The 57,671-nt window shown below is 42.9% G+C and carries 59 protein-coding genes, 1 tRNA gene, 1 other RNA gene and 2 pseudogenes (1 of these 63 running past the window's edge); 43 read left to right on the top strand and 20 right to left on the bottom strand.

The window, feature by feature from the left end; all coding sequences use genetic code 11:
• Positions 1–838 carry the 5' portion of a hypothetical protein gene (locus tag DV740_RS13445; protein WP_118088342.1) on the bottom strand. The gene continues 50 nt to the left of window position 1, outside the view, so only the first 838 of its 888 coding nucleotides appear in the window; the start codon lies at positions 836–838; its stop codon lies off the left edge, out of view.
• 693 nt (positions 839–1,531) lie between these two features.
• On the opposite strand from DV740_RS13445, the gene DV740_RS13440 reads away from it, so the two are divergent.
• The 4 genes from DV740_RS13440 to DV740_RS13425 all read left to right on the top strand — a co-directional run bounded on the left by DV740_RS13440 (position 1,532) and on the right by DV740_RS13425 (position 5,467).
• Complete coding sequence (locus DV740_RS13440) at positions 1,532–2,365, top strand: HAD family hydrolase (protein ID WP_118088341.1); 834 nt, start codon at positions 1,532–1,534, stop codon at positions 2,363–2,365.
• On the top strand, positions 2,362–3,243 hold the full coding sequence (locus DV740_RS13435; RefSeq protein ID WP_118088340.1) for an FG-GAP repeat domain-containing protein: 882 nt from the start codon (positions 2,362–2,364) through the stop codon (positions 3,241–3,243). Before DV740_RS13440 ends, DV740_RS13435 begins: the two co-directional genes overlap by 4 nt.
• Positions 3,244–3,363: 120 nt before the next feature.
• Positions 3,364–4,995: a glycoside hydrolase family 13 protein gene (locus DV740_RS13430; protein WP_117842109.1), complete on the top strand. Its 1,632-nt coding sequence runs from the start codon at positions 3,364–3,366 to the stop codon at positions 4,993–4,995.
• Positions 4,996–5,134: 139 nt separating this feature from the next.
• Positions 5,135–5,467, top strand: coding sequence for a cupin domain-containing protein (locus tag DV740_RS13425; RefSeq protein ID WP_117697884.1), 333 nt, complete (start codon positions 5,135–5,137; stop codon positions 5,465–5,467).
• A gap of 134 nt (positions 5,468–5,601) precedes the next feature.
• On the opposite strand, the gene DV740_RS13420 is transcribed toward DV740_RS13425, so the two are convergent.
• The 3 genes from DV740_RS13420 to DV740_RS13410 form a co-directional block, all read right to left on the bottom strand.
• Positions 5,602–5,853, bottom strand: a complete 252-nt coding sequence (locus tag DV740_RS13420; protein WP_022242724.1) for a zinc-ribbon domain-containing protein — start codon at positions 5,851–5,853, stop codon at positions 5,602–5,604.
• Positions 5,847–6,788 carry a DUF6709 family protein gene (locus DV740_RS13415; RefSeq protein WP_117842107.1) on the bottom strand — a complete coding sequence of 314 codons (942 nt, stop codon included), beginning with the start codon at positions 6,786–6,788 and terminating at the stop codon, positions 5,847–5,849. The genes DV740_RS13420 and DV740_RS13415 overlap by 7 nt, the downstream gene beginning before the upstream one ends.
• Before the next feature lie 82 nt (positions 6,789–6,870).
• On the bottom strand, positions 6,871–7,995 hold the full coding sequence (locus DV740_RS13410) for an acyltransferase family protein (protein WP_158561577.1): 1,125 nt from the start codon (positions 7,993–7,995) through the stop codon (positions 6,871–6,873).
• Positions 7,996–8,188: 193 nt separating this feature from the next.
• On the opposite strand from DV740_RS13410, the gene DV740_RS13405 reads away from it, so the two are divergent.
• Genes DV740_RS13405 through DV740_RS13395 form a run of 3 tightly spaced genes read left to right on the top strand, consistent with a single transcriptional unit; the run spans position 8,189 to position 10,330 of the window.
• A complete protein-coding gene (locus tag DV740_RS13405; RefSeq protein ID WP_118088339.1) occupies positions 8,189–8,605 on the top strand; it encodes an SseB family protein in 417 nt (138 codons plus the stop codon).
• Between the two features lie 55 nt (positions 8,606–8,660).
• Complete coding sequence (locus DV740_RS13400) at positions 8,661–9,683, top strand: alpha-hydroxy-acid oxidizing protein (protein ID WP_118088392.1); 1,023 nt, start codon at positions 8,661–8,663, stop codon at positions 9,681–9,683.
• Between the two features lie 8 nt (positions 9,684–9,691).
• Entirely contained in the window at positions 9,692–10,330 is a 639-nt protein-coding gene (locus DV740_RS13395) for a methylated-DNA--[protein]-cysteine S-methyltransferase (RefSeq protein WP_118088391.1), read from the top strand.
• A 12-nt stretch (positions 10,331–10,342) separates the two neighbouring features.
• Here DV740_RS13395 and pyrB read toward each other — a convergent pair whose 3' ends face one another.
• From pyrB to DV740_RS13375, 4 genes are read right to left on the bottom strand one after another with little or no spacing between them, the layout of a single operon-like run.
• Positions 10,343–11,284, bottom strand: a complete 942-nt coding sequence (gene pyrB / locus DV740_RS13390; RefSeq protein ID WP_330415653.1) for an aspartate carbamoyltransferase — start codon at positions 11,282–11,284, stop codon at positions 10,343–10,345.
• The gene (locus DV740_RS13385; RefSeq protein ID WP_117697880.1) at positions 11,281–12,582 is read right to left on the bottom strand and encodes an adenylosuccinate synthase; all 1,302 of its coding nucleotides are present in this window, start codon (positions 12,580–12,582) and stop codon (positions 11,281–11,283) included. The genes pyrB and DV740_RS13385 overlap by 4 nt, the downstream gene beginning before the upstream one ends.
• Positions 12,583–12,641: 59 nt before the next feature.
• Positions 12,642–13,997, bottom strand: coding sequence for a threonine/serine ThrE exporter family protein (locus tag DV740_RS13380; RefSeq protein WP_118088337.1), 1,356 nt, complete (start codon positions 13,995–13,997; stop codon positions 12,642–12,644).
• Positions 13,990–14,742, bottom strand: a complete 753-nt coding sequence (locus DV740_RS13375) for a DUF4866 domain-containing protein (RefSeq protein WP_118088336.1) — start codon at positions 14,740–14,742, stop codon at positions 13,990–13,992. Before DV740_RS13375 ends, DV740_RS13380 begins: the two co-directional genes overlap by 8 nt.
• Before the next feature lie 193 nt (positions 14,743–14,935).
• Between DV740_RS13375 and DV740_RS13370 the strand changes: the two genes are divergently transcribed.
• From DV740_RS13370 to DV740_RS13340, 7 genes and pseudogenes are all read left to right on the top strand, one after another.
• Positions 14,936–15,826: a LysR family transcriptional regulator gene (locus DV740_RS13370; protein ID WP_118088335.1), complete on the top strand. Its 891-nt coding sequence runs from the start codon at positions 14,936–14,938 to the stop codon at positions 15,824–15,826.
• 4 nt (positions 15,827–15,830) lie between these two features.
• On the top strand, positions 15,831–16,745 hold the full coding sequence (locus DV740_RS13365; RefSeq protein WP_118088334.1) for a LysR family transcriptional regulator: 915 nt from the start codon (positions 15,831–15,833) through the stop codon (positions 16,743–16,745).
• A pseudogene (gene yfcE, locus DV740_RS13360) lies at positions 16,742–17,260 on the top strand (phosphodiesterase); the annotation flags it as partial. The gene DV740_RS13365 and the pseudogene yfcE, both read left to right, overlap by 4 nt.
• 260 nt (positions 17,261–17,520) lie before the next feature.
• Positions 17,521–18,639 carry a 5-methyltetrahydropteroyltriglutamate--homocysteine S-methyltransferase gene (locus DV740_RS13355; RefSeq protein WP_118088390.1) on the top strand — a complete coding sequence of 373 codons (1,119 nt, stop codon included), beginning with the start codon at positions 17,521–17,523 and terminating at the stop codon, positions 18,637–18,639.
• 88 nt (positions 18,640–18,727) lie between these two features.
• Complete coding sequence (locus DV740_RS13350; protein WP_117842099.1) at positions 18,728–20,554, top strand: DUF4368 domain-containing protein; 1,827 nt, start codon at positions 18,728–18,730, stop codon at positions 20,552–20,554.
• A gap of 80 nt (positions 20,555–20,634) precedes the next feature.
• Positions 20,635–20,988, top strand: coding sequence for a TnpV protein (locus tag DV740_RS13345; RefSeq protein WP_117842098.1), 354 nt, complete (start codon positions 20,635–20,637; stop codon positions 20,986–20,988).
• Positions 20,989–21,004: 16 nt separating this feature from the next.
• Positions 21,005–21,304, top strand: coding sequence for a hypothetical protein (locus DV740_RS13340; protein WP_118088332.1), 300 nt, complete (start codon positions 21,005–21,007; stop codon positions 21,302–21,304).
• Positions 21,305–21,331: 27 nt separating this feature from the next.
• On the opposite strand, the gene DV740_RS13335 is transcribed toward DV740_RS13340, so the two are convergent.
• Positions 21,332–21,700 carry a helix-turn-helix transcriptional regulator gene (locus DV740_RS13335; protein ID WP_117842096.1) on the bottom strand — a complete coding sequence of 123 codons (369 nt, stop codon included), beginning with the start codon at positions 21,698–21,700 and terminating at the stop codon, positions 21,332–21,334.
• Between the two features lie 204 nt (positions 21,701–21,904).
• On the opposite strand from DV740_RS13335, the gene DV740_RS13330 reads away from it, so the two are divergent.
• The 4 genes from DV740_RS13330 to tnpA all read left to right on the top strand — a co-directional run bounded on the left by DV740_RS13330 (position 21,905) and on the right by tnpA (position 25,368).
• Positions 21,905–22,570 (top strand): response regulator transcription factor, encoded by a 666-nt coding sequence (locus DV740_RS13330; protein WP_117842095.1) that lies wholly within the window; start codon positions 21,905–21,907, stop codon positions 22,568–22,570.
• The gene (locus tag DV740_RS13325; RefSeq protein ID WP_118088331.1) at positions 22,554–24,005 is read left to right on the top strand and encodes a sensor histidine kinase; all 1,452 of its coding nucleotides are present in this window, start codon (positions 22,554–22,556) and stop codon (positions 24,003–24,005) included. The genes DV740_RS13330 and DV740_RS13325 overlap by 17 nt, the downstream gene beginning before the upstream one ends.
• Before the next feature lie 97 nt (positions 24,006–24,102).
• A complete protein-coding gene (locus tag DV740_RS13320) occupies positions 24,103–24,642 on the top strand; it encodes a hypothetical protein (RefSeq protein ID WP_117842093.1) in 540 nt (179 codons plus the stop codon).
• A gap of 255 nt (positions 24,643–24,897) precedes the next feature.
• On the top strand, positions 24,898–25,368 hold the full coding sequence (gene tnpA, locus DV740_RS13315; protein ID WP_117842092.1) for an IS200/IS605 family transposase: 471 nt from the start codon (positions 24,898–24,900) through the stop codon (positions 25,366–25,368).
• Between the two features lie 180 nt (positions 25,369–25,548).
• Here tnpA and DV740_RS13310 read toward each other — a convergent pair whose 3' ends face one another.
• On the bottom strand, positions 25,549–26,313 hold the full coding sequence (locus DV740_RS13310) for a sulfite exporter TauE/SafE family protein (RefSeq protein WP_118088330.1): 765 nt from the start codon (positions 26,311–26,313) through the stop codon (positions 25,549–25,551).
• 1 nt (position 26,314) lies between these two features.
• The gene (locus DV740_RS13305) at positions 26,315–26,749 is read right to left on the bottom strand and encodes a MarR family winged helix-turn-helix transcriptional regulator (RefSeq protein WP_117697874.1); all 435 of its coding nucleotides are present in this window, start codon (positions 26,747–26,749) and stop codon (positions 26,315–26,317) included.
• A 253-nt stretch (positions 26,750–27,002) separates the two neighbouring features.
• On the opposite strand from DV740_RS13305, the gene DV740_RS13300 reads away from it, so the two are divergent.
• The gene (locus DV740_RS13300) at positions 27,003–27,491 is read left to right on the top strand and encodes a prolyl-tRNA synthetase associated domain-containing protein (protein WP_117842089.1); all 489 of its coding nucleotides are present in this window, start codon (positions 27,003–27,005) and stop codon (positions 27,489–27,491) included.
• Positions 27,492–27,648: 157 nt separating this feature from the next.
• Here DV740_RS13300 and DV740_RS13295 read toward each other — a convergent pair whose 3' ends face one another.
• Both DV740_RS13295 and DV740_RS13290 read right to left on the bottom strand, forming a co-directional pair.
• On the bottom strand, positions 27,649–28,191 hold the full coding sequence (locus DV740_RS13295; protein WP_022244330.1) for an NADH peroxidase: 543 nt from the start codon (positions 28,189–28,191) through the stop codon (positions 27,649–27,651).
• An 84-nt stretch (positions 28,192–28,275) separates the two neighbouring features.
• Positions 28,276–28,734, bottom strand: coding sequence for a Fur family transcriptional regulator (locus tag DV740_RS13290; protein ID WP_118088329.1), 459 nt, complete (start codon positions 28,732–28,734; stop codon positions 28,276–28,278).
• A gap of 214 nt (positions 28,735–28,948) precedes the next feature.
• Here DV740_RS13290 and DV740_RS13285 point away from each other — a divergent pair, with 214 nt between their 5' ends.
• Complete coding sequence (locus DV740_RS13285) at positions 28,949–29,824, top strand: DUF6128 domain-containing protein (protein WP_118088328.1); 876 nt, start codon at positions 28,949–28,951, stop codon at positions 29,822–29,824.
• Here DV740_RS13285 and DV740_RS13280 read toward each other — a convergent pair.
• Positions 29,733–30,356 carry a GNAT family N-acetyltransferase gene (locus tag DV740_RS13280; RefSeq protein WP_118088327.1) on the bottom strand — a complete coding sequence of 208 codons (624 nt, stop codon included), beginning with the start codon at positions 30,354–30,356 and terminating at the stop codon, positions 29,733–29,735. The two genes, DV740_RS13285 and DV740_RS13280, sit on opposite strands and share 92 nt — an antisense overlap.
• A gap of 97 nt (positions 30,357–30,453) precedes the next feature.
• Between DV740_RS13280 and tadA the strand changes: the two genes are divergently transcribed.
• The 3 genes from tadA (at position 30,454) to DV740_RS13265 (ending at position 32,273) form a co-directional block, all read left to right on the top strand.
• Entirely contained in the window at positions 30,454–30,939 is a 486-nt protein-coding gene (gene tadA / locus DV740_RS13275) for a tRNA adenosine(34) deaminase TadA (RefSeq protein ID WP_022244326.1), read from the top strand.
• Positions 30,940–30,972: 33 nt separating this feature from the next.
• Positions 30,973–31,234: signal recognition particle sRNA large type (gene ffs, locus DV740_RS13270), an RNA gene on the top strand.
• 100 nt (positions 31,235–31,334) lie between these two features.
• Complete coding sequence (locus DV740_RS13265) at positions 31,335–32,273, top strand: ROK family glucokinase (RefSeq protein ID WP_118088326.1); 939 nt, start codon at positions 31,335–31,337, stop codon at positions 32,271–32,273.
• A 250-nt stretch (positions 32,274–32,523) separates the two neighbouring features.
• On the opposite strand, the gene nagA is transcribed toward DV740_RS13265, so the two are convergent.
• Positions 32,524–33,453, bottom strand: coding sequence for an N-acetylglucosamine-6-phosphate deacetylase (nagA, locus tag DV740_RS13260; RefSeq protein ID WP_242994337.1), 930 nt, complete (start codon positions 33,451–33,453; stop codon positions 32,524–32,526).
• 12 nt (positions 33,454–33,465) lie between these two features.
• Positions 33,466–33,588: pseudogene (locus DV740_RS13255) on the bottom strand (glucosamine-6-phosphate deaminase); the annotation flags it as partial.
• Between the two features lie 358 nt (positions 33,589–33,946).
• Between DV740_RS13255 and DV740_RS13250 the strand changes: the two are divergent.
• The 5 genes from DV740_RS13250 to DV740_RS13230 are packed head-to-tail and all read left to right on the top strand — an operon-like array spanning position 33,947 to position 39,020.
• The gene (locus DV740_RS13250) at positions 33,947–35,578 is read left to right on the top strand and encodes an N-acetylmuramoyl-L-alanine amidase (RefSeq protein WP_242994335.1); all 1,632 of its coding nucleotides are present in this window, start codon (positions 33,947–33,949) and stop codon (positions 35,576–35,578) included.
• Between the two features lie 24 nt (positions 35,579–35,602).
• On the top strand, positions 35,603–36,037 hold the full coding sequence (locus tag DV740_RS13245; protein ID WP_118088325.1) for an SdpI family protein: 435 nt from the start codon (positions 35,603–35,605) through the stop codon (positions 36,035–36,037).
• Complete coding sequence (locus tag DV740_RS13240) at positions 36,013–37,776, top strand: sensor domain-containing diguanylate cyclase (RefSeq protein ID WP_118088324.1); 1,764 nt, start codon at positions 36,013–36,015, stop codon at positions 37,774–37,776. The genes DV740_RS13245 and DV740_RS13240 overlap by 25 nt, the downstream gene beginning before the upstream one ends.
• Before the next feature lie 37 nt (positions 37,777–37,813).
• Positions 37,814–38,173, top strand: a complete 360-nt coding sequence (locus DV740_RS13235) for a hypothetical protein (RefSeq protein ID WP_242988784.1) — start codon at positions 37,814–37,816, stop codon at positions 38,171–38,173.
• Positions 38,174–38,186: 13 nt separating this feature from the next.
• Positions 38,187–39,020 carry a DUF4300 family protein gene (locus DV740_RS13230; RefSeq protein WP_118088388.1) on the top strand — a complete coding sequence of 278 codons (834 nt, stop codon included), beginning with the start codon at positions 38,187–38,189 and terminating at the stop codon, positions 39,018–39,020.
• Positions 39,021–39,177: 157 nt separating this feature from the next.
• Here DV740_RS13230 and DV740_RS13225 read toward each other — a convergent pair whose 3' ends face one another.
• From DV740_RS13225 to DV740_RS13215, 3 genes are read right to left on the bottom strand one after another with little or no spacing between them, the layout of a single operon-like run.
• Positions 39,178–40,086 (bottom strand): TlpA disulfide reductase family protein, encoded by a 909-nt coding sequence (locus tag DV740_RS13225; protein ID WP_117842082.1) that lies wholly within the window; start codon positions 40,084–40,086, stop codon positions 39,178–39,180.
• A gap of 34 nt (positions 40,087–40,120) precedes the next feature.
• Positions 40,121–41,035: a 4Fe-4S binding protein gene (locus DV740_RS13220; protein ID WP_118057573.1), complete on the bottom strand. Its 915-nt coding sequence runs from the start codon at positions 41,033–41,035 to the stop codon at positions 40,121–40,123.
• On the bottom strand, positions 41,028–41,168 hold the full coding sequence (locus DV740_RS13215) for a CD1871A family CXXC motif-containing protein (RefSeq protein ID WP_197420846.1): 141 nt from the start codon (positions 41,166–41,168) through the stop codon (positions 41,028–41,030). Before DV740_RS13215 ends, DV740_RS13220 begins: the two co-directional genes overlap by 8 nt.
• Positions 41,169–41,269: 101 nt before the next feature.
• Between DV740_RS13215 and DV740_RS13210 the strand changes: the two genes are divergently transcribed.
• From DV740_RS13210 to DV740_RS13200, 3 genes are read left to right on the top strand one after another with little or no spacing between them, the layout of a single operon-like run.
• Entirely contained in the window at positions 41,270–41,950 is a 681-nt protein-coding gene (locus DV740_RS13210; protein ID WP_022244316.1) for a response regulator transcription factor, read from the top strand.
• Positions 41,947–43,089, top strand: coding sequence for a sensor histidine kinase (locus DV740_RS13205; RefSeq protein WP_118088323.1), 1,143 nt, complete (start codon positions 41,947–41,949; stop codon positions 43,087–43,089). The genes DV740_RS13210 and DV740_RS13205 overlap by 4 nt, the downstream gene beginning before the upstream one ends.
• A gap of 51 nt (positions 43,090–43,140) precedes the next feature.
• The gene (locus DV740_RS13200) at positions 43,141–44,100 is read left to right on the top strand and encodes a cation diffusion facilitator family transporter (RefSeq protein ID WP_158561576.1); all 960 of its coding nucleotides are present in this window, start codon (positions 43,141–43,143) and stop codon (positions 44,098–44,100) included.
• 74 nt (positions 44,101–44,174) lie between these two features.
• Here the strand turns inward: DV740_RS13200 and DV740_RS13195 are convergent.
• Positions 44,175–44,260 (bottom strand) — tRNA-Ser (locus tag DV740_RS13195).
• Positions 44,261–44,441: 181 nt separating this feature from the next.
• Here DV740_RS13195 and DV740_RS13190 point away from each other — a divergent pair.
• The 12 genes from DV740_RS13190 to DV740_RS13135 all read left to right on the top strand — a co-directional run bounded on the left by DV740_RS13190 (position 44,442) and on the right by DV740_RS13135 (position 57,271).
• Positions 44,442–46,355, top strand: coding sequence for an OPT family oligopeptide transporter (locus DV740_RS13190; RefSeq protein WP_118088322.1), 1,914 nt, complete (start codon positions 44,442–44,444; stop codon positions 46,353–46,355).
• Positions 46,356–46,442: 87 nt separating this feature from the next.
• Positions 46,443–46,805, top strand: coding sequence for a PqqD family protein (locus DV740_RS13185; RefSeq protein WP_022244312.1), 363 nt, complete (start codon positions 46,443–46,445; stop codon positions 46,803–46,805).
• Positions 46,805–48,247, top strand: coding sequence for an aminoacyl-histidine dipeptidase (locus DV740_RS13180; protein ID WP_117697860.1), 1,443 nt, complete (start codon positions 46,805–46,807; stop codon positions 48,245–48,247). The genes DV740_RS13185 and DV740_RS13180 overlap by 1 nt, the downstream gene beginning before the upstream one ends.
• Positions 48,248–48,355: 108 nt before the next feature.
• Entirely contained in the window at positions 48,356–49,429 is a 1,074-nt protein-coding gene (locus DV740_RS13175; RefSeq protein WP_117697946.1) for a 6-phosphofructokinase, read from the top strand.
• Positions 49,430–49,449: 20 nt separating this feature from the next.
• A complete protein-coding gene (gene dnaX / locus DV740_RS13170; protein WP_117697858.1) occupies positions 49,450–51,012 on the top strand; it encodes a DNA polymerase III subunit gamma/tau in 1,563 nt (520 codons plus the stop codon).
• 21 nt (positions 51,013–51,033) lie between these two features.
• Complete coding sequence (locus tag DV740_RS13165) at positions 51,034–51,390, top strand: YbaB/EbfC family nucleoid-associated protein (protein ID WP_022244308.1); 357 nt, start codon at positions 51,034–51,036, stop codon at positions 51,388–51,390.
• A 26-nt stretch (positions 51,391–51,416) separates the two neighbouring features.
• Positions 51,417–52,013 carry a recombination mediator RecR gene (recR, locus tag DV740_RS13160; protein ID WP_022244307.1) on the top strand — a complete coding sequence of 199 codons (597 nt, stop codon included), beginning with the start codon at positions 51,417–51,419 and terminating at the stop codon, positions 52,011–52,013.
• A 40-nt stretch (positions 52,014–52,053) separates the two neighbouring features.
• The gene (locus DV740_RS13155) at positions 52,054–52,890 is read left to right on the top strand and encodes a transketolase (RefSeq protein WP_117842076.1); all 837 of its coding nucleotides are present in this window, start codon (positions 52,054–52,056) and stop codon (positions 52,888–52,890) included.
• Positions 52,878–53,825 (top strand): transketolase family protein, encoded by a 948-nt coding sequence (locus tag DV740_RS13150; protein WP_118088321.1) that lies wholly within the window; start codon positions 52,878–52,880, stop codon positions 53,823–53,825. The genes DV740_RS13155 and DV740_RS13150 overlap by 13 nt, the downstream gene beginning before the upstream one ends.
• A gap of 153 nt (positions 53,826–53,978) precedes the next feature.
• Entirely contained in the window at positions 53,979–55,265 is a 1,287-nt protein-coding gene (locus tag DV740_RS13145; RefSeq protein WP_118088320.1) for a LysM peptidoglycan-binding domain-containing protein, read from the top strand.
• A gap of 81 nt (positions 55,266–55,346) precedes the next feature.
• On the top strand, positions 55,347–56,558 hold the full coding sequence (locus DV740_RS13140; protein ID WP_118088319.1) for a DUF5711 family protein: 1,212 nt from the start codon (positions 55,347–55,349) through the stop codon (positions 56,556–56,558).
• Positions 56,555–57,271 carry a CvpA family protein gene (locus tag DV740_RS13135; protein ID WP_118088318.1) on the top strand — a complete coding sequence of 239 codons (717 nt, stop codon included), beginning with the start codon at positions 56,555–56,557 and terminating at the stop codon, positions 57,269–57,271. The genes DV740_RS13140 and DV740_RS13135 overlap by 4 nt, the downstream gene beginning before the upstream one ends.
• Positions 57,272–57,671 lie beyond the last annotated feature (400 nt).

The raw sequence follows: 57,671 nt of genomic DNA, 5'->3' as shown, positions 1-57,671 counted from the left end.
CCAGAGGGTTCATATATTTTGTCCACTGAAGTTTCGTCTCGTCAATGTACATATTTTCCTCATCACCAATGCCATAGTTTGGAATGCCGTTATTAGTGCCCTCTAAGAAGTCTTTAAAAGCATCTACATCAAGGTCACCGTTCAGATAATCCATCCAGAAATTGTCATGGGCTGCAAATAAAAGTTTGTCCATTCGTGGAGAAGCCCAGCCTAAGAAATCACAGGCAGCCTCATACTGGGAATCGTCTTCAAATTCAATTTTCCATTCGTAAGTATCAGCCCCATTTTTGATGCAGCGGATACCTTTTTCATCCATGGCAACCATATAAAATACATCTTCCGCATCTTCATCAGATTCATTTGTGGCATCTGTCGGAAACGTAACCTTAAGGGTATCGGATAAAAGCATATCGATAAGAGGCTGGGCTGGTGTATCATTTACAATGCTTTTCTTTGCTGTCTCTGCCATTTCCTTATCCTTAACTTCTTCTTCCTCTTCAATAGCTTCCTGTAAAGCTTCTTCCGCTTTATCAAAGGAGTCTAACAGCTTGTCCCATTCCTTCATGCTGAAAGACTGACCACCGATTTGAAAGCTCTCTTCGGTTTCACCATTTTTCATTTTGTTATAAATATTTTCTTTCCATTTTGCAATTTCTTCAGCCGGATTTACCGTAGCTGTAGAATCCTCATCCTCATTCATTTCAGAAAGCTTTTCCTGCACAAGCTGTTGAAAATGAGTCAGCCATTCGTTATCCTCAGTATTGTTATCCGGGTCAGTGGACAGAAAACCGAGGTAGTCCATTGGGGAGTTGTTGTTCCATATTGAGTTAATTGCCATAAGAGCTCCTTTCAGAAGTTGTTGTCTGGTGATTGCAAAAGAATATTTGTAACTTGTAAAGATTTCAGGGATTCAAAGTGCATTCTGGGTTTATCTGGCGTAAAATGCCAGCAGTTCTTAGGTACATGTTTTTCTTGCTGTCAGGCTGTCTTTCCGTTGCTTTGACACAATCGCAGTACTGTCCGTCGGGTACGGATGCGGATAAAGCCTGCAAGGGGCACTAAGAATTTCGGCAGGATAATCTTTTGTCTGGCAATCGGCGCAAATTCACATCCGTGTTCATATGCGCCTCGCCGGCACTTCCCTGTGCCGGCGTTGCCTGTTGCCAGACGAAATTCCAAGTGCCCCTAACAGCCTTTAAGATGCATCCGCACTTCGACGAACAGTCCTGTGATTTGTCAAACATTGGAAAGACCGGCTTAATAAACAAAAGAAAAACATGTATCTTAGAGCTGCGGTATTTTATGTCAAAACCCAGATACACTTTGAATATCCTGATAAATTTACAATCCATACATTTTTGCAATCATCAGAAAAAAATAAAGACACTTTATCTCAATCAATCCCTTGAAATAAAATGCCATCCATGTAATAACTTTATCGACCAATCGATTTAAATACATTAGAAGAAAATGTTGATTTCTTCAAAAAATGCAGGTAGGATAGAAGAAAAGGAGTAGGAGGACGGGCAGTATGGGAAAAATCATTTTTCTGGATGTTGACGGAACCTTAGTGGATTATGAAAATCATTTGCCGGAATCAGCAGTTCTTGCGGTGCGGAAGGCAAGAGAAAACGGACACAGAGTGTATATCTGCACAGGAAGAAGTAAAGCAGAAGTCTATGAGAATATCTGGGAAATCGGACTGGATGGAATGATAGGCGGAAACGGAAGTTATGTGGAAGATCATGGACATGTGGTTATGCACCAGATGATTACGCCGGAGCAGTGCCGCCATATTGTGGACTGGTTAAAGGAGCGCGGACTGGAATTTTATCTGGAAAGTAATGCAGGACTGTTTGCAAGTGCCGGATTTGAAGAGGATGGAGAACCTGTGATTCAGGAATATTCCAGGCGGAAAGGCAAAGAGGGCGCAGATAAAATAAAGGTACGGGATGCATTTCCGGAAATGATTTTTGATGGAGAGCTGTACCGGGACGATGTAAATAAAGTAAGCTTTATCTTAAATCAGTATCAGGATTATAAAGATGCCGTGGTGGAATTCCCGGATTTGCAGGCTGGAACATGGGGCGGAGCCGGCGAAATTGCATTATTTGGAGATTTGGGCGTAAAAAATATCACCAAAGGAAATGCCATTGCGCATCTGTTAGAATATCTTCATGCAGATGTGGCAGACACCATAGCTTTTGGGGATGCCAAAGTGGATATTCCTATGTTGGAATACTGTGGCTATGGTGTTGCCATGGGAAGCGGTGGAGACGAGATAAAGGCTATGGCAGATTATGTCACCGGGGATGTGGATAAGAATGGATTGTATGATGCATTTGAAAAATTGGGGTTGCTATGAAGAAAAATATTGGTATATTCTTAGTGATGTGTATCATGTTGACTGCGTGTAAAAATGATAAGTTTCCTTATGATGATGAATTGGATGATTCTGAGAAGAATGAAATAAGTACAGAGTATAACTCGGTAATTGACAGAAAAATTGCCGATACAAAAGATGAAAAAATAAATATCGCCTATGATGAAGCACTTTCTGAGTATGAGGGGTATCTTGATAATGTAAAATTATTTGAGGAAAACTATAAAAATCAGGATTATGATGGAGATGGAAAAACAGATCGTGTTTTCCAGTATTTCAGAAATGATAATAAGAAAGTATACACGATTTGCTTTGGAAATGGTGACCGCCTTGAACTGGGAGCATTTGATGATACATTTCTCGGTCTTGAAGTATGGGGAGCGGATATTACCGGAGACGGGAAAAATGAGATTGTCTTTTGTGGAGAGCATACAGGAAATACATGGATACAGAGTGGAAGTGAAATTGCAATCTGGAGAAAAGATGGCAGTGAGTACACAAGAATGAATCTGCCGGGAAAGCAAACCAGAATGCGATATTCTGCAGGATATGATATTTATATTGAAAAGGCGGAGCAGGAAAATACAATTCTTGTTACCTGTCCTGAATTGGGATTGGAAGAGGAATATGTTCTACCTGAAAATCAAAGAGAAGAATTTGATAGTTGTTATAAAGACTTAAAAGTTGGAGAAAGGATATTGAGTTCTTCAAAAGCATGGAAAATAGCAGTGGATGGAGATGATATATTTTTATATGAAGCGTTTTTAGACAGACAGACTGCAGCAGTTAAGATAAAAATGCAATGGAAAGAAAATAAATTTGAAGTAATGAATACGGAAATTTTAGAAGAGTATTTATAATGCATAAACAATGGCTGAAATGCAATCGCACAGGGTTGTTTTCTCATTGGTGTTTGGAGCTGTTTGCATTAGGGAAGCAGCAAGCAGATAAAATAAGTAAAGAAAGTTTAGGAGGACAAAATGAGTAATAACGTAACAGAAAAAAAATGGTGGCAAAGTGCAGTAGTATATCAGATTTACCCAAAAAGTTTTCAGGACAGTAATGGAGACGGAGTCGGTGATTTAAGAGGAATTATGGAGCGGCTGGAGTACCTTGGAAAGCTTGGTATTGATGCAATCTGGTTATCACCGGTCTGCAAATCCCCGCAGGCGGACAATGGCTATGACATTTCCGATTATCAGGATATTGACCCGATGTTCGGCAGTGTGGAAGATATGGAAGCTTTAATTAAAGAAGCAAAGAAATACAACATCCGCATCATTATGGATCTGGTTTTAAATCATACCTCCAATAAACACAGATGGTTTGAGGAAGCAAAGAAGAGTAAGGACAACCCATATCATGATTACTATGTGTGGAGAGACGGGGAAGAAGGCGTAGAGCCAAACGATATGAAAGCCGTTTTCGGTGGAAGTGCATGGGAATGGGTACCGGAAATAAAGCAGTATTATTTCCATCAGTTTTTGCCGGAACAGCCGGATTTGAACTGGGAAAATCCGCAGGTGCGAAAAGAAATATATGACATGATTTTATGGTGGATGGAAAAAGGAGTTGGCGGCTTCCGACTGGACGTAATCGACCAGATTGCAAAAGAGCCGGATAAGAAAATTACCATCAACGGCCCAAGACTTCATGAATATTTCCGTGAAATGAGCAAAGAAACTTTCCAGAAGGGAGATTTGATTACTGTAGGAGAAGCCTGGGGCGCAGACCCGGAGCGGGCAAAGCTTTACAGTAATCCGGATGGAAGCGAATTTTCCATGGTATTCCAGTTTGAACATATCGGGCTGGATCAGCAGGAAGGCAAGGATAAATGGGATTTGGCACCGCTGCCATTCTTAAAGTTGAAACAGATTATGAACCGCTGGCAGACAGAGCTTTATAACTGCGGCTGGAACAGCCTTTTCTGGGATAATCACGATTTGCCGCGTATCGTTTCCCGCTGGGGGAATGATAAGGAGTACCGGGTAGAATCTGCAAAAATGCTTGCAATTTTATTACATGGAATGCAGGGAACTCCATACATTTTCGAGGGCGAAGAGCTTGGTATGACAAATGTCCGCTACAATATCGAGGATTACCGGGATGTTGAAATCCAGAATGTATACAAGGAGCGTATCGCAGCAGGCTATGATAAGGAAGATGTTATGAATTCCATTTATGCCAAGGGACGCGATAATGCCAGAACGCCAATGCAGTGGGATGATACGGAAAATGCCGGATTTACAACAGGCACACCTTGGATAAAAGTAAATGATAACTATAAAACCATCAATGCCAAGAGCCAGATAGATGACCCGGATTCCATTTTCAACTGCTACCGGAAGCTGGTAAGCTTTAGAAAAGAGTATCCTGTTTTGGTGGACGGCAGCTTCAAATTACTGTTAGCCGAGGATGAAAATATCTTTGCATATGAGCGTAAAAATGCGGATGAGACACTGCTTGTTGTCTGCAATTTCTACGGCAATACTGTGAAAATGCCTTTGACGGAAGAGACAGAGGATATGGAGCTTCTTATTTCCAACTATAAAGAGACAGAGGATTCTTCCGTGCTTCGTCCGTATGAAGCAAGAATGTACTATAAAAAATAAGAGATTTCCTATTGAAATAAATTCTTTGCATAAATGTTGGAAATCCAACAGTCAGTCACTCCGTTATTTGCTACAATATGGATAAACCCACCGAAAAGGTTTATACAAATCAGATAAAGAAAAGATAAGGAGCACAAAAATGGCAGATTTATTAAAAAATATTTCCAAGAAAGAAGTTTTAAATTTAAAAGAAGAAGTAGCATATCAGGATGGACAGATTGTAAGTAAGACACTGGCACAGAATGATGCAGTAAGCGTAACCTTATTTTCCTTTGCAAAGGGCGAGGAAATCAGCACACACGCTTCCGGCGGAGATGCCTTTGTAACCTGTCTGGATGGAGTTGGAGAAGTAACCATTGATGGTGAGAAATTTCAACTGACGGAAGGACAGTCCATCGTAATGCCGGCAGGACATCCACATGCCGTATATGGAAAAGAGCAGTTTAAAATGCTTTTAGTCGTAGTATTCTAAGAAGAAGTAAGTATTAAAATACCGCCACATACATAAGACAAAGCCATCATCAGATGTGCGTATTGCCTGTGTATGTGGCGGTTTTGTGTTGCCAGATATCCGCAAGAGCTGACGTTATATCGATAAGACATTGTTTAATAATACATCTTTGCAGCCTGTTTCCGTTCCCGGTATTCCTGTGCACTGACCGGTGTAATCATACCGCAGCTTTCGCACATAATGCCACGCTGTTTCTGGTGGCTGAAAATCGGAATATAGAAAAGGGTTGCCTGATTTAACTGTCTGCAAAGGGTATGCATGACATTATGCCGGCAGTTTGGGCAGACAGAAGTGCCAACCGGGCCTTCACGTTTAAAAACTGTTCTTGTACCGTAGATAATTACCATGTCATAACACCTCCCTGATGAATATTTGCTTTTAACTGATTAAGAACCTGATCAAAATCTTTGCTTTTTCCACTGTGAGCGGCAACCAGAGTACGTTTACCATCTGCAGTTTCCAGTGCAATATAGCTGGTTGTTGTCGGGTCACCATTTAACATGTTACATTTGAAAACGTTCGTAATATCGTCTAAAGGAGTGACATAGAAGCCTTCCTTTGTATTGTTGTAATCCAATATGAAATGATTGGAAACAGCAACGCCAAGCTTTGGTGAAAAAATGCGTGGGCTGTTGGCAAAATCAGAGTAAATCCGCTGCAGACCGCCATTCTGTTCTAAGAGAGCAATCTTTTTCTTAACGGCCTTTTTCTTGTTGCCGCCTGCTGAAAAAATAATAATACCAAGAACTGTAAATACGGCAGCAATCACATAGAGTACAATGCTGTTTTCAACGGCTGTGTGTGTGGTATCCAGATAATGGTCACCAAAGTACTCGTCATAGTTGTAAGTAGTAATGTCCAGTCCGGTATCAGAAAGATAATCCACCAGATAATGAGCTGCCTGAGGAGGCATGCTGGTGCTTTTTCCCCGGATCGTGTGAGCAGGTAAGCTGTCGAGAACAGTGTCATCTACGTCTACACCATAGACCGGAAGGGAAGTTTCTCCCTTGGTAGCAATGATACTCCAGTAACCTTCAGAATCCTCTGCAATATAGAATTCTGTGTGATCTTTTCCATCAGAAGTAAGCTCCGCAAATGGCCCCATTACATAAGTAACTTCCATTGTTGCGTAACCATCGGTCTGTGCGTCAAACGGATCATAAGCAGTAATCCACATCAGAAGACCGAAGGCAAGGAAAACGCCACCTAATACAAAGAAAATAATCAGTGCAGCGATGTTTTTCCCACAGACTTTCAATAAATCCTTTTTAAATTCTTCCATTTTCTTTTTTCTCCCGTGTATTTTTTTAAACCAATTCTATCATGACATAAGAGGAAGAATTGTGCAACAGATATAAGGAAGATTATTCTTTCATCACTAACCATCTGCATTTACTGAGGGCTTTTCCGAGACACAGGTAAATAATATAGAAAAGGATGCCGATGAGGAAAGTGGCAGCTGCCCAGCGCAGATGCTTAAACAGGTAAATATATGGATGCTCATAGAGCAGGGTAATCCAGTCCTGTGTATTCCAGAGACTGTAAGCAAAAGCATTATCATGTAAAAGATAAACCATAAAAGTGGAAGCTCCCACAAAATTAATCATGCGGCTGCATGGAATATGGATGCGCCGGAAGATTTCAAACAGAGAAAGTCCCACAAGAATCGGAATAATGCTATAGTCTGAAAAGGAAGGAATCTTCTGGATAAAAATGTCTTTGCTTTCATTTAAAAAGTAAGTCTGAATATTGGTCTGTGTTACATTATAAGCAGAAATGTAAATAAACAGGAAGGAAACTGCAATAATCAGATAGAGGCAATAAGTTCTGATTTTCCCAAATGGATTGTAAAGGTGGATAAAACCGCCCAAGGCATATAAGAAAATACCGGTCAGCAGTGTCCGGAGTCCGTTAGCCAGGGAATTTGCCATACTTCCGGTCCAGCGGAACTGGATAAATGCAAATAAGACAATCAGAAAGGTAAAATATTTCTGCTTGTCCAGTTTTGCCAGAAACTTGTTTAAAAAGAGGTAAGCGATTACCATAATGAAGAAATAGTAGCCCACAAACCAGGACATACTGTTAAATTTATTGATGTTGACCAGTTTTAAAAAGACACCGTCAGTCATGCGGTACCAGAAGGAAGATACCAGTGTCAGGGAAACTGCGGCAAAACCAAGCTGTAACAGCAATTTCTTGGAAATTTTGGCAAGATTAATTCCATTTCCCTTTGAAACCATAAAGTATCCGGAAATCGTAATGAAAATAACATTTCCGATTTTTCCCATTGGAGCAAAGGTGGAAAGAAGCAGGAGCTTCTTATAAAAAACAGGTTCACAGAACAGTCCGTTATTCATACGCAGCATGGAAGCAGTGTCTGTTAACTGTACCTTCACGCAGTGGTCAGAAATATGAAAAATAATAATCATAAACATAGCCAGAATACGCAATAATTCAATGTTGGAACTTCTGGTTTTAGCTGGTGTCATGTTGTCTAATCTCCTAATCCTAAAATGAAATACCATGCTATTATAATACAGATAGCTTTAAGATGCCACTATTTCCAGCAAAAGTGTGTTATAATGAGCAGTGCCAGTCAGGGAAAATCTTTGATTTTCGAGAGGGCACTGCTGGAAATGTGCTAAGCAGTAAAAAATAGCCCCGGCAGAAAGGAATACACATATGGCAAGGGAAAAGATAGATGAGGGACTGATAGGAAATGAAAAAATCGAACAGGCAATTGCCGGCTTGCAGCAGGAGGCAACACCGGAGCAGTTAGCCCATACACTGACGGTAATCCGCCGGCGGATGCAGGAAGGCGGTCAGGTGATTGTGGCAGTGGAACCACCGAAGGGTGGAAGCCAGATGCTGCTACAGGCGATTGAGACAGATGGTAAGACCTGGTGGGCAGCCTTCAGTAGCTTTGAAGAAGAATTAAAAGGCGGCGGAAGTGTGAAATCCACATTCTTAGCTGATATAGAAAAGCTTTTTCAAGGAGCATTGCAGGCAGAGGGAATCGAAGGAGTCATTTTAAATCCGTGGAACCGTACCATAATGCTGGATAAGAATCTGATACAGATTGTGCTTGGCAGCAGATAGATATGTGGATAAGGAAACGTCAGAGAAGAAAAAGAGTGGAAAGAAGGAAAGAAAAATGAATTATGCAGAATGTATCGAACAGGCAAGAGGGAGGATTGGAAATTATTGTAAGGCATGTGTAGAATGCAACGGACGCGCCTGCCGGAATCAGATGCCGGGACCCGGTGCAAAGGGAATTGGCGATACTGCCATGCGTAATTATGATAAATGGAAAGAGATTCGTGTGCAGATGGATACCATTGTGGAAAATGCTCCGGTGGATACTTCGCTGAAATTATTTGGAAAAGAGTTTAAATATCCGTTCTTTGCAGGCCCGGTAGGAGCGGTGAATCTGCATTACGGAGACTGTCTCAATGACATTTCCTATAATGATATTCTGGTATCGTCCTGTGTGGAATGCGGCATTGCAGCCTTTACCGGGGATGGTACAGACAGTAATGTCATGGTGGCAGCTACAAAGGCAATTGCCAAAGAACAGGGACTTGGAATCCCAACGGTAAAGCCGTGGAACCTTGAAATCATCAAAGAAAAAATGGCACTGGTGCACGAAGCGAAAGCCTTTGCGGTAGCCATGGATGTAGATGCAGCAGGCTTGCCGTTTCTTAAGAATTTAGAGCCGCCGGCAGGCAGTAAGACCGTGGAAGAACTGCGGGAAGTGGCAGAGTTTGCCGGAGTTCCGTTTATTGTAAAAGGAATTATGACTGTAAAAGGAGCTTTAAAGGCAAAAGAAGCCGGGGCTGCCGGAATCGTGGTATCGAACCACGGTGGCAGGGTATTAGACCAGTGCCCGGCAACAGCAGAAGTCTTAGGCGGGATTGCGGATGCAGTGAAAGGCTCCATGAAAATTCTTGTAGACGGTGGAATCCGCTGTGGAACGGATGTATTTAAGGCAATTGCCTTAGGTGCAGATGCGGTAATTATCGCAAGACCGTTTGTGACAGCGGTTTACGGCGGCGGCAGGGAAGGCGTAGCGTCTTATGTTGCCAGGATAGGAACCGAATTAGAAGATACCATGAAAATGTGTGGCGTACACAGTCTGGCAGAGATTACAAAGGATTGCATATGGACAAAAGCATAGAGTGGAGCATGAAAACAAGAGAAGAAATATTAGCATACGGACTGTCTTTCCCGGACACCTATCAGGAGGCACCATTTCATGACCGGAACTGGCAGCTGGTGCGCGTAGAGGCAAGCAAAAAGGCATTTCTCTGGACTTATATGCGGGATGGATTTCTCAATCTAAACGTAAAAGCAGACCCTCAGTGGAGAGATTTCTGGCGGAGTGCCTATCCTGCGGTCATTCCGGGGTATCATCAGAATAAGGAGCACTGGAATACCATAATCGTGGATGGCACAATCCCGGATAAAGATATCTGCCGCATGATAGCAGAAAGCTATGATTTAGTAACGGACAGCCCGACCAGGCGGATTTATGAAGCGGTAAAGAAAATTCCAAAAGGACAGGTGGCAACCTATGGACAGGTAGCGGAGCTTGCCGGAAACAGGCGGATGTCAAGAGCCGTGGGAAATGCCCTGCATAAGAATAAAGACCCGGAAAACATACCCTGTTACCGGGTGGTAAATGCAAAAGGAGAGCTTTCCGGAGCCTTTGCCTTTGGCGGCGAGAAGGAACAGGCACGCCGCCTGATGGCAGATGGCATAGAAGTAGTGGACGGGAAAGTAGATTTAAAACGTTTCGGAATAAAAATAGAGAAAACGGATTAAGTTACTGGAACATTAGAGAACCTTTTCTCCGGTTAGCGGGTCCGTGATTTCTAACAGAGCTAAAATCAGTGACATACGGACATATTTTCCGTTCTGTACCTGTTGGAAATAAGCGGCGCGCGGGTCGGAATCCACATCAACAGAGATTTCATCGACTCGTGGAAGCGGATGTAAAACCGGCATATCGGAAGGAGCCAGTTCTAATTTTTCTTTATTTAAAATGTAGGTATCTTTTAACCGGATATAGTCTTCCTCGTTGAAGAAACGCTCTTTTTGGACACGGGTCATATAGAGAACATCCAGCTTTGGAAGTGTTTCCTCTAAGTCAGAGACTTCCCGATAGGTGCTGTGGGAAGGCTTTAAGGTTCTTTCAATCATATAGTCCGGAATGCGGAGTTCTTCCGGAGAAATGAAATAGAATTTGTTACCCGGATAGCGTACCAGACTGTTTACCAGGGAATGAACGGTTCTTCCGAATTTTAAATCACCACAGAAGCCTACTGTCAGGTGGTCAAGCCGTCCCTTGCGCTGGCGTATGGTTAATAAGTCAATCAGGGTCTGGGTTGGGTGATAGTGTCCGCCGTCACCGGCATTAATGACCGGAATGGTTGCATACATAGAGGCGCAGAGCGGTGCTCCTTCTTTTGGATGACGCATGGCAATAATATCTGCGTAGCAGCTTACTACCCGGACGGTATCGGCAACGGTTTCTCCTTTGGTAGCACTGGACTGTTCCGCACCGGCAAATCCCAGTGTCTGACCACCAAGACTTAACATGGCGGATTCAAAGGACAGTCGGGTTCTGGTGCTTGGCTCATAAAAGAGTGTAGCAAGCTGTTTCCCTTCTGCAAGGTGGGCATAAGCCTCTTTGTGGGTACCAATCCGGTCTGCAAGATCCAGAATACGGGTTGTTTCTTCTTCTGTAAGGTCCAGTGGACTGATTAGGTGTCTCAAAGCCATTCCCCCTTTATCATGTATTCATTTCGTTCTGCACCAGTGGAAATAAACTGGATATCGCAGTCTAAAAGGCGTTCTAATGTTTCAATGTATAATCTGGCATTTTCCGGTAAATCTTCATATTTGCGGCAGGCAGAAATATCCTGTTTCCAGCCCGGAAGCATTGTTACAACCGGAGAGAAGCTATCGATATTTTCGGTAGGGTCGAAGACGGTTGTGGTCTTATGATTTCTTTCATAAGCAGTAATGACAGGGATTTCTGTCAGGGAGCTTAAAACATCAAGCTTCGTTAAGGCAATTTTATCTGCATGCTGGCATTTCAATCCATAGCGGCTGGCAACGGCATCAAAAGGTCCGACTCTACGTGGACGGCCGGTGGCAGCACCGTATTCATTTCCAAATTTACGAAGGATGTTGCACCAGTCTTCGGACATTGCTCTTTCTGCTACGAAAGGTCCGGCTCCCACACAGGTGGAATATGCTTTTAGGACACCCACAACATGGTCTAGGGATTCACCCGGGATACCGGCTCCAATCGGACCATAGGCGGAAATGGTGGAGGAACTTGAAGTGTAAGGGAAAATACCATAATCGATATCACGCATGGCTCCAAGCTGGGCTTCCAAAACCACCTTTTTATGGCTGGCAAGAGCATTTTCCAAGAAGCTTCCGGTATCGCAGATATAAGGTGAAAAAAGGGAAGCCTGTTTTTCGCACCAGGACAGCAATGCCGGATAAGACATCGGTTCCTGATGATAACTGCCTGCCAGTTCCAGATTTTTGGATTCCAACATGGTTTTTATCCGAACCTGGACATTTTCTTCTTTTAAATGAAGCAAATCACCAAGACGCAGTGTTTTCTTCCGGTATTTATCGCTGTATGCGTAAGCAATGCCGCGGCGGGTGGAGCCGAAGGCAGCACCGGATTTCTCAAGACGTGTTTCTTCCAGTTCATCCTGAATCCTGTGCCATGGCATGGAGATGGTGGCACGTTTGGAAAGTTTTAAATGTTCCGGGGTAATAGAAATACCGCGGCTTTCGATATCTTCAATTTCATGGGTGAGGTGCTCTAAATCAATGACCATTCCATCCCCCAGTACGCATACCACATTGGGATGCAGAATGCCGGACGGCAGAAGATTTAAGACAAATTTTTCCTGTTTGGTTACAACGGTATGACCGGCATTGTTGCCACCCTGATAACGGACGACGACATCTGCATGTTCTGCAAGCAGATCAATGACACGTCCTTTTCCTTCGTCTCCCCAGTTAATTCCTGTTACGGCTGTAAGCATATCGATTCTTCCTTTCTGTAATCATGTATAAAATAAAAATTTTAAGCGTATAAAATTTATCAGGTGCAGTACCGGAAGGTCCGGTCGGTAAGTATTCTTGCAAAAATAAGTCCCAGCGGCAGGGCGATAATAATCATTATGGCAATGGAGAACCAGGAAACCGCTTCCGTTAAGGACATAATGCCAAAGTTATAGAAGGAGCGGTAAAGATATAGTCCCGGAACCATAATTACAATGGAAGGTACGGTTAAAGAGATTCGCGGATATCCATTGTTTTTCTTAATAAAGGATGCCAGCAGACCGGCGGTCAGTGCACCGATAAAGGCAGCAGCAGCGGCTGGAATTCCGGTAAAGTCAACCAGTTCCAGACGTAAGGTATTGGCAACGGAGCCAATCAGTGCAGCAGTAGCTGCCATGGGAATGGAACTGTTAAACATAATAGAGAATCCAAATACGCCGCAGAAGCTTGCAATTAACCGCAGAACCAGTCGTGAAACATCACTGAGATTTACAGAGGTAAAGTCCTGAGGCTGAAGTCTAAGCAGCATTGCCATAATCCAGGCAAACATGGTAGCCACAAGAACAATGATGATGGAATAGGTCAGCCGCTCCAGTCCGGAACGAAGATCCAGTTTCGCAAGGTCAATGCCGCTTGTGATAAATGGAAAGCCCGGGATAATAAACAACATGGAGCAGATGTATCCGGCTTCATGGACTGCCGGAACATGGAAAAAAATTTCGGCAGCTTTTAAGCAGATGGCATACATAAGGCAGGCGGCGGAAATAGAGACCGCAATATTTAAAAACAGCGTAAAATGATGTTTGATTAATTTGGTCCGGATAATATTTCCGATACCGGCTGCAATAAATGCCAGAATCATTTCCACAGGGCCTCCGCCCAGAAGAAAAGTAAATGCGCAGCAGGCTAAGGCTGCCGCAAGTCCCAGTTTGGCGGGAGAATAAAGGGCGTGGATTTTTTCGATTTCATCCAGCCGCTTATGGATTTCCTCGCCGGTTAAATGGGCTTCTTCCTTTGGAAAGCTTTCTACGAATTGTTCCATGCGGTAAAGTTTGGAGGTGTTGACGCCGGTATTGGCGATGCTTAAGGACTGGGAGACACAGTCATTTCCATCAAAGCAGTTAAATTCGATGGACATAAGACCTACATCTACCGTACAGGTAACGCCCAGTTCCTTTGACAGCTTATTCATGGAAGTACGGACACGCCAGGCTCCGGTTCCACAGGATAACATGATTAATCCCACACGTCCGATGACCGAGGCTTTTTCAATCAGTCCCGCCTGGGCAATCAGTACGTTGCTGTCATCACTGGCATAATCATGCCAGGGTATTTCCATATGATTTTTTTCCATAATATCAATATATGAAGTAGTGGAAGATGCACTCTTATTCATAAATAATCGCCTCAGCTTTGGCAATATGCCGTTCCAGATTCTTTAAAAAAATGGAATTTGGAAGGAAAATGCCGATTTCATCATATTTTTCATCATGTTCCATAAGAGAATCCTGTCCGTAGAAGACAAATGCCATTGGAAGCTCTTTCTCTAATTTCAGTACAAGGTCGAAGATTGCAGAGTAGGCTTCCGCTTCAGTCTCCTTCTGCTTTATGGTATCCGGAAGCTCCCGGATGAGAAGCACCCCATGGCTGCGTTCTAAGACAAGCTGTCCAATGGTATCTTCACCGGTATAAGCGTGGCTGTATCGGTATGCCTGGGAAAAATACATATTCTTTGGTTCCCCTAAATCGCGGTAGCTCTCAAGAAAATGCTGATAATCCTTATTGTGAATATCACCACAATACTTTGGCAGAAGTCTGCCGGTATCATCGGTCATAATTATCGGATTTTCTTTTCCATCTGCGTTGAAACGGTAGGGAATCAGATAGGAATTCCTCAGTAAATCGAATAGGGTATTCTGGCAGATAGCCATAAGAAATGCCGATAAATCTTTATTTTGATAAGCATCAAAAAGAGCTTCTGAAAAATCCTGTGAAGAAAGAGAAGCATCAAATTCATCATTACAGAATAAGTAATTGCAAAAAGTTTCCTGAAGCTTTTCGCAGGCCCAAGGGTCATGCAAAATCTTTTCAAATAAAACGTCTGCTCTTTCTTCACGAGGGAAAAATGTTGAATTTTTCATAGAAAATATGCGCTTCCTTTCTGCTTTATAGCATTCGTAAAGAGCTGCCGGTGGCAGCTCCTTGTAGGGTTTGGGTGGAGAAATGTAAAGGGGTTGTTTCCCTTAATTTCGGCTTGATTATACTATTGCATTGGGAATAAGTAAAAGCTATAATTGATATAGTAGAAATAATAAATTGATATGGTGAAAATGTATGGATATAAATTTTGAATATTATAAGATTTTTTATTATGTGGCAAAATACAGTAATTTTACCAGGGCTGCCAATGCCCTTGGCAACAGTCAGCCTAATATCACAAGGGCAATGAACGGGCTGGAGCAGCAGCTTCACTGTACGCTTTTTGTCAGGACAAACCGCGGAGTACAGTTGACGCCGGAAGGGGAGAAGCTGTATACCCATGTGTCGGCAGCCATGTCGCATCTTTGGGCGGCAGAAGAGGAACTGGCAGACAGCAGCGGTCTTGCCCATGGAAGCATTTCCATTGGAGCCAGCGAGACTGCCCTTAACATATTTCTTTTGGATAAGCTGAAAGATTTCCATATGAAATATCCGGGAATCCGGTTGAAAATTTATAATCATTCAACACCTCAGGCAATTGAGGCAGTAAAGAGCGGACAGATAGATTTTGCAGTAGTGTCTGCACCGGCAGAAGTAGAGCAGCCACTAAAAAAAGTTAATCTGCGGACATTCCAGGAGGTACTGGTGGGTGGAACAACATTTACCGCACTGGGCAGTCAGGAGCTTTCCCTAAAGGATTTAAAGGATTATCCGTTAATCTGTCTGGGAAAAGAAACCATGACATTTCAGTTTTATAATAAGCTGTTTTTGTCTTATGGGCTGGCACTGGAGCCGGATACAGAGACAGCAACCACAGATCAGATACTGCCACTGGTAAAGAGTGAGCTTGGTCTGGCTTTCATCCCGGAACCGATGGCAAGAGAGGCCATTGAAAAACATGAAATCGTACAGATTTCTCTTTCGGAGACGATTCCAAAAAGAAATATCTGTATGGTATACGACAGTCAGCATCCTTTAAATGAGGCGGCGCGTCAGTTAAGAAAAGTCATTTTAGAAAGCAGGTGAGCATATGACACTTCAGCAGTTACGCTATATTACAACCGTGGCAGATACCGGAACCATCACGGAGGCGGCGAAGAAATTATACATTTCCCAGCCCAGCCTTACCAACGCCATCCATGAGCTGGAAAAGGAGATGGGCATTACCATTTTTAATCGGACGAATAAGGGAATCTTTATTTCCAGGGAAGGGGAAGAATTCTTAGGATATGCAAGGCAGGTATTGGAGCAGACCACCATCTTAGAGGATAAATATAAGAAAAACGGTGGCGGAAAAAAGCAGTTTTGCGTATCAACCCAGCATTACTCTTTTGCGGTAAATGCCTTTGTGGAGCTGGTAAAAAAATACGGGCAGGAGGAATATGATTTCAGCCTGCGGGAGACCCAGACCTATAAGTTAATCGAAGATGTAGCGCAAATGAGAAGTGAAATCGGAATCCTTTTCTTAAATGATTTCAATGAAAAAGTGATTATGAAAATATTGAAATCCTCCGATTTGGAATTTCATCTGTTATTTGTGGCAGAACCCCATGTTTTCATCAGCAGGCATCATCCGCTGGCAAAGAAGAAAATCATAACCAATGAAGAACTGGCAGAGTATCCGTATCTTTCCTATGAGCAGGGGGAACACAATTCCTTTTATTTCTCGGAAGAAATTTTCTCCTCTTTTGAGCGGAAGAAAAATATCCGCGTCAGTGACCGGGCAACCTTATTTAATCTTCTGATTGGTTTAAATGGTTATACGGTGTGCAGCGGAATCATTGACCAGAAATTAAATGGCGAAGATATTATCGCAGTGCCGCTGGCAGATGAAGGTGATATGAGAATCGGATATGTGACCCACCGGAAGGGAATGATAAGCCGGTTAGGGGAAACCTACCTTGAGGCATTAAAGAAATATATTACAGGAGAACAAAGCGTATGAAATGGATGATAGCATCGGATATTCACGGCTCGGCATATTATTGTAACGAGTTACTTATGGCATATAAGAGGGAAAAGGCAGACCGGCTGCTGTTGCTGGGAGATATTTTATATCATGGACCAAGAAATGACCTGCCAAAAGAATATGCGCCGAAGAAAGTAATTGCATTATTAAATGAGCATAAGCAGGATATTCTCTGTGTGCGTGGAAACTGCGATACGGAGGTAGACCAGATGGTATTGGAATTTCCGATACTTTCTGATTATTGCGTGGTGGCGGATGAGGAAAGGCTGATTTATGCAACCCACGGCCACCATTATAATGAAGAGAATCTGCCGCCGCTTCATAAGGGAGATATCCTGTTATGCGGACATACCCATGTCCCAAAATGCACGGAACATGAAGATTTTATCTATATGAATCCCGGTTCTGTTTCCATTCCAAAAGAAGAAAGCTGGCATGGCTATATGATTTATGACCGGGGCAGATTTGTCTGGAAAAACCTGCAGGGAGAAGAGAAAATGCAGTATCCGAAGAGAATCCTGGAATCAAGAGGACGCTATAATGAATGCGGCAGTGACGGACAGGATATTTATGGGATAAAAGAGAAAGTAAGAAAGCATGTACGGGGAATAGAAAAGTAATTTTCCAATCAAAAATAAGGGCTTACCATAGTTTAAAACTATGGACAACATTTATTTTTATGTATTTTTCAGAATGAGGAACTCCAATTATAATGAGGGAAATCAATTCACAGGAAATGGAGAAAATCAGAATGAAGAATTTAACAACACCGTTCCGATACGATTATGTAGGAAGTTTTTTACGTCCGGAAAAATTAAAGAAAGCCCGTGCTGACTTTGAAGCAGGGAAAATTACCAGAGAGCAGTTAAAAGAGGTAGAGGATGTCTGTATTTTAGAACTGGTCGCAAAGATAAAGGAGCTTGGATACCATGTGATTACCGATGGGGAGTTTCGCAGAGCCACCTGGCATCTGGACTTTATGTGGGGATTCGATGGAATCGAGCATAAGAAGACTGTAGATGGAAATACAACCTTTGACGGCGAAGCAGCAATGATAGATGACACTTTCATGGTGGGAAAGATTTCCATAAAGAATCATCCATTCGTTGATCATTTCAAATTTGTAAAAGCACTGGAAGATGAGAATACCATAGCAAAGCAGACCGTTCCATCTCCAGCCCAGTTCTATGCTTATTTCACCGGCGCAGAGCTTTTGGATACAACCCTTGAAATTTATGGAACAGAAGAAGCTTTTGCAGAGGATGTCATCAGGGCATATGGAGAATTTATTGAGGAAATCTATGCAGCAGGCTGCAGAAATCTTCAGTTCGATGACTGTGTATGGGGTGGACTGGTAAATCCGAAGCTTGCCGTTGCACTGACCGGAAGAAGAGGCGAAGCATTGGAAGAATATAAGAAGGTTATTCTTGCATTAAATAATAAGGTAGTAGAAGAGGCACCGGCTGACCTGATCATCAACACCCATGTATGCCGTGGAAATTATCATTCTACTTTCTTCAGCTCCGGCGCATATGACGGAGTAGCAGATTTGTTATTCGGAGAGGAGAATGTCAATGCTTATTATCTGGAATATGATGATGAGCGTTCCGGTGGTTTCGCACCGCTGGCAAAAATAACCGGCAATAAGAAGGTGGTATTAGGACTTGTTACCACCAAGACACCGAAGTTTGAAAACAAGCAGTCAGTCATTGCAAGAATAAAAGAAGCGTCCAAATATGTTCCGTTGGAAAATCTCTATTTAAGTCCACAGTGTGGATTTGCCTCCTGCGAAATCGGTAACAAGCTTACGGAAAAAGAACAGTGGGCGAAACTGAAGCTTGTCAAGGAAATCGCAGAAGAGGTCTGGTGATATATGCTCTAAGTGACTTCTTAATCATGATTTTGTCATGGTTAGTGAAGCAGTCACTTAGAGCATTTTCATTTCAGGAGGTACAGCCATGAGAAACGAAAAAATCACCCCACTGTACGAGCGTTTGAGCCGCGACGATGAGTTACAGGGCGAGAGCAATTCCATATCCAACCAAAAGCAGATGTTAGAGGATTTTGCCCGCCGGAACGGGCTGCCCAACCCTACGCACTTTACCGATGATGGTATCTCAGGCACCCGTTTTGACCGCCCCGGATTTTTGGCGATGATGGAGGAAGTGGAGGCAGGGCGTGTAGAGGCAATCGTCATCAAGGACATGAGCCGGTTGGGGCGCGACTATCTAAAGGTCGGTCAGGTCATGGAGGTTTTGCGGCAGCGCGGAGTTCGGCTGATTGCGATCAATGACGGTGTGGACAGTCTGAAAGGCGATGACGATTTTACCCCGTTCCGCAACATTATGAATGAATTTTACGCCCGTGATACCAGCCGGAAAATCCGCTCTATGTTTAAGTCAAAAGGCATGAGTGGCAAGCACCTGACCGGCACTGTGATTTACGGCTACTTATGGGACGAAAAACGGGAGCATTGGCTGGTAGATGAGGAAGCTGCCGAAGTGGTACGCCGTATATTCTCCCTCACGCTGGAGGGATATGGGCCTTACCAGATCGCCTGCAAATTATCCACAGACCGGATTGAAATTCCTGTCGTACAGCTTGCCCGCTTCAACGAGGGTGTGAACCGTTCAAAGCCGGTCAAAGACCCCTATGGATGGGGATCATCTACCATCGTGAACATTTTGAAAAAACGAGAGTATTTGGGGCATACCATCAATTTCAAGACCCGCAAGCACTTTAAGGACAAGAAAAGCCACTATGTTTCTGAGGACGAATGGACGATCTTTGAGAATACCCATGAAGCCATTATCGACCAGCAGACCTTTGATCTGGTGCAAAAAATCCGCAGCAATGTACGGCGTTATCCAAACGGCTGGGGCGAAGCGGCTCCCCTCACAGGTTTGCTCTATTGTGCCGATTGCGGCGGCAAGATGTATGTCCACCGCACCAACAATGGCAGGCGGATTTCTCAATATACCTGTTCCAATTATACCAAAGTTCCGTGTGGGACACTATGCCCTACACAACACCGTATCAATGAGAGTGCTGTCCTGACATTGGTTTCTGACACGCTCCGGGCTATCGCTGAATATTCCAGAAATGACCGGACGGAATTTATCCACACCGTTCAGGAAATGCAGGTTGCTCAACAGAGTGCCGATATATCGAAAAAGCGCAGGCGTCTGGCTGCTGCTCAAAAGAGAGCCGGAGAACTGGAAAAACTGATTTGCAAAATCTATGAGGACAACGCCCTCGGCAAGCTGCCGGATGCACGATATAAGGCGCTTGATACACAGTATGCCAAAGAGCAGGATGCACTTGAGATTGAAATTGCAGAGCTGGAAAAGGCTGTTACCGGCTACGAGCAAAGCCAGAAATCAGCGGAGAAATTTATAGCCCTGATTGATAAATACGAGAATTTTGACACGCTGACAAACACCATGCTCAACGAGTTTGTAGAGAAAATCCTTGTCCACGAACGCGCACGAAAAGGCAGTCAGGACACCACGCAGGAAATTGAAATCTACTTCAATTTTTTAGGACGCTATATCCCACCATCCTTACAGCCGGTTCCTTTAACCCCGGAGGAACAGGAAGAATTGCGAAAAAAAGAAGAACGCAAGGACAGGCTCCATCAGAACTATTTGAAACGAAAAGCCAGCGGCGCACAGAAACGGTATGAGGACAAAATCAAGGCGCAGAAAAAAGCGGAAATGGACGCTAAGAAAGCCCTGATCCGGGCTGAGGATATGAAAAAAGGTGTTTTTTCTACTATCGGTTAGCTGCCGAAAGAAAAACCGCGCAAAGGCAGCATAGCAGCCAGCGCAGCAGTCTAATCATCACGAAGCAAAGGAGAATGAAAATGAGTAAGTTGACTTACATTCGTTGTGGAGATTATGATATACCCAACCTAAAACTTTCTGAACAGCCGGAAACTTCTATCGGCAAGTACGGCAGGATGAGAAAATCCTACCTAAAGAAACATCGCCCCATTCTCTACAACCAACTGCTGATGAGCGAGAAGCTGTATCCACACCTGTTAGAGATTGACCGGACAGCGCAGGAGCGCGTGGACACCATGTTGCCTCACATGATGGAAGTTGCGGGTGTCACGGAGGAACTGAAAGCCTGTGACCCTATGCGCTGGGTGGGGCTGATGAACACATTAACGGCACAGATTGAGGAAATTTTAATCAGGGAACTGATTTGCAGATGAATGGGAGGTGCGGGAAATGCTGACCTTTGAAAAGATTTTGAAAGTGTTTCAGGCATATCTGGATGATGATCCACTGTATGAGGTGGTTCAGACCAGCCACGGTTATACATTGATGGCATGGGAACCCCACCGGAATGACTGGTACAGCGCTAAAATACAGAAAACCCCGGAGGATTTACGGAACGCTTTGTTGGGTACATACGCTAACTTTCTGGAAGATAAGATTACCGGAAATGACCGTGACCTGACTGCGACAGAAACCGCAGAAATCCAGCAGAGGTGCCGGGAACTTTGGGAAAAGTGCCGGGAAACTTGATATAGAAACGCCAGAAGGAGGCCGCGATTATGCGTCCTCCTTCTGCTTCGCAGTCTGTTCCATTTTGAGCGCCCCGTCTATGGCACCTTCGATAATCGGCAGGTATTCTTCAGGGCAAAGCTTCAGCTTGTGGCTGACCCGTTGCCGCTGTTCGCTTTCTTCTCGCATGATCTCCGGATTAAAATACCGTTCCACGGGAAGTCCGCAGACCTTAATCAACTGGATCATCACAGGCAGGCTCGGAATCGCACCTTGATTCTCAATGTTGGCAAGATACCGCCATTCAATCCCAACCATTTCTGCCAATGTTTTTCGTGCCAGATGCTTTGCCTCTCGTGCGGCTTTGACATCTGCGCCGAAGGTTTCAAAACCGGGACAATCTTCAACTTTCGCCATATAACATCACCCGGTTACATTGTATAATTCATACTTCGCCCGTGAAATGTTGCTATATGCAGGTTAGTTGAAGTTTATAATTCATATTCGCGCTTGCTTTGCAACACAGAGGTAACTTATAATTACAATAATCTTTCTAAATCTTGAGTTCTCCATAATAGATACATATTTCTTTGCTATAATTGAATGTTAGGAGGTAGACTTATGCAGAAAATTTTAGTTGTTGAAGATGATATTGACATTCAAGATATATTAAAAAACCATTTGACCGATGCAGGATATGAGGTTGTGATTGCTGACGATGGTGTAGACGGAATTGCAAAGTTTGATGATACCATTAGTCTTGTCCTGCTGGACATCATGCTACCCAAGATTGATGGCTATGGTGTATGTGAGGTCATTCGCCAAAAGTCGCAAGTTCCGATTATTATGCTTACTGCGCTCTCGGACGAAGAAAACCAACTAAAGGGGTTCAAACAGCAGATTGATGATTACATTCCCAAACCTTTTTCTCCCAAAATTCTGCTGTGCAAGATTGCAGCGATTCTTCGTCGTGGAACCGCTGAAAACAAAAAGCAATCCCTGCTTACCTATAAAGAGCTGAGTATGGATATTGAAGGATTCCATTTATATCACAGCGGCAGTGAAGTCATTTTAACCAGCAAAGAGTTTGCACTGCTCAGACTTATGTTGGAAAATCAAGGGAAAGTTTTTACCAGACAAATGTTGCTTGACCGGCTTTGGGACGATGACGCGTTTGTGGAAGATCGTATTGTAGATAGCCACATAAAAAATATACGAAAAAAGTTGGATGCCGATTATATAGAAACTATCAGAGGGGTGGGATATAGAATTGATAAGGAAAATTAGAACGAGCCTAACTGCTAAGCTCTTTTTATCTACAACTATTCTTTTGATTGCAGTGTGCTTGATCTCTGTTTTTAGCATGGCGAGATATATTCCTCAAACTTATAGCAATCGTCTTAGTGCAGATTTGCAAAAGCAAGCAAATGATTTAGTGCCAGCATTGGAAAATGCGAATTCCTTAGATGAATGCTACTCGCTTGTTAGACAATTTGTAATACAGACCAATGCAACTGCTTACATTGAAGATGAGAATGGAAATATTTTATATTCAAGTGATGAACTGACAATAACAACAGACCAGGATTCGGTTGCTACAATTCAAGAACACTCTGATAGTGGAATAGTTACAGATGACAATTTACTATCAGAAGCAGGCTATGTGTTTACCTTATTAGGTAGTGAATATACCCTTTATGTCCAGAGTGATTTGGTGTCCATCAATCAAGCAACGGAAGCAATTTGGCAAACCATCCCACTTGTGATATTGGGAATTTTTTTGATGTCTATATTGTTTTCTGTAATTTATTCACGCTACATAACCAAACCAATTATCGAATTAAGCAGTACATCTAAAAAATTGGCTCGCCTTGATTTTGAACCGCACGGAAATTCTAATCGTTTGGATGAGATAGGAATACTATCAGACAGCTTGAATGTTCTGTCGGATAACTTGCAACTTACATTGACAGAACTAAAAAAAAGCAACTCAGAGTTGGAAGTGGAAATATTGAAAGAGCGAGAACTTGAACAAAAGCAGCAGGAATTCTTCTCGGCGGCGTCACATGAACTAAAAACTCCTTTGACAATATTGAAAGGTCATTTGCTGGGTATGCTCAACAAGGTTAAGGGATATGAAAACCATGAGTTGTATATGGAGCGGTCTCTGGCTGTTGTTGAGAAGATGGAAACATTAGTAAAAGAATTGCTATATGTATCTAAAACAGGCGGAAAGCAAAAATCTGAATATAGGACGATTGACTTTGCAGAACTTCTTCGGATACAAATAGCCGATGTATCAGATTTACTATCTGAAAAAGGAATATCTCTTGATGTGGATATTCCTGACAAACTTTTGTGTGAAGTAGATCCAGCACAGATGGAACGAGCCATTCAAAATGTTTTAGTAAATGCAATTCGCTATTCGCCAAATGGTGAAACGATTTGTATATCCTTGTCAAACGAGAAAAATACCGTTTACTGTGAAATTGAAAATACAGGTGTTCATATTCCAGAGGATATGGTTTCTCACTTGTTCGAAGCGTTTTATAGGGCAGATACCTCTCGCAATCGTAATACAGGAGAAACTGGATTAGGTCTTTATATCGTTCGCAAAATCATGGAATTGCACCATGCAAAATATGGTATCAAAAATTCAAGTAGCGGCGTGAAGTTTTGGTTTGAAATTCCGCAAAAAAGAAATGTTATCAGCTCCATCTAAACTCCACATTCCTTGCAAACTATATCCAAATCATTTTGTTATATTATAGCTGTCCTTAAAAGGGCAGCTATAATTTTTGAAAGTGAGGTAAAACAAAATGGTAAGAGTAAAGATGATGGGGGCATTGGCCCTAACAGCACTGATGGGATTGGGCGCAATAGGTCCCGTGAATGCGTTTGCAGAAGCTCGTGCACTAAATGCACCAGCGACCAAATCTACACCGCAAGAAACGGTTGCATCCATGACGGATAATTCGGATGGCGTTATGAGTTATAAGGATAAAGCGAGTGGCAAAAACTTTGTCAGTGAGGACAACGGCGCAACCTGGGTGTCTGAAGAAGATTATGAAAGCAGCCATCCCACAATTAACTACGACTGGTGGACCTATGATGAGTACAAAGAATGGCTGGAACTGGAAAAGAAAAATCTTCAAGAAATGGCGGATGAGCACACAATGGTTGAAACCAGCGAAGGTCGTTTCGAGTGGACACAGGAAATGACAGATCAGTGTATTGCTGAATATGAGCAAACCTTAAATGACATCAAAAACGGACTTCTCGTATCTAAATCCGTGGATGGAGATACTGAGTGCATGACAACTTTCAGTCCTAATTGGGTTAGCACTACTGCCGATTAACAGCGTACAAAAGTTGATTTAGACGCTGCCGCACGACGGCAAAAGAAAAAAAGCCGTCGTACAGCAGACACATTTTCACGCGCCCATGAAGCGGCGGCTTTGATTTTCAGAGCCGCCGTTTCTTTGTATCTTATACAAATAAACCACCTGCTATGCAGGTGTGTCCACAGATGCTTTAGCTTACAGTAAAAAACCCCCAATGTTATACTAAGTACAGGTTCGCCAACCGTACTTAAGACAAAGGAGGTATCCTAAATGGATGTTAATAGTTTAGCACATACAAAGTGGAATTGTAAGTATCATATTGTATTTGCACCAAAATACAGAAGAAAGATTGCATATGGAAAGTTGAAACAAGATATAGCAAATATATTAAGTATGCTGTGTAAAAGAAAGAATGTAAAAATTGTTGAGGCTGAAATATGCCCAGACCATGTGCATATGTTGGTTGAATTGCCGCCGAATATAAGTGTATCGAGCTTTATGGGATATTTAAAAGGAAAAAGCACATTAATGATATTTGAAAGGCATGCAAATTTGAAATATAAATATGGAAATCGACATTTCTGGTGTAGAGGATATTATGTGGACACAGTAGGAAAAAATGCAAAGAAGATACAAGAGTATATTCAAAATCAATTAAAAGATGATTTAGAATATGATCAAATGACACTGAAAGAGTATATAGACCCGTTTACGGGTGAGCCGGTAAAAACAAGCAAATAAAAGGAGCCCTTTAGGGCTAAGCAAGTAAATGATGTTGCGGCTGGCGGATCTTTTCGATGGGTCTTTAGACCCCAGTGCCGGTAACAGCCCCTTCTAGGGGCAGAACAAACCACCGGCTAAGCCGGTGGTTGTGATTGTGAATTTGATTAAAAAGTCCTTGACAATTTGTCTCTGGGAAGCTTAAAAAATCATTACCACAATTCCAAGAATTACCAGGATGACACCGGTAACCCGGTTCAGTGTCTTTGGGGTGGCTTTATTGGCAAAGACAGCAGCAATTCTTGCCCAGATTAAGGTAAATACAATGCACAGAACCCAGACGGTGACGTTCGGCAGTCCGCCGATGGCAAAATGGGAAAGGGCACCGGTAAGTGCGGTAAAGGTCATAATAAATACACTGGTGCCAACAGCAGTTTTCAGTTCATATCCAAGTACAGAGGTCAGGATTAAAAGCATCATCATGCCGCCTCCGGCACCAACAAAGCCGCAGATAAAGCCAATCAGCACACCACAGATTATGGACTGGATGGCACGTTTCTTTGCAGAAACGGCAGACATGGATTCTTTCGTGGTCATAACCGGTTTTACGATAAATTTGATTCCTAACAGAAAGGTCATGAAAACGGAAAAGTTACCCATTGTGGCAGAAGGAACAAGGCTTGAAACATAGCTTCCTACTACGGTGAAAAGCAATACGCTGACCATCATAATCAGACCGTTTTTAATATCGAGGTTCTTATGCTTTCCATATGTATAGGCAGAAATGGCACTTGCCAAAACATCGGAAGAAAGCGCAATGCCGACTGCCATATATGGGTCAATGCCTAGAAAATGAATAAGCAGCGGACTGATGACAGCAGCGGCACTCATGCCGGCAAAACCGGTTCCAAGTCCGGCACCCATGCCCGCAAAAAATGTAACAAAAATCGTAGTTAATAAATCCATTTTAGGATACCTCCTCTAAAATCATATCCAGCGTTGTCTCCATCTGTGCCATTCCTTTAAAAAAGGCATCTTTCGTGGCATCATCCAGATCGGCAATCAGCCGGTCGGCAAAATCCTGCTGCAGAGCCTGTCCCTTTTTTATAACAGGGGCAGCTTTTTTCGTACATAGAAGCTGTGTCTTCCGGCGGTCGCCGGCAACCTCTTTGCGGCTGAGATAACCGTCTTTCACCAGCCGGTCTACATTGACGGAGACCAGATTTGCCTTAATCTGGCGCACTTCAACAATATCTCTGGCAGTTGAATATTCCGGATTATTTCCTAAAAACATCAAAATATCAAAAGCCGTCTGCGGCAGATGCAGTGACTGGCACAAAGGCTTACATACTGCAGTGTAGGCAGCAGACATTTTTCTTGCAAATGCAATACCTGTATTCATATAAGAGTCCTCCTGATGAAAATACTTCAAAATGAAATAGTTCAAAAATGAAATAAATATTTGAGGGTATACTAGCACCGGAAGGAAAAAAGGTAAAGTGAACTGGAAAAAATTTTATAAAAAGTTTATGATATAGTGAGCGCAAGCGAGCCATAGGGAGCCTGTTCACTTTTGGCGAACGGCGAATATTGATCATGGGCTGGTTTTGCACATGATATAATGAACGCAAGCGGGAAGAATGCGAGGAAATACAATGAATAAGCAGGAAATTTATGAATACCTGAGTCAACAGCATATCTGGTACGAAGTGACAGAGCATAAAGCTGTTTACAATATGGAAGATTTATCAGATGTGGAAATTCCTTATCCACAGGCAGATGCCAAGAATCTTTTTGTACGTGATAATAAGAAGCAGAATTATTATCTGATTACAGTGCGAGGGAACCAGAGGGTAGATTTAAAGGCATTTCGAAAGGCAAATGGAACGCGTCCGTTAAGTTTTGCCTCGGAAGAAGATTTAATTGAGAAAATGGGACTGCAGGCGGGTTCGGTAACGCCGCTTGGAGTACTCAACGATGAAACATGCAGCGTGAAGGTATTTGTGGATGCTTATTTTCTGGAAAATGATGCATTGATTGGAGTACATCCCAACGAGAATACTGCTACTATATGGATGAAGACAGAGGATTTACTCCGTATCATCCGGGCACATGGAAATGAAGTCCATTGTGTGTCGATGTAGAAAAAAATATCCGGAGAAATAGAGAGTTTTTAGATAATAATAGAGGAACGGAGAGAAGCAAGCCAAGTATTTTTATTCACGTGTTATGGAATGCAAAAAGGATAGACAGTTCATGAACCATCTATCCTTAGAATGCTTATTCTATGCGGTTTTAAGATTAACCAAAGTATCTCTTTAACAGACCTTCGAATGCCTTTCCGTGTCTAGCCTCATCTCTGGCCATCTCATGAACGGTATCATGGATTGCATCAAGGTTAGCAGCTTTAGCACGTTTTGCAAGGTCAAATTTACCAGCAGTAGCACCGTTTTCTGCATCTACACGCATTTCAAGGTTTTTCTTTGTACTGTCGGTTACAACTTCACCAAGCAGTTCTGCAAATTTAGCTGCATGTTCAGCCTCTTCAAAAGCTGCTTTCTCCCAGTAAAGTCCGATTTCCGGATATCCTTCTCTATGTGCAACTCTTGCCATTGCAAGGTACATTCCGACTTCAGAACATTCTCCTTCGAAGTTTGCTCTTAAATCAGCAATGATATCTTCTGGAGCACCCTGTGCTACACCAACTACATGCTCAGCAGCCCATGTCTTATCACCTGTCTGTTCTTTGAATTTTTCAGCCGGAGCTTTACATACCGGGCAGAACTCCGGAGCACTTTCACCTTCATAAACATAACCACATACTGTACAAACAAATTTTTTCATTTTAAAATCTCCTTTTCTTTTTATAATTGTATTTATATATCAATAATAGTAATTGTTACTGATATTAAATTAGCATAATTATTTTTAAATGTCAACTATTTTTTTTGAGACTTTCTGATTTTGTTTTTCTTTTTTATTTTCTGCAGAATTGGTTGATTTATCCAATAACTTTTTACATTCCGGACAAAGTCCGTAGAATCTGGTAATATGTCCCTCAATCAAACCGGCAAATTCTTCTGCAGCAATAACATTAATCAGATCAATGTTTTTCATTTTTAAATCGAGGACGGAATTACAGTTTGTACAGAAGAAGTGGTAATGAGGTTTCGGATTACCATCAAAGCGGTCCGGCCCATTTTCCGTTGAAATCTTTTGAATCTCGCCTAAATCTGCCAGGAGAGAGAGATTGCGGTATACCGTTCCCAGGCTGATGTTGGGATATTCCTGCCGGATATCGGAATAAACTGTTTCGGCAGTCGGATGGTCGGTACGTCCCATCAGGTTATTCTTAATACTTTCCCGTTGTCGGCTAAATTTAATCATATATTCTCCTCAACAAATAATAATAATCGTTATTGATTTTAATATAATTCTTAAAAGGAACTTTGTCAAGGAGAAGTGTAAAGTAAAAATCTGCATGTATGGGAAGTATAGGCTAAAAATCTGCATGTATGGGAAGTATAGGCTAAAAATCTGCATGGAATCTTAGAAGACGGAATATGATATAAGGAACAAAAAGATATAGGAAGGAAAGGTTATGCCGCAGTTTAAACGGTTCGTTGCATATCTTTATTATTATGAAAATGATACAAAGGAATATCTTGCCGGATTTGCCAGAGTAGAAATGCGCGGAGACATCTGCAGATTAGAGATACATTTAAAAGGAACAGAATATGCGGGGCAGGAAGGAAAGGTAAGCCTTTTTATCCGTAGGGAAGGAAAAATTCTGGCTTTTCCGGTGGGTAATATGCGGCTGATGTCCCAAAGCTCAGATTATAGTGGAAGGATTTCTGATGGTGAGCTGGGCGATGAAACCTGTCATATACAGGATGTATGTGGAATACTGATTCAGCCGGCAGATGGTAATTTTTATGGCAGCCAGTGGGACAATGGGGAGATACATAAGGAAGAAATAGAAATGCAAGCTGCAGAAGAGCCGTCTCTTCAGACTGAGGAAGTGCCGATGCACCATATTTTCCCGGAACAGATAAGCATGGAAGAAGGAATCCAGGAAAGAAGCACGCAGGAAAAAGGCACTGGGGAAAAAGAGGCCTCCATCTGGGAACACTGGGAGAATCTGAAGCAGAAAATGACGATTCTGCATCCTTTTGAAGGAGAGAATATCACCTGCGTCCATATGGAATTGCAGGATTTACGGGAACTGCCACAGAAATACTGGTGCCTTGGAAATAACAGCTTTCTTCTGCATGGCTTCTTTAATTACCGGTATCTTTTCTTTGGAGAACAGGTGACGCCGGAAGGACGGGAGCTGTTCTTAGCAGTGCCGGGGGTTTATCAGAAGCCGGAAAAAGTAATGGCTGCTATTTTTGGTTTTCCACAGTTCCGGACGGAAAAACCGTGCCAGCAGTTAGAGGGGACGTTTGGCTACTGGTATCGACGGATGGACGAATAAGGGCGAACCGGATATGGTCTTCCCATTTTCCCTGTATCAGGGCATATTCCCTGGCGACACCCTCCTGTTGGAAATCAAGGGATTCTAGCAGACGGATGGAAGCGGTATTTTCCGGCATGACGGCAGCTTCTATCCGGTGCAGATGAAGTTCTTCAAACATAAGCTGAATACCAAAAGCAAGGGCTTCGCAGGCGTATCCTCTGTGCCAGTATGCGGGGGAAAAGCGATAGCCGGTCTCACAGGAATAGTAAGTAGAACGGTTGATATTGCGGAAGCAGATGGTGCCTATGATTTCGTCGGGATTTTCCCTGCGGAATATATAGAAGCGGATGAGGCTGTGTTTTAAGGTGAGACTCAGCTCACAGTTCATCAGGGTCCGCTGGTAGGCCACCGTATAGAACTGCTCCGGGTGTATGGTTTCATATGGCTCAAAGACATTCCGGTTCTGCTTATAAAACTGAAGAACTGCAGGGGCATCATCTTCCCCTAACAATTTCAGGATTAAGCGGTCTGTTTCATAGATAAATTTCATGTTATTAACTCCTGCAGCTGGTATAAGAATACCTTTTTGTTACGCTCAAAATATGCTATTATTATAACAGAGAAAAGAGTAAAAGTCAGGAGTAAACATGGAACCGGAGATAAAATATATGAAAGCAGCCCTGCGGGAGGCAAGGAAAGCAGAAAAATTAGAGGAAGTTCCTATTGGCTGCGTGATTGTGCAGAATGATAAAATTATTGCCCGGGGCTATAACCGGCGCAATACCGATAAAAATACACTTTCCCATGCGGAACTGACTGCCATTAAAAAGGCATCAAAGAAGACCGGGGACTGGAGGCTTGAGGACTGCGTGATGTATGTGACCTTAGAACCATGCCAGATGTGCGCGGGAGCCATTGTGCAGTCCCGTATGAAAAAGGTGGTAATCGGAACTATGAATCCCAAGGCTGGATGCGCCGGTTCAGTGATGAATCTTTTGCAGGTGGCAGCATTTAATCATCAGGTAGAGATAGAGCGGGGTGTATTGGAGGAAGAATGTTCAGACATGCTGTCGGAATTTTTCAGACGGTTGCGTGAGAAGAAGAAACAGCAGAAAATGAAGGCAAAACCTTGACAATCCGGCATAAAATAGGCTATAATTTAGATTCCGAGCAGCCGGGGTGGCAGCGGTGCCCTGTACCAGCAATCCGCTATAGCTGGGGTGATATCCTGTCTCGGGTTTGAAATTGTAAAGCAGCCCTGAATAAGTGGCGTTGATGTCTGGGTCTTACGCAACAGGAATCTGTGAACCGGGTCAGGTCAGGAATGAAGCAGCCCTAAGCGGAAGCTCCTGTGTGCCGTAAGGTCGCCTGGACTGAGTTGGCTGTTCAGGTAACGTTTGCAACGAGAATTCAAAACAGGATGCTCGGTTTTTAATGCAAAAAATTAGAAATTATAATATAATAAAGATAAGGGTTCTTCATAAGAAAGCTGGAGAGAAGAAAATTTAATATAATAAAGGAGATAAAGATGAAGAAGTACGGTTTTGGCGTAGATATTGGTGGAACCACCTGTAAGATCGGATTATTTGAGACCAGCGGGAAAATGCTGGATAAGTGGGAAATCCCAACCAACAAGGCAGATAATGGCGGACATATTTTAGATGATGTGGCAGCATCCATTGACGAGAAAATGAAATCAGCATCCATTGCAAAAGAAGATGTGGAAGGAATCGGCGTAGGTGTTCCTGGTCCTGTATTAGAAGATGGCTCTGTTTCCGTATGTGTAAACCTCGGATGGGGACAGGTTCAGGTTGCCGATGAATTAAGCAGTAAGACAGGTCTTCCGGTTAAAGTAGGAAATGATGCGAATGTAGCAGCCCTTGGCGAGATGTGGCAGGGCGGTGGAAAAGGTTACACCGGAGTCGTTATGGTTACGCTTGGAACCGGTGTTGGCGGCGGAATCATTCACAATGGTAAAATTATTCCGGGCGCAAACGGAGCAGGCGGCGAAATTGGACATATTACCGTTAATACAGAGGAAACAGATACCTGCGGATGTGGCAGACATGGCTGCTTAGAGCAGTACGCATCAGCTACCGGAATTGTTCGCATGGCGAAGAAACTTCTGGCTGAGAAAGATGCTGAGTCTTCCTTGCGCGGATTTGATCCGTTGACAGCAAAGGATATCTTTGATGAGGCAAAAAAAGGAGATGCTCTGGCATTAGAGGCAGTAGAAATCTTAGGCGAGACACTTGGTATGGCGTTATCTAATATTGCCTGTGTCGTTAACCCACAGGTATTCGTAATCGGTGGTGGCGTATCCAGAGCCGGAGATATCTTAATTGATACGGTAGCAAAACATTTCAAAGAGCATGCATTTGCATCCTGCAAGGACACCAAGTTTGCATTGGCATCCCTTGGAAATGATGCCGGAATGTACGGCTGCGTACAGATGATATTAGACTAAGAATCTGATGAATTGGGAAACATGCTCAGTGAGATTCTCTCGTAAGTAAGTGAAAAGCCTCCGTCCTGGGACGGAGGCTTTTCTTGATTTATTGCGAGAACCAAAGGGCTCTCTTGGACTTTGAAAAGACACAAAGTCCAGTAAAAAGAAAGGGGAGACTAAATAATTAAAAGATGATTAAATAATCATAATACGCGTTCTAATTCGTATTTCTTATTCAACAGAAGTACATCAGCCCTTGCACCCGGGGTCAGACTGCCGATGGTTTTCTCCATTCCAATGCTCTTGGCAGGGTTGCAAAACGGCCTTTTTTGTATACAGTTTGTCCGCCAGGTTCATAAGTACCATCTGCCATTCCGGTTGCACGCATGGCATCGCTGATTAAGATGACGCGGTCATTTCCAAATATGCGGAAAACGCTGCGGATAACGGCTGGATGGATGTGGATGCCATCACAGATAATTTCCACCATTGCATGTGGGGCATCAGCAGCGGCACCCACAATACCCGGGTCACGGTGATGGAATGCCGGCATGGCGTTGAACAGATGAGTTGCATGGCTGGCACCTGCTGTGAAGGCCTTTGAGGCAATTTCATAAGAAGCAGTAGAGTGTCCAAGAGAAATAGCAACTTCATCATGGAATTTTTCGATAAATTTGTCTGCTCCCGGAAGTTCCGGAGCGATGGTAATTAATTTTATTTTGCCACTGCAAAATTCTAATAAGCGGCAAAATACGTCTATACTAGGGTTGCAGAGGTAACTTTCTTTCTGGACGCCTTTCTTTGCCGGGGAAAGGAAAGGACCTTCCATATGAATACCGGCTACATAGGCATGCTTTCCGTCATCCGGTACACCGGAAACAGTTTCGAAGATTTCCATAAGCTGGTTTTCCGGTAAAGTCATGGATGTTGCACAGAAGGATGTAACGCCGCAGGAATGCAGGTAAGCTGCAATCTCGGAAAGTCCGTCTGTATTTGCGTCACAGAAATCATGACCCTTTGCACCATGGATATGCACATCAACCAGTCCCGGAATCACATAATTGCCTTTTGCATCCAGAATTTCCTCGTTTTCGGAAACCGGTTTGTCTACGATTGTATGTGAAGCATCATCGATATATAAGTCTTTTTCGTGGAAAGCGAAGTCATTACCCCATACAAGACCGTTTCGGATAATCATTCGAATACCCCCTTAAATCAGTTTATTTTTAATAATCAGTGAAAGAGCTGCTTCATCAGCAACGATGGATACGTTGTTATGTAACTGTAGGATAGAAGCTGGAACAGTCGGAGTGATTGGTCCAAACAGGGCCTGATACTTCATTATAATCCTTTGCTTTATAAATACGCATGGTACCCCTCCTTAAAAGGCAATTTCTATATTGTTTAGTCTGATTATATAATCGGAAAAATGAAAATGCTATAAAATAGACAAAATAGCCGCTCAATAGAAATATGCAGTGGCAAATATATCTTAAATAGAAATCATAACAAGCTAACACATTACCATATCAAATATGATTAAATCATAATTTAACACAGATTTAAACAGGATTAAACCAGTTTATGAAAAAATTTAAGAAATCTTAAATTGACCCGCTGTGGGGGCTGCTTTACAATGAAAATAGATTGTAAGCAATTACGGAAAACATAAGAAACAACGGAGAAAAACATTGTCTACAAGAAGAGAAAGAGAACGAAGAAAGAAATTAAGGAGAATAAGAAATGCAATTTCAGCAGTTTTTTGTGTACTGGTATTGCTGTTAGTGCTGGGAATCGTAAACCTTCTGACCGGTGTTTTGGAAAAACATCTTCCTATTATAGATGGGAATGGAGACTATACCATCAGTATACTGGAAAAGCTGTCCGGAGATAAAGAGGAGAAGGAACCGGATAAGAAGGGACTGACGGTGTGCATTGATGCGGGACACGGCGGAAAGGACAATGGTTCTGACTATAAGAACCGCTATGAGAAAGATGATACTCTTGCCCTGGCACTTGCCGTACAGAGTTATTTGCAGGAAAAAGATGTGAATGTCATCATGACACGAAGTGATGATACCTTCTTAAAACTGTCAGAGAGATGTGATATAGCAAATGAAGCGGAAGCAGATTATTATGTATCCCTGCACCGGAATACCGGAGAGGGATATGGAGTAGAGACATGGGTATACAGTGGAGCCAATGAAGAGACCATGGGACTTGCCGGAAATATCCAGCAGGGGTTAGCCGGAGTCGGTGTACAGCGCGACCGTGATGTGAAAAAGGGAACCCAGAAGAGCAGTTCAAAGGATTATTATGTAAACAGCCATTCCCATATGCCGTCCTGTATCGTTGAAATGGGATTTATGAATAATGCCAAAGACAATCAGCTTTTTGATGATAATAAGGAAGCATATGCGGCGGCTATTGGAGATGCCATTATTGCTACTTATAAGACTTACCATGGTGACGGAACAGGTGGAAATACAGAAGCAGATACGTCCATCGGAGATACTACAACAGGTGATACAGACACAGATGGAACCTCCGGCAGCACAGAAGACAGTACCGCCACAGAAGATACGAAAAACGTTGGAGAAGTTATTACCAACCAGCAGATTGCCAATGTGGAAGCTTTGGATGGAACCTGTCAGAACTGGGGGCAGGGCGTGAATTTTGATGAAGAGAACCGGCCGATTGGAGCTGTTTCTTATCAGGAAAAATACGGAGACTATCAGGCGAATTTTATCGGAGCAGATGAAAAGAAGATTTATCTGACCTTTGACGAAGGCTACGAATATGGCTGTACGCCGCAAATCTTAGATACTTTAAAGGAAAAGGGCGTAAAGGCAACCTTTTTTGTGACAGAGCCATATGCCAAGGCACAGCCGGAGCTGGTACAGCGGATGATTGACGAGGGACATGAGATTGGTAATCACAGCGTGACCCATCCGTCCGAGGGCCTTCCATCCCAGAGCTTGGAGCAGCAGAAAAATGAAGTCATGGAGAACCATCAGTATATTAAGGATAATTTTGGCTATGATATGCACCTGTTCCGGTTCCCGGCGGGTAAATTCAGTGACCGGTCCTTAGCAGTGGTCAATAACTGCAACTACAAGAGCGTGTTCTGGAGCTTTGCATACAAGGACTATGATGTTAATAACCAGCCAGGCGAGTCAGAAGCGTTACAGAAATTAAAAGACCGGATGCATCCGGGAGCAATTTATCTTTTACATGCGGAGTCTGCCACCAATACAGCCATACTTGGAAGATTTATTGATGCAGCGCAGGCAGCAGGCTACGAAGTGGTGGCATTTCAGTAAGACGCAGATACAAGGAGAAGTCCGGTGGAAAAATATGCAATATTAATCTTACCAATTATATTAAGCAGCATAATACTAGTAGCTGGAAGTATTGCATTTTATATGCCCTTGAGGTGGGAGGAACGGCAGAGAGAAAGATATCCTACCTACCGGGGAAAGAAAGCAGAGCAATCAGAGGAGCACTGGTACAGGGCACAGAAACTATATGGAAAATGTCTTTTGGTGTCAGGAAGTATCGACCTTCTGCTGGCATATCCGCTGACCAGGTGTTTTTATTGGTTCGTGGAAGCTTTCTGGCATAGCGAAGATGCAACACTTCCGGCTGTTTTGATATTGTGCGTTCCGAGTTTTGGGTTTATACTCAGTGCATACCTGATAACAGGAGGCAGAATGAAAAGAGAAATAAGATTTTCGGGTAATTGTGAGGACAGAAAATGCGGATACAAAAGAGAAAAATAATATTGCCAGTCATGGTATTACTGCTTGGGATGACTGCTTTGGGAGCTGTATTATATGGAGTAGGAAATATACAGAGGAACCATAGCAGAAAAATGGCGAACCTGAATGCAATGGTATATTCTGAGCGGATAAAGTCTGATATTATGCAGGAAGTTGGAGCTACAAATGCTTTAAAGCAGCTTCTGGTCAGTGAAAATGGCAGGATTAATAAATTTTCAGAGGTGGCAGAGGATATGATGACGGATTCCATCCAGAGTATCCAGCTTGCACCGGATGGTGTAGTAACAGAGATATATCCGGAAGATGGCAATGAAGCCGGAAAAATCGACTTGCTCAATGATGCGGACAGGGGAGAAATTTCCCGTTATGCCAGAGATAACCATATTGAGATTATGCAGGGACCGTTTCAGTTAGAGCAGGGTGGATACGGAATGGCAGTACGAAATCCGGTATACCTGAAAAATGAAAACGGAGAAGAAGAATTCTGGGGATTTGCCATTGTAATTATCCGTGTACCGGCTATTTTTTCAGATTCATTAAAAGCACTTTCGGATTTTGACTATGATTATACGTTATCAAAGACCGTTTCTCCATGGGATACAACATATGAAGAAGTATATAGCTCAGGAGCAATTCTGACGAATCCGGTTGCTTATGAATTTGAAGCAGCTGGAAACCAGTGGAAACTGGAAATCATGCCGAAGACAGGCTGGTCGAATCATGAGCACCTTTATGGAATGCTGGCTGGCGGACTATTGATTGTTCTGCTGCTGACGGGACTTGTCTCTATGATTCTGGCTTTGGATGAGCATAAAAATAGATTTAAAAAGCTGGCTGTAACTGATGTATTGACCAGAATCAATAACAGGCATGGATTTGAGGAGCAGGTAAGACAGTATTTGAAAAAGTATCCGGAAGCTTCCTGCGTGGCAGCACAGTTTGACATTGATGATTTCAAGTTCATTAATGACATGTATGGACATGAATCCGGAGACAGGGCATTACAGATATTAGCAGAAAGCATGCGGAAATCGTTCCCGGAACATGCAGTGCTTGGACGGAAAGGAGGGGATGAATTCTGCATTTTCTTAGATAATTGCACCGGTGAAGAAGTAAGGGAGAAACTGGAACAGTTTACAAAAAAGAAGCGTTCTTTCTGGTATGAAGGTGAAAAAGTGACATATACTATTTCCCTGGGATATGCAGAGTATCCGTTACAGGGAAAAAACTATTCACGGTTGATGCGCTGTGCAGATGCAGCACTTTATGAAGTAAAGCTTGACGGGAAAAATGGCTGTATTCAGTACAGGGAAGGAATTGGACTTGAAATCAGAAAGCAGCTTGGATTTGCATTGAAGGATGTTTCGGAAAATCTTCCGGGAGCATTTATTATTTATAAAGCAGATAAAGAAAATGATGAAATTCTTTTTGCGAACCATGAGATGATCCGTCTCACCGGATGCAGGAACATGGCAGAACTGCAGGAGTATACAAAAGGAAGCTTCCGTAACCTGATTGAAGAAGAAGAAAGGGAGCAGGTTGAAGAAAGTATCTGGCAGCAGATAGGAGAAGGACATTCCAATGATTATGTACACTTCCATCTGAAAAAAGCAGATGGAACCTCAATGAGGGTGCTTGACCATGGCAGAATTGTGGAAAATGGACGATACGGCAGAGTGTTCTATGTACTGATGGTGGACTGGAATTCTACAAAGCGGCATTACAGAGATGCATTTTAGAGACTGTAAAACATGATAAAAAAGAAAGAGGTATAGGATGATGAAGAAAAAATTAATCGCAATTGTAATGGGAATGGTATTTTGGGCTGGATTATTTGGAGGATGTGGCCAAACAGAGGTGAAGCAGGATAATGCAATCACAAATAGCAGCGAAGAGGGAAAAGAAGAAGGAACAGCAGAAGAAAAAGAATTAACAGGAACCATTGATGAGATAAAGGATTTTATGTTTGTTGTGACAGATGAGAATGATACGCCATATAGTTTTACTTTTGAAGAAAAACCGGAGGGATTGGAAAATGTCAGCAATGGAGATACTGTAACGGTAAAATATACAGGAACAATTTCTGAGGTAGATCCGTTTGAGGGAGAGGTATTATCTGTTGAAAAGGCAAAATAAAATCAAAATAACAATGAGATTGTCAGTAGCAATGGTATTCCTGTCCATGTTGCTGTGTGCCTGTACAGAAGCATCACAGAATCAGGAGCTGCCGGCTGCAACATATATGGGAGGAAAAGACTCCATTGCCGGGATTTGTGAAGAACTGGAATCAGCAGGAGCTTCCCATGTAGATACATTTCGGGAATGGACGACTGATTTCGCGGATACTGCCGGAAAAAATGCCGGACTGGAGGATGGCTGGTCAGATCCTGGAAAAATGAAAGCAGATATTGGAAAATGTATGGATGGCTGGGAACAGAACCATGATTATTCGGATGCTGATTGCAGAATGACAGCGTTTCTTCTGCTGGATGGTGTGCTCCGCGCAGAATCGACAGAAGGCAGCTATGAGGGTACCTACTTAATGTTTGATACAGAAGCAATAGATAATGTGGACAGGTATGAAAGCATAAAAGAGAATAAAAATATGTTCACCACACTCTATGGAGAAAAAAATGTAACAGATGGCAGCCGTCCGGAAAATACATTTTCCGATAGCTGGAAACATTATGGATTTCAAGTGGATAGTGACAGGCTCTCTCTTCTTAGCATAGTAATATATGACCCATACTCGGATGTTGTTTTTGTGGGGCATACCGGTGTTCTGATAAAGTACAGTGACTATTATTTGTTTATAGAAAAGATCGCTTTTGAACAGCCGTATCAGGCAACAAAGGTGCATAATATGGATGAATTGCTCGATATTATGTCGCTAAGACCGGAATATTTTGGAGAAGAGGGTGAAGCAGGTCCCTTTGTTTATTGTAATGGAGAATATCTCGGAACATTAAAGAAAAATATTTAAAGAAGTAAATATTTTACAACTTATGTTGAACTGGAGTAAAAATCAGATAGATGTAATTGGCAAAAAACCGCCGCCTCATCGTTCGGAAAAGGACGATGGGGCGGCGGATATCATATAACCAGAATGACTGCAATGGAACTGCAGCCACAGGGGCGTTTTATTTATTGGCACCGTCAGCATCAATTACAGATTGAATCTGTTTCATCAGGGTATCATAGTTGTCCTGATTATCAATTCCACCGAGCATCGGATCGCCCACAATATTACCATTTCTATCGACTAAAATTGTGGTAGGGAATGCCATAATATCAGAAGCATATTTACCTGCATCTGAAGCAGAGTCAATGGAAAGATTGCGGTATGCTGCCCCCTGGCTTTCCAGAACAGCTGCAGCTTCTTTGATGGCATCCTCGTTTCCGTCAAAGGTTTCTGTATTGATTCCAATTACCTCTCCTCCCATGGATTTGATGGTATCATTTAATTCATTAAGTTTTGACAGCTCGGCAACACAAGGCTTACAGCCGGTAAACCAGAAATTAACGACAGTTACTGCATTTCCGGAAAACAGGCTTTCGTCAACAGAATTACCATCATAATCCTGACCGGAGAAATTCCTGAAAGGAGAGGTGTCGTCAGAATTATCCTTCTGGGAGGCATTGTCAGATGCTGTATTGTCCTTTTCGATTGCTGCTATCTGTTCCTCGATTTTTCGAATCGTTTCAATATCATCTGTAAGAGTTTTTAATTCATCTTCTGTAAATGAGTCTTTATTTGATTCGACGGTGGCAGCCAGATAGTCGGCGTAATTTCCGCTTGGATCAGCAGTACTTTTATTCATCATGCCAAATACTTTGTTCCATGCATCTTCATGATCAGCAAAGAGCTGATTCTCCTGCTGATATAAATCATCCAGCGTAGTGTTGGAACTGCCGGAAACTTCAGTGCCGGCTTCGGTCTGGGTATCGCGGGAAGCTTCTGTGTTTGAAGTTCCTTTTCCGCTACAAGCTGTAAACAATAATGCTGTACAGAGGGTAAAAATAGAAATAACGGTTCTTTTTGTTTTCATGAATAATTTCTCCTTTGAATAATTGATAATAAAATTAATGGTTACTTTTTTGAATATTGTTGTCTACGGATGCTCTTTTTTCGCATGGCATGCCCATAAACTGATAGTGGATGGCATCTTTAGGGCAGGCTTTTATACATGCTCCGCATCGTATGCATTCCGGATGATCCGGGGTCTTAAGCACATCAACATCCATTTTACAGGCATTGGAACATTGACCGCATCCGACACATTTACTGTTTTCAACCTTAATTTTAAGAAAGCTGACCTTGTTAAACAGTGAGTAGATTGCCCCGAGAGGACAAATCCATTTGCAGAAGGGTCTGTAAAACAAAATACTTAACACAACAACTGTAATTAAAATAAGGCATTTAAAAGAAAATAGCTTTCCCAGTGCAGATCGTATGGCAACATTTCCCAGTGAAAGAGGTATAGCCCCTTCCAGAACGCCTTGAGGACAAATGTATTTGCAGAAGAACGGATCCCCCATCCCAATGGAGTTCGTTACAAACATTGGCAGAAGTATAACGAAAACAATAAGGATAAGATATTTCAGGTATCTTAGTGGTTTCAGCCGGGCTGTAGAAAATTTTTTCCCGGGAATTTTATGGATTAAATCCTGAAACCATCCAAACGGACACAAAAAACCACATATAAATCGCCCAAGTGTCACACCGAGTAAAATAAAAAATCCTGTTATGTAGTATGAAAATTTAAATCGCGATGAACCGACAACTGCCTGAAAAGCTCCGATGGGACAGGCTCCGGATGCAGCGGGACAGGAATAACAGTTTAATCCGGGTACACATACCGTTTTAGCACTGCCCTGATATATTTTACCCTTGAATAAATTGGGAATATGAATATTAGTAAGCAGCGTGGCAGCTGCCTGTATCCATCCACGTATTCCAGCAGCTCTTTTTGATATTATTTTTTTATTCTTATCCAATTCCGACACACTCCAGACATAATTTTATTGCTTTGCCAAGTACGGCAGCTGCTTCACCTCTGATTGCACCATAGCTGACCATAGTGATACCGGTGATAAGCAAGGCAATTTGAGATATTTTTTGACACTTCAAGATATTGTTGCTCCTTTCATTTATTGAATTTATTGACCTGCTGACCTGGGTATTATACAATAGCAGTTGTAAAATTTTTGTTAAGAAACAGGTGAAAGCTTTTGAGATTATTAATAGTTGAAGATGAAAAACAAATATGTGACACAATTGCAAAAAGTCTGTATGATGCCGGTTACGAGGTGGATACCTGCTATGACGGGGAAGAGGCACTGGAATGCATTCTGGCGGAGGATTATGATTTGATTGTTCTGGATCTGAATCTGCCGGGTATGGATGGAATGGACATTTTAAGGGAACTTAGACAGAAAAATGAGGAGACGAAGGTCCTGATATTATCTGCAAGAGGACAGATTGCCGATAAGGTTGAGGGACTGGATGCAGGTGCAAACGATTATATGGAAAAACCGTTTCATTTACAGGAACTTGAGGCACGTATCAGAAGCCTGACAAGAAGAAAATTTGTGCAGAAGGATATATGCCTGGAAAGTGGTGAAATTAAGTTCAATACGATAAGACGCGAGGCATATGCAAAAGGGAAAATGGTTCCCCTGACAAGAAAAGAAAATGGTATTCTGGAATACCTTCTTCTTAATCTTGGCAGACCGGTCAGCCAGGAGGAACTGATAGAGCATGTCTGGGATGCATCCGTGGATAGCTTTAGCGGCTCCATCAGAGTGCATATGTCTTCGCTCAGAAGAAAACTGAAGTCCGTGCTTGGATATGATCCGGTTTTGAACAAGGTGGGAGAGGGGTATAAAATACGAGAGGAGTCCGATAAATGAGAAGAATGTCGCTGCAGTGGAGGCTTACCTGTATCATTACATTATATATTGCGGTAATATGTGGATGCCTGACTATGCTGGTCTATAAAAACGGTGTGTATTATATGGATTCCCTGCAGGAGACTGTTGATGCACAGGGAGATGGGAATGGAAATGAATCAGACGAAATATATATCAGTATTCCGGAAGACAAGTGGGACGAATTTGCAAATGATTTTTCGGTCCAGGTATATAACAATAAGACGGATTACAAAAAAAGCAGCCTGATAATTTCAGCTTTATTGGCACTTCTTGGTGGAGTGGCTACATATTTTATAAGTGGGCGTGCCCTCAGACCGATTAGAGAGTTTTCGGATAAAATCGAAGAAGTACAGGCACAGAATCTGGCAGATTCACGGATAGAAGAGAATCAGGTGAAAGAACTGAACCAGCTTAGTGCTTCATATAACAAAATGCTGGAACGCCTTTCGGATGCCTTTGAGATACAAAGACAATTTACCGCAAATGCAGCACATGAGCTTCGAACCCCGCTGTCTTTAATGCAGGTACAGCTTGATTTATATAATTCCGCCAGACATCCGGGCAATGATACAGATACTTTACAGACGATAAAGATGGTTACGGAACAGAATGACAGGCTCAGCAGGATGGTAAAGACACTTCTTGACATGAGCGAACTTCAGACGGTGGGGAGAGATGAGAAAATTGCAGTTGACGCTCTCATTGATGAAGTGCTGGCAGATTTGGAACCTCTTGCACAGGAAAAAAATATAAAGCTTGCTGGAAAATGCAAGAATACAACAATGGTCGGAAGTGATATTCTTATTTACAGGCTGGTATATAATCTTGTTGAAAATGCAATAAAATATAATCATTCAGGTGGACTGGTTACAGTTACTGCGTATCAGAAGGAAAAGCATGTTTATCTGTCAGTAGAGGATACAGGAAGCGGAATCCCGGAGGAACTACGGGAGCGCGTGTTTGAACCATTCTTCCGTGTGGATAAATCCAGAAGCAGGGAACTGGGGGGCGTAGGTCTGGGACTTGCTCTGGTTCATGAAATTGTGAGAGTGCATGATGGCAGTATAACAGTTAAGACCAGTCCGTCTGGAGGGACGATTTTTGATGTGATTTTTTAAAGAGAATATATCTGATGTGCTTTTGAACAGCCAGGAATGGGAGGAAAGAAAATGCCGGAACGAAAAATAGTCCGTACAGCCAATGAAGATTTACCGGTAATTAAGGAAATGAATGCAGCCAGTAAAATGAAACTGGAAAAAAGAATGATAAACCTGTCCTTTATTGGAAGTGTACTCTTTGTAGCAGCAGAAGGAGTTATGGCATATATCAGTCATTCCCATGCAATACTGATGGACTGCGTATTTGATGTGACAGATTTAATAATGATAGGACCGTTTCTGGTGCTGGTGCCACTGTTGTACCGGCCGGTAACGGAACGCAGACCATATGGATTTTCCCAGGTGGAATCTTTATTTCTGGTAATCAAGTACAGTGTACTTTTAGTAGTTACCATCCAGCTTTTAATCGACAGTGTGCAAAGCATCCTGCATGGCGGACATATGGTAAATGCCAGCCAGCTTGCAGGCTTTGAGTTTGGTGTGTTTGCCGGCTGTCTTATCATCTATTTTCTGCTTCATTATTTCAGTAAACGGTATGCATCCGTAGTGGTAAAAGCGGAAATGTATAACTGGAAACTGGATGTAGTCAGCAGTTTTGGCGTATCCGCCGCATTCTTCGGACAGTTCCTGCTGCAGAAGACACCGTACGAATGGCTGGCACCGTACATAGACCCGGTAGTAGCAATTGTGATGGCATTAATCTTAATTGTAGAACCGGTGAAAATGATATTGCATGGACTCAGGGAGCTGGTGCTCTTTGCACCGGAGCAGGAAGTGATGGACCAGATACGTTCCATAGCAGAACAATATATGCAGACCTGTTCCTATACGATAGAATTTTTGGATGTCATCCAGACCGGACGAAAAACCTGGGTGGAAATATACATAGACAGCCCCAACGATATTATTACAATGCAGTCCCTCACCAGAATCAGAAATGGAATTCGGGAAGAATTAAAGAAATACTTTGATCAGATTTATGTGGAACTGATACCGGATCTGCCGGAATAAAAATAATACCGGACACAGGTGCCGGAGCGTATAAAAAGTGCCGGTGGAAAATTCCACCGGCACTTTTTATGAAACGGAGATGGCGGGATTCGAACCCGCGTGCCCCGGAGGGCTAACGCATTTCGAGTGCGCCCCGTTATGACCACTTCGATACATCTCCAGATAAAAAAGAGTGCATACACTTTGTTGGATTCGTGTGGTAAAGTGTTTTGCACAATAACATATATATCATACAATATTTTCCTGCCGGATGCAAGCAGATTTCATTGACAGACCCGGCAAATGCCCGTATAATATTATTTATATTGGTTATAGTGACCATAAGTAGGAGGATTAGACAAATGAATAATGAAAAAGAGTTCAAGCCGTATATTCCAGCAGACAAAGTTTTGCCGGAGCTTACGCCAATCTCTATTATTCTGGGTATCCTGCTGGCCGTAGTTTTCGGTGGAGCAAATGCATACTTAGGACTTAGAGTAGGAATGACAGTGTCGGCATCCATACCGGCAGCGGTAATTTCCATGGGAATTATCCGCGTAATTTTAAGAAGGGACTCCATTCTGGAGAATAACATGGTACAGACCATCGGTTCTGCCGGAGAGTCTCTTGCAGCAGGAGCAATCTTTACACTCCCGGCTCTGTTCATGTGGGCAGAGGAAGGTGGTACAAGCATGCCATCTTTAGTGGAAATCGCATTGATTGCATTAATCGGTGGTGTCATCGGAGTTATGTTCATGATTCCACTTCGTAGTGCATTAATCGTACAGGAGCATGGAAAGCTTCCTTATCCGGAAGGAAAAGCCTGTGCAGAAGTACTGGTAGCCGGAGAAGAAGGCGGAGCAAAAGCAAGTACCGTATTTGCCGGTCTGGGAATTGCAGCAGCATACAAATTCATCACAGATGGTTTGAAAGTATTCCCGAGTGAAGTGACTTATGAAATCAAATCTTACAAGGGTTCCGGAGTCGGAATGGATGTACTTCCGGCACTTCTTGGAGTTGGTTATATCTGTGGAGCCAGAGTATCTTCCTACATTTTTGCGGGTGGAGTAATCGGCTGGTTCGTACTGATGCCGTTAATCGCACTCTTTGGTGCAGACCTTACCATTTTCCCGGCAAGCGTTCCGGTATCTGAACTTGGCGCATCAGGAATCTGGTCAAACTATATCCGTTACATTGGAGCAGGAGCAGTTGCAGCAGGCGGAATCATCAGCCTGGTAAAGAATCTGCCACTTATCGCAAAGACCTTCCGTCAGGCATTAAAGAGCTACGGAAGCAAAGGAAATGGCGACAACAGCCGTCTCAATAAAGATATTCCAATAAATATCGTAATTCTTACGATTGGAATCATGGCTATTATCATGTGGCTGGTTCCGGCAGTTCCGGTAAGCCTTCTTGGAGCAATTATTATCGTAATCTTTGGATTCTTCTTTGCAACCGTATCATCCAGAATGGTTGGTATCGTAGGAAGTTCTAATAACCCGGTATCCGGAATGGCAATTGCAACACTGCTTATCACAACTATGATTTTAAAAGCAACCGGAACCATCGGAATGCCTGGAATGGTAGCTTCTATTGCAATCGGTTCTGTCATCTGTATCATCGCAGCAATCGCCGGAGATACATCACAGGATTTAAAGACCGGTTATCTGGTAGGAGCAACACCTTGGAAACAGCAGGTTGGTGAAATCATCGGTGTAGCAGCATCTGCTATTGCAATCGGTGGAGTATTATATCTGTTAAATGCAGCATGGAGCTATGGTTCCTCAGCAATCCCTGCACCGCAGGCAACCTTGATGAAGATGGTAGTAGAAGGAGTTATGGGCGGAAACCTTCCTTGGGTACTGGTATTTGCAGGTGTTGGTATTGCAGTAGTAGTAGAAATCCTTGGAATTCCGGTATTGCCATTTGCAGTAGGTCTTTACCTTCCGATTTACTTAAGCACACCGATGATTGTTGGTGGATTAATCCGCTTATACTTCGATAAGAAGAAGGGTGAATCTGAAGAAGAGAAGAAACGAAAAGTGGAAAATGGAGTGCTTTATTCATCCGGTCTGATTGCTGGAGAGGGTCTGGTAGGAATACTCCTTGCAGTCTGCGCAGTCATTCCATTCAAGGGAGAGACCTTTGCAGATGCATTTAACTTATCTGCAATATTCGGTTTCAGCTTAGGAAACATTGGCGGACTGGTATTCTTTGCATTACTTGCCGTAACTTTAATCCTTTTCATCCGTGGAAAGAAGAAAAAAGAAAATTAAAAACAGAATAAAGTAGTTCTTACATCTGCCGTCTTGCGAAAAGGCGGCAGATGTTTTATACTGCTAGCGAAGATAATAGGAGGCAATATGGCAAAGAAAAAAGACAATTATTTAGATTATATCCCACGTCCGAATACATTATTTGAATGTAATAAGAACAAAGATGGCAAAATAGAAATAAAAATGCATAACAAAGGTGTGTTTAACAAAATCGCACAGGTGTTATTTAAGAAACCGAAATACAGCTATATCGAGCTGGATGAATTCGGCAGCTTCGTGTGGGAGCAGATGGATGGAAAGAAAACCATCTATGAGATTGGTACACTGGTAAAAGAAAGATTCGGTGACAAGGCAGAACCTCTTTACGAGAGACTGTCCCAGTATATCAAGATTTTGCATAACAACCATTTTATCGTATATGAGAATAAATTAAGAAAGAAGGAATCATAATGAGCGCATTAGCAGGCTTAGAACCAAAAGAGGTATTTCATTATTTTGAAGAAATCAGCAATATTCCCCGTCCATCCTATAAAGAGGAGAAAATCAGCAATTATCTGGTAAACTTCGCAAAGGAACGGAACTTAGAATATTATCAGGATGAAGTAAAAAATGTCATTATCATCAAAGAGGCAGCACCGGGCTATGAAGACGTTGCACCACTGATGATTCAGGGACATATGGACATGGTGTGCGAGAAAGAACCGGGCAGCACCATTGATTTTGAAAATGACGGACTGACACTGGAAGTAAACGGAGATTATATCAGTGCAAAAGGAACAACCCTTGGCGGCGACGATGGAATTGCAGTTGCATACGCACTGGCAATCTTAGACTCTGACAGTATTGCGCATCCGCGTATCGAATTTATCTGTACCGTGTCCGAAGAGGTTGGCATGGAAGGTGCCGTAGCACTGGATGTTTCCCACTTGAAAGCAAAGAAGCTTCTGAACCTGGATTCTGAAAATGAAGGAATCATGCTGGTAAGCTGTGCCGGTGGATGCAGCACCGTATGTGAGCTTCCGGCGGAATGGGAAAAGAGCGCAGGAAATCTTGTTTCTATTCATGTGGCAGGCTTAAAGGGCGGACATTCCGGCGTGGAAATTGACAAAGGAAGAGCCAACTCCAACATTTTACTGGGAAGAATTCTTTTGGAATTAAAAGATGAATATCATTATCAGATAGCAGCATTATCCGGCGGAAATAAGCAGAATGCCATTCCAAGAGAAAGTGCAGCAGAGCTTATGGTACAGGAAGATGCCACACAGCTTGTCCATAAAATAGAAGAAATTGCAGAGAAAATCACCCATGAATTTTCCACCAGTGATCCGGATATTCAGATATCCGTAGCAGTAGAAGAAAACTGTGAGAAGGAAGTATTAACAGAAGCTGCGGCAAGAAAAACAGTGCTTTTAATCAACCTGCTTCCAAATGGAATTCTTCGCATGAGTGATGACATCAAGGGACTGGTAGAGACTTCTTTAAACCTCGGCGTTCTGACTCTGGAAAAAGACAAGCTGACTCTGCAGTATGCCGTAAGAAGTGCAGTGGGAACCGCAAAAGAATATCTTTTGAAACGTATTGCTGCGCTGGTGGAAGAGTTTGGCGGAAGAGTCACCAATACCGGTAATTATCCTGCGTGGGAATACCGCAGGGATTCTGTACTCCGGGATGATATGGTCCGCATTTTCAAGGAAATGTATGGAAAAGAGCCGACCGTAGAAGCAATTCATGCCGGACTTGAGTGTGGCATTTTAGCAGGTAAGATTGACGGACTGGATGCTGTCTCCATCGGACCGGATATGATTGCCATTCATACCACAGAGGAGAAATTAAGCATTTCTTCCACAAAGAGAGTATGGGATTATATCTTAAAAGTAATTGCCTGTAAATAAATTGCTTAAGCGGGCATTATAGCTTGTACCCTAAAAAAAAATATATTATAATATATTTTGGATGTGTGGGCGTATGCACAACAATAAGCAAAGAAAGGGATGCAGCAAATGAAAAGAATAGGTATGTTGACCAGCGGCGGAGACTGTCAGGCATTAAATGCAGCAATGCGCAGCGTGGTAAAAGGATTAAGTCATAATGTGGATGAGTTGGAAATCTACGGTTTTTATAATGGTTACAAGGGATTGATTTATGGCGATTACCGTCTGCTTACATCAAAGGATTTTTCAGGAATCCTTACCAAGGGCGGAACTATCTTAGGTTCTTCCAGACAGCCATTTAAACTGATGCGTGTGCCGGATGAGAACGGGCTGGATAAGGTGGAAGCAATGAAGCAGACCTATCATAAACTGAAACTGGATTGTCTGGTAATCCTTGGCGGAAACGGAACACAGAAGACTGCCAATCTCCTTCGGGAAGAGGGCTTGAATGTCATCCATCTGCCGAAGACCATCGACAATGATATCTATGGAACAGACATTACCTTTGGTTTCTATAGTGCAATCAATGTAGCATGTGCAGCTATTGATTGTATACACACAACAGCAGCATCCCATAATCGTGTCTTTATCGTAGAAGTCATGGGACATAAAGTGGGCTGGCTGACCCTGTACGCAGGTGTTGCCAGTGGCGCAGATATCATATTACTGCCGGAAATTCCATATGATATTGATAAAGTCATCGAAGCAATAGATAAGAGAACCAGGGATGGAAAAGGCTTTACCATTCTTGCGGTAGCAGAGGGTGCTATTTCCAAGGAAGATGCAGCACTTTCCAAGAAAGAATACAAAGAGAAGTTAAAGAATTATAAATATCCGTCTGTATCCTATGAGATTGCAGACCAGATTGAGAAACGCAGTGGCACCGAAGTACGTGTAACCGTACCGGGCCATACCCAGCGCGGTGGCAGTCCATGCCCATATGACCGTGCACTCTGTACACGGCTTGGTGCAGCAGCAGCCCAGGCAATCATTGATGAAGATTACGGATACATGATTGCAATGATTAATGATAAGACAAAGCGTGTTCCACTGAAGGATGTGGCTGGCAAGTTAAAGACGGTTGACCCGGGCTGCCAGATGATTAAAGAGGCAAAGACCATTGGAATCAGCTTTGGAGATTAAGAGAAGCGAGGATGGAATAGATGTCATACATGGCACTTTACCGTAAGTTCCGCCCACAGGAATTCGCGGATGTCAAAGGACAGGAGCATATAGTAACAACCTTAAAGAACCAGATAAAGGCAGACCGTATCGGCCATGCATATCTGTTCTGTGGAACGAGAGGAACCGGTAAGACAACCATCGCAAAAATATTTGCCAAGGCAGTCAACTGCGAACATCCCGTAGATGGAAGCCCTTGTGGAGAATGTGCAAGCTGTAAAGCAATTGCGGCAGGAAGTTCCATGAATGTTATCGAAATTGATGCGGCATCCAATAACGGTGTAGATAATATCCGTGAAATCCGGGAAGAGGTAGCATACCGCCCGACAGAAGGAAAATACAAAGTTTATATCATAGACGAGGTGCACATGCTCTCCATCGGAGCCTTTAACGCTTTGTTGAAGACCCTGGAAGAGCCGCCTTCCTATGTCATTTTTATACTGGCAACTACGGAAGCCCATAAGATACCGATTACGATTCTTTCGAGATGTCAGCGGTATGATTTCCGGAGGATTTCCATTGAGACCATATCAGACCGCCTGATGGAACTGATGGAAAAGGAAAATGTGGAAGTGGAAGAACGGGCAATCCGCTATATTGCCAAAGCGGCAGACGGATCCATGCGGGATGCCTTAAGCCTTTTAGACCAGTGCATCGCCTTTTATCTGGGACAGAAGCTGACCTATGACCATGTGTTAGAGGTGCTGGGTGCAGTAGATACGGAAGTCTTTTCTAAATTACTGCGGAAAGTGCTGGCAGAAGATGTGGCAGGAGCCATTTCGCAGTTAGAAGAGCTGGTCATCGAGGGAAGAGATTTAGGACAGTTTGTCAATGACTTTACCTGGTATTTAAGAAACCTGCTTTTGTTAAAAGGCTCAGACGATATGGAAGAAGTCTTAGATATGTCTTCTGAGAACATGGCACTTTTAAAAGAAGAAGCCCGGTTGGTAGAAGCAGATGTACTGATGCGGTATATCCGGATTTTCTCCGAGCTGTCCAATCAGGTAAAATATTCTTCCCAGAAACGAATCTTAATTGAAATCGCAATAATTAAATTATGTAAACCTGCAATGGAGACCAACATGGATTCCATTACAGACCGGTTAGCAAAGTTAGAAAAGAAGATGGAGCAGGGAATTCCCATGGCAGCACCGGTGAATACCGCGACACAGCCGGCCGAGGCAGCAGCACCGGTCAGCCGTCCGCCAATGCCAAAAGCAATCCCGGAAGATGTGGAACAGATTGTAAAGAACTGGAATTCCATTCTACCGAAGATGAGCGGCGTGGTGCGCACCTATCTTAAGTCGGCACATTTAAGTCTTGGCGGAGATGACCGTCTGATGATTGTATTGGATGACCCGGTTGCAGCAGGCTACGTGGAAGAGGAAGACCACAGAAATGAAATCCGACAGGTGATTTCTGATTATATAGAAAAAGAAGTGGAGATTCAGATTCAGCAGAATCAGTCGAATCGTCCGTTTGAAGAATCCTATGTGGATTTGTCACAGATAATCAATATGGATATAACCATTGAAGATGAATAAAATACAGGAGGAAATGGAAACATGGCAAAAAGAGGCGGAGGATTTCCGGGCGGAATGCCGGGAAATATGGGAAACCTTATGAAACAGGCACAGAAGATGCAGCGCCAGATGGAAGAGGCATCCAAGGAGTTAGAGGAGAAAGAAGTAACAGCCGCAGCAGGTGGCGGTGCAGTTGAGGTTACAGTCTCCGGTAAGAAAGAAGTAACCAAAGTAAAGATTGATCCGGAAGCAGTTGACCCGGATGATGTAGAAATGTTAGAAGACATGATTATGGCAGCAACCAATGAGGCACTGCGCCAGATTGAAGAATATTCCCAGCAGTCCATGTCCAAGATTACCGGTGGCATGGGTGGACTTGGCGGCGGATTCCCATTCTAATCAGCTGAAGGAGAAGAGGAAGCAGAATGGACTATTACAGCAGTCAGATAAGCCGTCTGATAGAACAACTTTCCGGCTTGCCGGGAATTGGACCAAAGTCGGCGCAGAGACTGGCATTTCATATTTTGAATATGCCGGAAGAAAATGTGGAAAAATTAAGTCGTTCCATATTAGATGCAAGACAGAATATACACTACTGCAAAGAGTGCCTGACCCTGACCGATGATGAACTCTGCCCGATATGCAAAAATCCCCAGCGGGATCACAGCGTAATCATGGTAGTAGAGGACACCAGGGATCTGGCAGCTTATGAGAAAACTGGAAAATATGAAGGAGTATATCATGTACTTCATGGGGCAATATCTCCGATGCTTGGAATCGGACCGAATGACATTAAGCTCAAGGAGCTGATACATCGGCTGGAGGGTGATGTAAGAGAAGTCATCATCGCCACCAATTCAAGCTTAGAGGGAGAGACAACAGCAATGTATATCAGCAAGCTGGTGAAACCGACTGGAATCAAGGTCTCAAGAATTGCCAGCGGCGTCCCTGTGGGAGGGGATTTGGAATACATTGACGAGGTAACATTACTTCGCGCGTTAGAGGGACGTGTGGAGTTGTAATGGATACAAACAAGCTTATTCATGAGAAAGGTTAAGTAAAATGACGAATGCAGAGTTGGAAAAAAAGGCAAATGAAGTAAGACAAAGTATTGTTACGGCATTGCACAGTGCAAAATCCGGACATCCAGGCGGATCACTTTCCGCAGCAGATATTATGACATATCTGTATTTTGAAGAGATGAATGTGGATCCGAAGAATCCGAAGATGGCAGACCGCGACAGATTTGTGCTGTCGAAAGGACATGTAGCTCCGGCATTATATTCTGTACTGGCACACAAAGGATATTTTCCGGTAGAAGATCTTGTGACACTGCGTCATACAGGTTCTTATTTACAGGGACATCCGGATATGAAACATATTCCGGGTGTTGATATGTCTGCAGGTTCCTTAGGACAGGGACTGTCCTGCGCAGTAGGAATGGCACAGGCTGGTAAGATGGATGATAAGGATTACCGGGTGTATGCAATGTGTGGTGATGGTGAGATTCAGGAAGGACAAATCTGGGAAGCTGCCATGTGGGCAGGCGCACATCACTTAGACAACCTGACTGTAATCGTAGATAACAATAACCTTCAGATAGATGGAACGGTAGAAGAAGTATGTTCTCCATACCCGATTGATAAGAAATTTGAAGCATTCAATTTCCATGTAATCAATATCAATGGAAATGATATGGAAGAAATCCGTAATGCCTTTGCAGAAGCAAAGAAAGTAAAAGGCATGCCGGTTGCAATCATTGCAAAGACCACCAAAGGAAAAGGAGTTTCCTTTATGGAAAATCAGGTGGGCTGGCATGGAAAAGCTCCAAATGACGAGCAGTACGAACAGGCAATGGAAGAATTGAAGAAAGCAGGTGAAGCATTATGTCAGAAGTAAAGAAGATTGCAACAAGAGAAAGCTACGGTAATGCTTTAGTAGAACTGGGCAGGGAACACACAGACCTTGTAGTATTAGATGCCGATTTGGCAGGTGCAACCAAGACGGAAATCTTCAAGAAAGCATTTCCGGAACGTTTCTTGGACTGTGGAATTGCAGAAGCAAATATGGCTGGAATCGCAGCAGGACTTTCTACCTGCGGTAAAGTTCCATTCATGAGCTCCTTTGCAATGTTTGCAGCAGGACGTGCTTATGAGCAGGTGCGTAACGCAATCGGATATCCACACCTGAATGTAAAAATCGGTGCAACCCATGCAGGAATCTCTGTAGGAGAAGACGGTGCAACCCACCAGTGCTTAGAAGACCTTGCACTGATGCGTGAAATTCCTGGAATGGTAGTGATCAATCCGAGTGATGATATTGAAGCAAAAGCTGCAGTAAAAGCGGCATATGAACATGTAGGACCGGTTTACCTCCGATTTGGCAGACTTGCAATTCCTGTATTTAACGATAACGAAGATTACAAATTCGAAATCGGAAAAGGAATCGTCTTAAAAGAAGGAAAAGATGTTACCATTTTTGCAACCGGACTGGAAGTAAGCGAGACATTAGCAGCAGAGAAAATGTTGGCAGCAGATGGCATTGATGCAGAGATTATCAACATCCATACCATTAAGCCAATCGATGCAGAATTAGTTGCTGCATCAGCCGCTAAGACAGGCAAAGTCGTAACCGTAGAAGAGCATTCCATCATCGGTGGACTTGGAAGTGCTGTATGTGAAGTCCTTTGCGAGAAAGCACCGACCAAAGTGCTCCGCATTGGCGTAAATGATACCTTTGGCGAGTCAGGCCCGGCACCGGAACTGATTGCAAAATACGGACTGGATGCAGAAAGTATCTACAAAAAGGTAAAAGCCTTTGTAAAAGAAAACTAAAAAAGACAAAAAGGAAAGCTGTCACTGAAAAAGTGGCAGCTTTTTTCGTAAAAACCTGTCAGAAACTTCATTTTTCGCCATCCATGATATGGCAAAAAATCCGCCGCCTCTGTGTTATGGTTGTCCCAGGACAAGAGGAAAGGGGCGGCAGAAGTGATAGAGATTATACAACGGAAGGAAATAGAAAATTCAGCAACAGGAAATGCACCGGCAGGAAATACCGCAACAGGAAATATAGTGACAGAAAATAGAAGAACGAACGAGAAGGCGGAGGATACGGCAACGTTTCCACGAAATTTCCGCCAGATAGGGACGCCAGAGGGTGAAAAACACATTTTCATAGAAGATTATGTATACACCTATCTGCATCCGGCATTTCTCGGAATGAATGAACGGAGGGTATGCATTCTGGTGGGCAGAACCGAAACCCATGGCAAAAACACGAATATCTATGTAAACGGTGCATTTGAATTGCCGGAAATTGCATATTGTGGGACTGCTCCGGTCTTTCAGGAGAAAATCCGGACAGAAATATGCACCTTAATTAAACGCTATTTTGATGGAAGCACCCTGCTGGGCTGGTTTTATGATGAGAAGGGGACAGCACCCTGCCTGACACCGGAACTGGAACGGATACTGAAAAATTTCTTTGGTGGAAACAATAGACTTCTGCTGCTGTCGGATTCCCTGGAAAAAGAAGAAACGTTATACATATATGAAGATGGAGCTGTTCATAAAAAAGAAGGCTATTATATCTATTATGAACGCAACCAGGCGATGCAGGAGTATATGATAGTATCGCGGAAAGACACACCGCAGGAAGTGAAACCGGAGGAGGTCCGGGATGAGGCATTAAAAAACTACCGGGAGCTGGTCTTAAACCGCCCCAAAAAGAATTTTCAACTGCCGGCATTTCATTCGCTGGTTTATGGAAGTGGTCTTCTTGTGGTCATTGCAATCATAGTTGTAGGCATCAGCATGTTCAATAATTATGAGAAAATGAAGAAACTAGAAACTGCAGTCAGCGTCATGGAACAGAAAAATGATTCATCAGGAACAGACCCTGCACCGGATACGGAAACCCAGACAAAGCTGGTCATCGAGGACCTTGCGGGACAGGTAGAACCAACGGAAAAAGAGAATGCAGAAAACTTACAGGTTGCGGACAACACGGCAGCACCGGACAGCACGGCAGCACCGGATAACACGGCAGCACCGGATAATACATCTGACCAGGCAGCATCCGCAAGTACGCAGCCCCAGTCTGAGGCGGAAATTATATTGCAGCAGGGCTATTATATCGTGCAGCCGGGAGACAGCATGATTTCCATCAGTAAAAAGATATATCAGGATGCTTCCCATGTGGCAGATTTGTGTGCGGCAAATGGGATTGAAAATGTCGATAATATAAAGGTTGGCGAAAAATTAATACTTCCATAAGAAAAAAATAATGCCGAAACATGGAATATAGGCTATAATCAATAGAAGAGTGAAGAGAACAGCAGGAGTTAAGAAACAGAAATGGCAGATAAAACACAGTTTCGTACCATCGAAACAGACGAAGAAGAACTGAGTACCAAAATACGGAAACATCGTTTGAAAATAATAAAAATCATATTGTTGTTGCTGGCACTGGCAGCTGTTGCAGCATTGGGGATTTTCTTTTTTCAGAAATTGCGGAAATATAATAGTTACACGGTAGAAAAAAGCGTGGAACGTCAGGACACTGCTGGAAGCCAGTTTCTTGCATATGGAAATGGTTTTATCAAATATAGTAACGATGGGGCAATTTATACCGACGCCAATGATGAAGTGTACTGGAACCAGACCTATGAGATGAAAGAACCAATGGCAGATGTCTGTGAGGATTATGTGGCATTGGCAGATAGGGGCGGAACTGAAATCTATATCATGAATCAGGCGGGAATGCAGGGAAAAATTGAGACACCGATGAACATCTCCAGAATAAGCGTAGCCAACCAGGGCGTTGTGGCAGTATGGATGGAGAGTGACGGAGAGAATTACATCCGTATGTATGACCAAAATGGCAAAAATCTGGTGTCCGGCGCATTCTATACAGAAAAAAGCGGTTATCCGCTGGATATTTCCCTTTGCAATGATGGAAAGAAATTAGCAGTGTCCATGCTCACGGTCAATAATGGAGAAGTATGCAGCACAATCAAATTCTACAATTTTGGCTCAGTAGGACAAAATGAGATTGATTATATGGTAGGAAGCTTCGACTATCCGGATGTGATAATACCACAGATAGAATTTACCGATAACAACCGTCTGGTGGCATTTGGCGATTCCAAAATTATTTTGTTCAGAGGTACCCAGAAACCGGAGCCGGATGATGAAATTGCGCTGAACCAGGAAATAAAGAGTGTATTTACCAGTGAAAATTATATTGGCATCATTTACAATAATGATGTGCAGGCAGAATCCGATACCGAAAGCACAGAAGAAAGCCGCCATATGGAAATTTATAATACCGGTGGCAAACATGTATTAAGCAAGGATTTTACCATGGATTATGAAAATGTGGACTTCCTTGGAAATGGAGAAATCTGTATCCGGAACGCCACAGAGTGTCAGATTTACAATACATATGGTGTAAAGAAATTTTCCTATACATTTGATACACCGCTGTATGATGTAATTTCAGACGGCAGCCAGAATGGTTATATATTTATAATGGAAGGAACAACAGAGAAGGTAAGACTGAAGTGAATTGGTTATTGATATGTGTGATTGGAATCCTGGTAGTATGTGCCCTGGAGGGATACTTCCGTGGATTTATAAAAATAGTATTCTCCCTGCTTGCAATGATTATCACCCTTGCAGTGGTGTCGGTTGCAGCTCCAAAGATTACAACCTATATAGAAGAGAACACAGAGCTGGATGAGAGAATCACGGAGAAATGCTTAGAGCATGTGGAAAAAAATGCGCAGGACCGGCTGGACCGGGAAGCACAGGAGAAGTCCGAAGAGACCAGACAGCAGTTAGAAGAAAATGGTATCAGTGGCGGAGAACTGGATGCCCTTATGGACAAAGCGGCAGAAGCGGGAAGTGATGCGGTCCATCAGGCACTGGCAGATAGCGGAGTTTATCAGGCAATGGCACAAAAAATCACGCATTTTATCATCAGTCTGATTGCCTGCATAGTGACATATGTGGTGGTATATCTGGTTCTTCATATTATTTTGAATGTGCTGGATCTGGTGGTGAAGCTTCCGGTTTTGAAAGGAATCAACCGGTTCATGGGAATGTTGGCAGGCGGTGTGAAAGGATTTCTTATAGTCTGGGTGGCATTTTATCTGATACATATTATGGCAGCCACAGAATGGGGCACGCGGCTGGTGACATATATCGGAGAAAATGAGTTCCTCGCATTCCTCTATCAGCATAATCTTCTGGTACAGATATTTGCCGGAGTTTTCTAAAATGTATAAAAAATTTAAAATGACATAAAAATATCAGCAAATAGATATTGTAGGATGAAAAAACAGAATCCACAATATCTATTGCTTTTTGTTAGAAACCACAAACCGCCTGAAAAAAGTGTGTAAAAAAACCGAAAAAAGGGTGTTGACATCCCGAAAATGACGTGCTATTATAAAACTCCACCGCACAGAAAACACCTGCTGCGGCGGGAGATAAGAATTTAAAAAATGAAAAAAGTTGTTGACAAAAGCTGACAGACATGATATTCTGTAAAAGTTGCAGGTCAGCAACGAAACACAAAGAACCTTGATAACTGAACAGTGAAATAACCTTGAAAGATTTTGAGAAAACGTAATCAAAAGATTACAAAATCATTCAGGACAGCATCTCTATTTAATA

This window comes from Roseburia sp. AF02-12 (assembly GCF_003461765.1).
Taxonomy (GTDB): Bacteria; Bacillota; Clostridia; order Lachnospirales; family Lachnospiraceae; genus Roseburia_C; species Roseburia_C amylophila.
Note: the sequence above shows the minus strand (reverse complement) of the source record. Positions and strands in the feature narration are given on the sequence as shown.

Bases quoted from the DNA above. Each gene is read 5' to 3' on its own strand.
- DV740_RS13265 (WP_118088326.1), top strand. From the start codon at position 31,335: ATGAAGAAGTACGGTTTTGGCGTAGATATTGGTGGAACCACCTGTAAG.
- recR (WP_022244307.1), top strand. From the start codon at position 51,417: ATGGACTATTACAGCAGTCAGATAAGCCGTCTGATAGAACAACTTTCC.
- DV740_RS13410 (WP_158561577.1), bottom strand. From the start codon at position 7,995: ATGACACCAGCTAAAACCAGAAGTTCCAACATTGAATTATTGCGTATT.
- DV740_RS13205 (WP_118088323.1), top strand. From the start codon at position 41,947: ATGAGAAGAATGTCGCTGCAGTGGAGGCTTACCTGTATCATTACATTA.
- DV740_RS13190 (WP_118088322.1), top strand. From the start codon at position 44,442: ATGAATAATGAAAAAGAGTTCAAGCCGTATATTCCAGCAGACAAAGTT.
- DV740_RS13375 (WP_118088336.1), bottom strand. From the start codon at position 14,742: ATGAAAAATTCAACATTTTTCCCTCGTGAAGAAAGAGCAGACGTTTTA.
- DV740_RS13180 (WP_117697860.1), top strand. From the start codon at position 46,805: ATGAGCGCATTAGCAGGCTTAGAACCAAAAGAGGTATTTCATTATTTT.
- DV740_RS13380 (WP_118088337.1), bottom strand. From the start codon at position 13,997: ATGAATAAGAGTGCATCTTCCACTACTTCATATATTGATATTATGGAA.
- DV740_RS13350 (WP_117842099.1), top strand. From the start codon at position 18,728: ATGAGAAACGAAAAAATCACCCCACTGTACGAGCGTTTGAGCCGCGAC.
- DV740_RS13150 (WP_118088321.1), top strand. From the start codon at position 52,878: ATGTCAGAAGTAAAGAAGATTGCAACAAGAGAAAGCTACGGTAATGCT.
- DV740_RS13420 (WP_022242724.1), bottom strand. From the start codon at position 5,853: ATGGTAATTATCTACGGTACAAGAACAGTTTTTAAACGTGAAGGCCCG.
- DV740_RS13405 (WP_118088339.1), top strand. From the start codon at position 8,189: ATGGCAAGGGAAAAGATAGATGAGGGACTGATAGGAAATGAAAAAATC.
- DV740_RS13365 (WP_118088334.1), top strand. From the start codon at position 15,831: ATGACACTTCAGCAGTTACGCTATATTACAACCGTGGCAGATACCGGA.
- DV740_RS13400 (WP_118088392.1), top strand. From the start codon at position 8,661: ATGAATTATGCAGAATGTATCGAACAGGCAAGAGGGAGGATTGGAAAT.
- DV740_RS13435 (WP_118088340.1), top strand. From the start codon at position 2,362: ATGAAGAAAAATATTGGTATATTCTTAGTGATGTGTATCATGTTGACT.
- DV740_RS13320 (WP_117842093.1), top strand. From the start codon at position 24,103: ATGGTAAGAGTAAAGATGATGGGGGCATTGGCCCTAACAGCACTGATG.
- DV740_RS13185 (WP_022244312.1), top strand. From the start codon at position 46,443: ATGGCAAAGAAAAAAGACAATTATTTAGATTATATCCCACGTCCGAAT.
- DV740_RS13335 (WP_117842096.1), bottom strand. From the start codon at position 21,700: ATGGCGAAAGTTGAAGATTGTCCCGGTTTTGAAACCTTCGGCGCAGAT.
- DV740_RS13395 (WP_118088391.1), top strand. From the start codon at position 9,692: ATGAAAACAAGAGAAGAAATATTAGCATACGGACTGTCTTTCCCGGAC.
- DV740_RS13415 (WP_117842107.1), bottom strand. From the start codon at position 6,788: ATGGAAGAATTTAAAAAGGATTTATTGAAAGTCTGTGGGAAAAACATC.
- DV740_RS13165 (WP_022244308.1), top strand. From the start codon at position 51,034: ATGGCAAAAAGAGGCGGAGGATTTCCGGGCGGAATGCCGGGAAATATG.
- DV740_RS13175 (WP_117697946.1), top strand. From the start codon at position 48,356: ATGAAAAGAATAGGTATGTTGACCAGCGGCGGAGACTGTCAGGCATTA.
- DV740_RS13440 (WP_118088341.1), top strand. From the start codon at position 1,532: ATGGGAAAAATCATTTTTCTGGATGTTGACGGAACCTTAGTGGATTAT.
- DV740_RS13370 (WP_118088335.1), top strand. From the start codon at position 14,936: ATGGATATAAATTTTGAATATTATAAGATTTTTTATTATGTGGCAAAA.
- dnaX (WP_117697858.1), top strand. From the start codon at position 49,450: ATGTCATACATGGCACTTTACCGTAAGTTCCGCCCACAGGAATTCGCG.
- DV740_RS13430 (WP_117842109.1), top strand. From the start codon at position 3,364: ATGAGTAATAACGTAACAGAAAAAAAATGGTGGCAAAGTGCAGTAGTA.
- tnpA (WP_117842092.1), top strand. From the start codon at position 24,898: ATGGATGTTAATAGTTTAGCACATACAAAGTGGAATTGTAAGTATCAT.
- DV740_RS13290 (WP_118088329.1), bottom strand. From the start codon at position 28,734: ATGATTAAATTTAGCCGACAACGGGAAAGTATTAAGAATAACCTGATG.
- DV740_RS13140 (WP_118088319.1), top strand. From the start codon at position 55,347: ATGGCAGATAAAACACAGTTTCGTACCATCGAAACAGACGAAGAAGAA.
- DV740_RS13285 (WP_118088328.1), top strand. From the start codon at position 28,949: ATGCCGCAGTTTAAACGGTTCGTTGCATATCTTTATTATTATGAAAAT.
- DV740_RS13225 (WP_117842082.1), bottom strand. From the start codon at position 40,086: ATGAAAACAAAAAGAACCGTTATTTCTATTTTTACCCTCTGTACAGCA.
- DV740_RS13345 (WP_117842098.1), top strand. From the start codon at position 20,635: ATGAGTAAGTTGACTTACATTCGTTGTGGAGATTATGATATACCCAAC.
- nagA (WP_242994337.1), bottom strand. From the start codon at position 33,453: ATGATTATCCGAAACGGTCTTGTATGGGGTAATGACTTCGCTTTCCAC.
- DV740_RS13155 (WP_117842076.1), top strand. From the start codon at position 52,054: ATGACGAATGCAGAGTTGGAAAAAAAGGCAAATGAAGTAAGACAAAGT.
- DV740_RS13280 (WP_118088327.1), bottom strand. From the start codon at position 30,356: ATGAAATTTATCTATGAAACAGACCGCTTAATCCTGAAATTGTTAGGG.
- DV740_RS13240 (WP_118088324.1), top strand. From the start codon at position 36,013: ATGCGGATACAAAAGAGAAAAATAATATTGCCAGTCATGGTATTACTG.
- DV740_RS13330 (WP_117842095.1), top strand. From the start codon at position 21,905: ATGCAGAAAATTTTAGTTGTTGAAGATGATATTGACATTCAAGATATA.
- DV740_RS13300 (WP_117842089.1), top strand. From the start codon at position 27,003: ATGAATAAGCAGGAAATTTATGAATACCTGAGTCAACAGCATATCTGG.
- DV740_RS13235 (WP_242988784.1), top strand. From the start codon at position 37,814: ATGATGAAGAAAAAATTAATCGCAATTGTAATGGGAATGGTATTTTGG.
- tadA (WP_022244326.1), top strand. From the start codon at position 30,454: ATGGAACCGGAGATAAAATATATGAAAGCAGCCCTGCGGGAGGCAAGG.
- DV740_RS13305 (WP_117697874.1), bottom strand. From the start codon at position 26,749: ATGAATACAGGTATTGCATTTGCAAGAAAAATGTCTGCTGCCTACACT.
- DV740_RS13295 (WP_022244330.1), bottom strand. From the start codon at position 28,191: ATGAAAAAATTTGTTTGTACAGTATGTGGTTATGTTTATGAAGGTGAA.
- DV740_RS13340 (WP_118088332.1), top strand. From the start codon at position 21,005: ATGCTGACCTTTGAAAAGATTTTGAAAGTGTTTCAGGCATATCTGGAT.
- DV740_RS13230 (WP_118088388.1), top strand. From the start codon at position 38,187: ATGAGATTGTCAGTAGCAATGGTATTCCTGTCCATGTTGCTGTGTGCC.
- DV740_RS13355 (WP_118088390.1), top strand. From the start codon at position 17,521: ATGAAGAATTTAACAACACCGTTCCGATACGATTATGTAGGAAGTTTT.
- DV740_RS13310 (WP_118088330.1), bottom strand. From the start codon at position 26,313: ATGGATTTATTAACTACGATTTTTGTTACATTTTTTGCGGGCATGGGT.
- DV740_RS13385 (WP_117697880.1), bottom strand. From the start codon at position 12,582: ATGCTTACAGCCGTAACAGGAATTAACTGGGGAGACGAAGGAAAAGGA.
- DV740_RS13425 (WP_117697884.1), top strand. From the start codon at position 5,135: ATGGCAGATTTATTAAAAAATATTTCCAAGAAAGAAGTTTTAAATTTA.
- DV740_RS13200 (WP_158561576.1), top strand. From the start codon at position 43,141: ATGCCGGAACGAAAAATAGTCCGTACAGCCAATGAAGATTTACCGGTA.